This is a genomic window from Pseudomonas frederiksbergensis, from assembly GCF_003732665.1.
GTDB lineage: Bacteria > Pseudomonadota > Gammaproteobacteria > Pseudomonadales > Pseudomonadaceae > Aquipseudomonas > Aquipseudomonas frederiksbergensis_G.
Map to the genome: position 1 here is coordinate 227331 of NZ_MOBP01000009.1, position 57397 is coordinate 284727.

The window sequence follows — 57397 nt, forward strand, 5'->3', positions numbered from 1 at the left end:
CGACGACCTGTTCCTCGACAACGAACCGCTGCCCCAGGTACTGACGGCCACGCGGCTGAAGCAGTCGCCGGCCGCCGTGCCGGGGAGCATGACGGTGATCGACAGCGAATTGATCAACGCCAGCGGCGCCCGGGACATCAGCGAATTGCTGCGTTTGGTGCCAGGGATGATGGTCGGCAACATCAACGGTAATCAGGCGGCGGTGAACTACCACGGCACCAACGCCAGCGAAGCGCGACGCATGCAGGTGTTGATCGATGGCCGTTCGGTGTACCGCGCCGGCCTGGCCACGGTGGACTGGAGCGATATTCCGGTCGCGATGGAAGACATCGAACGCATCGAAGTCTTTCGCGGGCCGAACACCGTCAGTTATGGCGCCAACGCGCTGATGGCGGTGGTCAACATCATCACCCGCAACCCGGCGGACAGTCACGGCACACGCCTGAAAGTCACCCGGGGCCAGCGCGGCATCAATGATTTCTACGCCAGCCAGGGCACCGGTTGGGACGGCGGCGATTTGCGCCTGTCGCTCTCCGGCCAGCAAGACGACGGCTTCGACTCGGACCGCAGCGGCGCCGATTACCGTGACAGTCGACGCCTGGACCGCTTCAACCTCGCGGTCAGCCAGACCCTCAACGAAAGCCAAAGCATCGATTGGCAACTGAATGCCAAGGACGGCAGCAATCAGCGGCCCTACACCTATCGCCCGGTCTTCTCGGGGATTACCGCCGCCGGGAACAATTCCGACGTAATCGCCAAGGATTACGCCGGTTCCCTGCGCTGGAACCTGGACATCAACCCTGATCACAGCCTTTATATCCAGGGCTCGGCGCAGCACTGGGATCGCCAGCAGACCTGGCGCGCCTGTGACGCCGAAGTGTCGTTCAGCCCGCAACTGACCGACCTGTGGCAACTCAACCCGAATTACGCCGAACGCCTGGCGCGCAATATGGAGCGCTACACCGGGCCCGGCGCACCGGCAGGTACGGCGGCGGAACAGGCCCTGGGCAATCAAGTGCTGGAGCAGTGGAAAAACGGCGCTAAACAAACCCTCTGCGGGGATATCGACCAAAGTGCCCGGGAATCGCGCTACGACCTAGAACTGCAGGACACCCTGAGCCTGTCCGATAGTCTGCGACTGGTCAGCGGCATGAACTATCGTTACGACCGGGCAGACTCCGAGACCTACTTCAATGGCACGCTCGACGACACCACCTGGCGCACGTTCGGCCAACTCGAGTGGCGCGCCAGCGAACACTGGTTGCTTCAGGGCGGCGCCATGTTCGAAGACACGCAACTGACCGGCAGTTCGTTGACCCCACGGGTAGCGGTCAACTACCTGATCAACCCGCGCCACGGCCTGCGTGCGGTGTATTCCGAAGCCATTCGCTCGCCGGACATGTTCGAAAACAACGTGAACTGGAGCTACCAGGTCACCAATCTGCGGCCCAGCGCCTATGGCCAGACCAGCGCCCGCTACTTTGTGAAGACCCGCGGCCCCGGCGACCTCGACAAGGAGCGCATGCGTTCCCGGGAACTGGGCTACAACGGCTTCTTCGCCGAGCTCGGGCTGGCGGTCGATGTGAAGCTGTTCTACGACGAAATCACCGGGATGATCAGCGAGCCGTTGCGCAACAACCAATACATCGCCAGCAACGCCAACAACTCCCGCTTCAGCGGGACCGAAACCCAGCTCGACTGGCACGTCAGCAGTAAAGATCGCCTGCGCCTGACCTATGCCTACGTCGATGCCAAGGCCAGCAACCCGCTGGACCAACAGCAGACCGCGCGCAACAGCGGTTCCGCCGGTTGGTTGCGCAACTGGGGCCAGGGCTGGAACAGCGCGCTCTTCTACTATGGTGACGACGCCCTCAATGGCTACCGTTTCGAACGGATCGACACGCGCATCGCCAAACGCATCGGCCTGGGCAAGGCCAACCTGGAACTGGCCGGCGTGCTGCAACAACGCCTGGACAATCAGCCCACCACCTTCGTCGATAACAATTACGACGAACGCCGAGTGCTCTATTTCAGCGCGGAGCTGGCGTTCTAGATGCAACCTCAGTCACGGAAGACGCCAACCCTTGGCCGCCTGCTGGCCGGGTTGTGCCTGGTGCTCGGCGCCCTGCTGTGCAGCCTGCCGGCCCGTGCCATGGACATTCTGCTGACCGGCGCCGAAGACAGCCCCGGCGTGCAATCTTTCACCCAGGCCCTGAGCGAGTTGCGCCCCACCGACAGCGTGCGTTTCCAGCCGTTGGCGAGCCTGCCGGCGCCGGGCAAGTTGCCCAGTGGCACACGTCTGATCCTGCTCGACCTGCCTAGCCTCGACTGGCGCCTGCAAGACAGCCAGGGCCCGGCGACACTGGTGCTGCGCATCAGTCGCCTGCAAGCTCAGCAACGCTTGAGCAATGTGCAACCCACCCACCTGAGCCTGTTGTGGAGCGATCCGCCCCTGGAGCGGCAATTGCACCTGACCCGCTTGATCCTGCCCCAAGTGCGCAGGGTCGGCGTGCTCTATGACCGGCACAGCGAATTCCTCTTGAAAGAACTGCGCCTGGCCGCCCTGCCCCTGGGCCTGGAGATCGTCACCGAGCGCTGGGACAACACCAACGACAGTCGCCCGTTGCAGGCGCTCTTGAAAAACAGCGACGTGCTGCTGGGCCTCGACGATCCCGACCTGTACAACCCCAAGACCGCGAAAAACCTGCTGCTCAGCAGCTATGCCCGGCAAATGGCGCTGATCGGCCCCAACGCCGGTTTCGTCAGGGCCGGCAGCCTGGCCAGCACCTACAGCGACCAGAGCGACTGGCTGGCGATTCTCGACGACCTGCTCGACCGCCCGCCCGCCACTTGGCCGCGTACGCTCTACCCCAAGCACTTCAAGGTCTTAAGCAATCCACAAGTGGCTCGTTCATTAGGTATTGAACAGATGAATGAAGCATCTGTCGCAACACAGTTGGCCGAAGGAGAAAGCCGCCCATGACCTTCCGACGCCGTTGGGACATCAACACTCGCACCCAGATCATCAGCCTTGGCCCCGCCCTGTTGCTGACGTTGCTGCTGATCAGCTTCTTCACCTTCGTGCGGATCCAGGACCTGCGCCAGGAACTCAACCACACCGGTCAACTGATCGCCAACCAACTGGCGCCGGCCACCGAATACGGGGTGATTTCCGGCAACAACGACGTGCTGGAAAGTCTGCTCAAGGCCACGCTCGCCACGCCTAATGTGCGTTTCCTCGAAGTGCAGGACAGCGCCAACCGGATTCTGGTGTACGTCGAACAACCGTCGGAATCCCACAACCGCTCGCAGCAGGTCGAAGTGTTCCAGGCACCGGTGCGGCTGCAACGGATCGCGCTGAACAATGACTTCTTCCAGAACACCAAGACCTCGGTCAGTGCGCCGAGCGAGGATTACCTGGGGCGGGTGGTCGTCGGCCTGTCCAACGACGCTTTCAGCCAGCGCCAACAAGAGATTCTGTTCAAGGCCGGGATCCTCGCGTTGTTTGCCTTGCTGTTCACCTTCCTGCTGGCCCGGCGCCTGGCGGGCAGCCTGTCGCAACCGATCCGCGACATCGGCAACGCGGTCAAGGCGATCCAGAAAGGCGATTACACCACGCCGCTGCCGATCGTCGATGACACCGAACTCGGAGCCCTGTCGCAGCACATCAACAACCTCGCCGAGGGCCTGGAACAGGCCAGCCGCGAACAACAGCAAGCGATGTCGCAGTTGATCCAGACCCGGGAAGAAGCGGAAAAAGCCAACAACGCCAAATCCGACTTCCTGGCGATGATGAGCCATGAACTGCGCACACCGATGAACGGCGTGCTGGGCATGCTGCAATTGCTCGAAACCACCGACATGACCGAGGAGCAGGTCGAATACGCGGCGCTGGCTTCGGAGTCCACCGAGCATTTGCTCAAGGTGATCAACGACATCCTCGACTTCTCGCGCATCGAGCGTTCGGAACTGGAGCTGGAGCACATTCCGTTCAACCTAGCGGACCTGATCAGTAGCTGCGCCCAGTCCTTCCAGCACAGCGCGGTGCAGCGCAAGCTCGATCTGGAATTGCTGATCCCCGATGACTTGCGCGCCTTGCAGGTCCAGGGCGATCCGACGCGGATCCGGCAAATTCTGGTCAACCTGATCGGCAACGCCCTGAAATTCACCGAACAGGGCCGCGTGACCATCGAGCCACAGTGGCAATCCCTGGATCACGAACTGCTGTGGTTTACCTGCACCGTGCGCGACAGCGGCATCGGAATTTCACCCGAAAGCCTGGAATTGATGTTCAACGCGTTCCAGCAGGCCGACAGTTCCATTTCAAGACGTTACGGCGGCACCGGGCTCGGCTTGCCGATTGCCCGCACCCTGGCCGAACGCATGGGCGGTACGTTGCGGGCCCAGAGCGAGGAAGGTCGCGGCTCGGTGTTCACCCTGGAAATTCCCCTGGCCCTTTATAAGCAGGCGTTACCGGAACTGGCGCCGCCACGGGTGCCGACGGGCAATGGCCACGGCGAAGGACGCAATGTGCTGTTGGTGGAAGACAATCCAGTCAACCAGACCGTTATCGAGGCGATGTTGCGCAGCCTGGGCTTTACTGTGAGCGTCGCCAGCGATGGCGCGCAGGCAGTGCGCAGTGCCGAGAGCCTGATTTTCGAGGCGATCCTGATGGACTGCCGGTTGCCGGTCATCGACGGCTATGAAGCCACCCGCCAGATTCGCCAATTGCCCGGTTGCGGGGACTTGCCGATCATCGCCCTGACGGCCAATGCCTTGCAGGGTGATCGCGAAGCGTGCCTGTCGGCGGGCATGAACGATTACCTGGCCAAGCCCTTCAAACGCACTGATCTGCAGCAAATTCTGCAGCGATGGGTGCAGTAGTGCTGTCCTTTCGGCTATCTGCGACTGGCGTGAAAGGCGAAAGTGCGGCAGTCTTAGGCACCCGAACAGGCCCGAAAAGGGGCTTGAATAATAATTTCAGTGCACAAGTGTACATTCATGTCCTTGGTGCTGTGACTTTCACCACAACGCAATAGTCTATGAGTAGGCTGTCGACTCGAGGCATGAACGCTTCGATCGGCCGGGAAGATTTGCCCCACCCTGCCGCACGGGACTATTGAGGAGCTCGCATGACCAAACAAAACGCCTTTACTCGGGAAGACCTGCTGCGCTGCAGTCGCGGTGAGCTGTTCGGCCCAGGTAACGCGCAACTGCCCGCCCCGAACATGCTGATGGTGGATCGCATCACCCATATCAGCGAAGAGGGTGGCAAGTACGGCAAAGGTGAATTGGTCGCCGAGCTGGATATCACTCCGGACCTGTGGTTCTTCGCCTGTCACTTCGAAGGTGATCCGGTGATGCCGGGCTGCCTGGGCCTCGACGCCATGTGGCAACTGGTCGGCTTCTTCCTCGGCTGGCAGGGTCTGCCGGGCCGCGGTCGCGCACTGGGTTCGGGTGAAGTGAAGTTCTTTGGTCAGGTCCTGCCGACCGCCAAGAAAGTTACGTATAACATTCAGATCAAGCGCGTCCTCAAAGGCAAGCTGAACCTCGCTATCGCCGATGGTTCGGTCAGTGTCGACGGCCGCGAAATCTACACCGCCGAAGGCCTTCGGGTCGGCGTGTTCACCTCCACTGAAAACTTCTAAGGGTTATCCGCATGCGCCGCGTCGTTATCACTGGTCTGGGCATCGTTTCGTGCCTGGGCAATGACAAAGAGACCGTCTCCGCTAACCTGCGTGCAAGCCGCCCTGGCATCCGGTTCAACCCGGAATATGCTGAAATGGGTCTGCGTAGCCAGGTTTCCGGCTCCATTGACCTTCCCCTCGAAGAGCTGATCGATCGCAAGATCTATCGCTTCGTCGGCCACGCGGCGGCTTACGCCTACCTGGCCATGAAAGACGCCATCACTGACTCCGGTCTGACCGATGAGCAAGTCTCCAACCCGCGTACCGGCCTGATCGCCGGTTCCGGTGGCGCCTCCACGCTGAACCAGATGGAAGCGCTGGACATCCTGCGCGAGAAAGGCGTGAAGCGCGTCGGCCCATACCGCGTAACGCGGACCATGAGCAGCACCGTTTCCGCTTGTCTGGCCACGCCGTTCAAGATCAAGGGCCTGAACTACTCCATCGCGTCTGCCTGCGCTACCAGTGCTCACTGCATCGGTACGGCTATGGAACAGATCCAGATGGGCAAGCAGGACATCGTGTTCGCCGGCGGCGGTGAAGAAGAACATTGGAGCCAGTCGTTCCTGTTCGACGCCATGGGCGCACTGTCCAGCCAGTACAACGAAACCCCGGAAAAGGCTTCCCGTGCCTACGACGCCAAGCGTGACGGTTTCGTCATCGCCGGCGGTGGCGGCATGGTCGTGGTCGAGGAGCTGGAACACGCTCTGGCCCGTGGCGCGAAGATCTACGCGGAAATCGTTGGCTACGGCGCGACGTCCGACGGCTACGACATGGTCGCGCCAAGCGGCGAAGGCGCCATCCGCTGCATGCAGATGGCCATGTCCACCGTCGACACCCCGATCGACTACCTGAACACCCACGGCACCTCGACTCCGGTCGGCGACGTCGCGGAAATGAAAGGTGTGCGTGAAGTGTTCGGCGCCAACGCTCCGGCCATCAGCTCCACCAAGAGCCTGTCGGGTCACTCCCTGGGCGCCGCCGGCGTTCACGAAGCGATCTACTGCATGCTGATGATGGAAGGCAACTTCATGGCGGGTTCCGCCAACATCGACGAACTGGACCCGGAAGTGGCTGACATGCCGATCCTGACCAAGACGCGCGAAGACGCCACCATCAACACCGTGATGAGCAACAGCTTCGGCTTCGGTGGCACCAACGCCACGCTGGTGCTCAAGCGCTGGGCTGGCAAGTAACACCCCGCCCCGTTCGCTGCACACAAAAACGCCCCGACTGGTTCGGGGCTTTTTTTTTGCGCCTGGGAAAAGTACCAGCAACTGCACAATACCTGTGGGAGCGGGCTTGCTCGCGAAGGCGCAGTGTCAGTCACATCATTGCTATCTGAGGCACCGCTTTCGCGAGCAAGCCCGCTCCCACAAGGGGGATTGGAGTCAGTCTAGAGCAGCGGTTTTGTTCAAGGCGAACATGAAACTTTTGTCATTTAACTCAGCCACCTGCGACCGAATGTCGCGTGTTTAGCGGGCTGCAGGACTTTTGCAGTTTTCGCAATTATTCGTTGCCGAACGAAAGCGTTTACTTAGGAAGCTAACAAAACATATAACAGAGGCCTGCACACGCCTTGGTGCAGGTAACTGAGATTGGGAGCTAGCAGATGACTGTAAAAGTAACTGAACGCGACGATTCACATAAATCCCATGAAGGCATCGCCGCCGGTATCCGTATCTGGGATGTACATCAACAAGACATGCTGGTCGGCATGTTCCATTCCGAGACCGATGCGCATAACTACAAGTCTGAACTGGAAACACTGGAGCAACAGCGCGAACTGCGTTCCGCCCAGGTGTGAAGCAACTACAGCATTGAAAACGACAAACCCCGCCATGAGCGGGGTTTGTCGTTGTAGCGGGCCCTAAAGGCTTACCACATCAGGTCATCAGGAATCTGATAGGCCGCGTACGGATCGTCCTCGGCAGCGACTTCTTCCTTCTTGACGTTCAGCTGCACGATTCGCTGTGGATCGCGCTCCTGGATCTTCAGGGCCGCCTCACGGGGGATCACTTCGTAACCGCCGCCGTGGTGCACGATCGCCAGGAAGCCATTGCTGAGCTGGTTGCGCATCAGCGGGTTGACCGAGATGCGCTTGACCTTCTTGTCGTCCACGAAGTTGTAGTAGTCCTCGGTGGTCAACTTGGGCAGGCGCGAGACTTCGATCAATTGCTTGACCTGCGCGGCACGAGCCTTGGCCTCGACCTTTTCCTGCTGCTGGCGATTCAGCTCCTGGTCACGCTTGACCTTCTCGGCCAGCGCTTCCTTGGCCAGGCGCTGCTGGGTGTCGTCCTGTTCGATCTGGCCCTTATGGACCAGGCGTTGCTGCTTCTGCTTCTCTTTGCCGACCTGTTTGGCCTGCTTTTGGTTGACCAGCCCTGCTTTGAGCAACTGGTCGCGAAGGGAAATGCTCATGGTGCTTATTTCTCACTTAGGCAACTGCTCAACCGCAGCTGGGCAAATTCTTTTCCTGACGTTTGGCTTCACCCCATAGGGCGTCCAACTCTTCGAGGGTGCAATCTTCTATGGGACGGTGGGTGTCGCGCAATGCCTGTTCGATAAAACGGAAGCGTCTTTCGAATTTGCTGTTGGCGCCACGCAGGGCCGTTTCCGGATCGACCTTCAGATGACGCGCCAGATTGACCACGGAAAACAGCAGATCACCGACCTCGTCGGCAATCGCTGCCGAGTCGTTGTCGGCCATGGCTTCGAGCACTTCATCGAGTTCTTCGCGAACCTTGTCCAGCACCGGCAGCGCATCCGGCCAGTCGAAACCGACCTGCCCGGCGCGCTTTTGCAACTTGGCCGAGCGCGACAGTGCCGGTAGCGCTGCGGGCACGTCATCGAGCAAGGACAACTGTTCCGGCGCCGTGGACTTCTCAGCGCGCTCCTCTGCCTTGATCTCTTCCCAGCGCTGTTTGACCTGTTCTTCGTTCAGACGCGGAACGTCCAGCGGCGCGTAGAGATCACCGGTGGGGAACACGTGGGGATGACGACGGATCAGTTTGCGGGTGATGCTGTCGACCACCCCGGCGAATTCGAAGCGCCCTTCTTCCCGGGCCAGTTGGCTGTAATAAACCACCTGAAACAGCAAGTCGCCCAACTCACCCTGCAAGTGATCGAAGTCACCGCGCTCGATGGCGTCGGCCACTTCGTAGGCTTCTTCCAGGGTGTGCGGGACGATGGTGGCGTAGGTTTGCTTGATGTCCCACGGGCAGCCGAACTGCGGGTCGCGCAGGCGGTTCATCAGGTGCAGCAAGTCTTCGAGTGAATACATCAATCAATCTCTACATCTGCAACGCGGTGTGTCGGGTAACCGTAAACCTGTAGGAGCGAGGCTTGCCCGCGAAGGCGTCGTGTCAGTCGACATCTTTGTTGGCTGATACGACGCCTTCGCGGGCAAGCCTCGCTCCTACAGGGGACCGCTTCACGGGGTGCGGTTACGCCGGGTTTCGATGATGTTCGGCAATTGGGAAATCCTTCCCAGCAACCGACCCAACGCATCCAGCCCCGGAATCTCGATGGTCAGGGACATCAGCGCAGTGTTGTCCTCCTTGTTCGAGCGGGTGTTGACCGCCAGCACGTTGATCCGCTCGTTGAGCAGCACCTGCGACACGTCACGCAGCAGACCGGAACGGTCGTAGGCACGGATGATGATGTCCACCGGGTAGGTGAGCACCGGCACCGGGCCCCAGCTGACCTGGATGATCCGCTCTGGCTCGCGCCCGCCCAGTTGCAGCACCGAGGCGCAGTCCTGACGGTGAATGCTCACACCGCGGCCCTGGGTGATGTAACCGACGATCGCATCCCCCGGCAGCGGCTGGCAGCAACCGGCCATCTGGGTCATCAGGTTGCCGACACCCTGGATCTGGATATCGCCGCGTTTGCCCGGTTTGTAGCCGGTGGCTTTGCGCGGAATCAGTTCCAGTTGTTCGTTGCCGCGTTCCGGCTCGACCAGTTGCTGGGCCAGGTTGACCAGTTGCGCCAAACGCAAATCGCCGGCGCCGAGGGCGGCGAACATGTCCTCGGCGGTTTTCATGTTGGCTTTTTCGGCCAACTTGTCGAAATCCACCGCAGGCAGGCCGAGGCGCGTCAGTTCGCGCTCGATCAAGGTTTTACCGGCCGCGACGTTCTGATCACGGGCCTGCAATTTGAACCAGTGAACGATCTTCGCCCGCGCCCGGGAAGTGGTGACGTAACCCAGGTTCGAGTTCAGCCAGTCACGGCTCGGCGTGCCGTGCTTGCTGGTGATGATCTCGACCTGTTCACCGGTTTGCAGGCTGTAGTTGAGCGGCACGATGCGCCCGTTGATCTTGGCGCCACGGCAGTTGTGACCGATTTCAGTGTGTACGCGGTAGGCGAAGTCCAGCGGTGTCGAGCCTTTCGGCAAGTCGATGGCGTGACCGTCCGGGGTGAAGATGTAGACCCGGTCCGGCTCGATATCGACCCGCAACTGATCCGCCAGGCCGCCGATGTCACCGAGTTCTTCGTGCCACTCGAGGACCTGCCGCAGCCAGGAGATTTTCTCTTCGTACTGGTTGGAGCCAGCCTTGACGTCGGTGCCCTTGTAGCGCCAGTGCGCGCAAACGCCCAACTCGGCTTCTTCGTGCATGGCATGGGTGCGGATCTGCACTTCCAGCACTTTACCTTCGGGGCCGATCACGGCGGTGTGCAACGAGCGGTAGCCGTTCTCTTTCGGGTTGGCGATGTAGTCGTCGAATTCTTTCGGGATGTGTCGCCACAAGGTGTGGACGATGCCGAGCGCGGTGTAGCAGTCGCGCATTTCCGGCACCAGCACGCGAACGGCGCGCACGTCATAGATCTGGCTGAACTCCAGGCCCTTGCGCTGCATTTTGCGCCAGATCGAATAGATGTGTTTGGCCCGGCCACTGATGTCGGCATCGACGCCGGTGGCGGTCAATTCATTCTTGAGTTGGCTCATCACGTCGGCGATGAAGCGCTCGCGGTCCAGTCGCCGCTCGTGCAGCAACTTGGCAATCTGCTTGTACTGGTCGGGCTCCAGGTAACGGAAGGACAAGTCCTCCAGCTCCCACTTGATATGACCGATACCCAGGCGATGGGCGAGCGGCGCGTAGATGTCGAAGACTTCACGGGCCACGCGGTTGCGTTTTTCGTCGTCGGCGGTTTTGACCGCACGGATCGCGCAAGTGCGTTCGGCGAGTTTGATCAGCGCGACGCGCACGTCGTCGACCATCGCCACCAACATTTTGCGCAGGTTTTCCACCTGGCCCTGAGTGCCCAGCACCAGGGATTGACGGGGGCTCAGGCTGGCGCTGATCGCCGCCATGCGCAACACGCCGTCGATAAGTTTGGCGACCACCGGACCGAAGCGCTGGCTGATCGCCGGCAGTTCAATCTGGCCTTCGCGCACGCCGCGATACAGGATCGCCGCTACCAACGAATCCTGATCGAGTTTGAGGTCGGCGAGAATCTCGGCGATCTCAAGGCCCGTGCGGAAACTCGAGGTCCCTTCGGACCAGAGGTTTTTCGCCGCATTGGCTTGCTGTTCGGCCTGTCGAGCGAACTCGCAGGCTTCCTTCAAGGCTTCGCGATCCAGTGCCTGATCGACAGTGACCGCGTGATCGAGCCAAGCCTCGAGATTGATACTGCCGTCGGTGTTGATCGGCTGGTGTGCTCTCACCTGTACCATCTTGCTTTACCTTCCCTACGACGCAGATTCAATGCGTCAAATCGCTGACCTTCATTGCCCGTGAGCCCGCGCCGGGCTGGTGCGCGGCGGCTGCACGGGCGGCCAGTCGGACCAGACGAGCCGTCCTAGCTCGCTTCAAATAACGCCATGGCCTCGACATGTGCCGTCTGAGGAAACATATCGAGAATCCCGGCACGTTTTAACCGGTAGCCCTGCTTGATCAATTCAACCGTGTCCCGCGCCAGCGTTGCCGGATTGCACGACACGTATACCAACCGTTTGGCGCCCAGGGATGCCAGCTTGCGCACCACCTCGAAAGCACCGTCCCGTGGTGGGTCCAAGAGTACCGCACAAAAGCCTTCGCGCGCCCATTCGGCATCGGTCAAAGGCTGGGATAAATCGGCCTGAAAAAACCGGGTGTTATGCAAATTGTTGCTGGCGGCATTCGCAGCGGCGCGCTCGACCATCGCCTGCACACCTTCCACCGCCACTACTTCGCGCACGGCTTTGGCCAGCGGCAGGGCAAAGTTGCCCAGGCCGCAGAACAGATCCAGAACGCGCTCATCGGCCTGTGGCTTGAGCCAGTCCAGCGCCTGCGCGACCATCGCTTCATTAACCCCGGCGTTGACCTGGATGAAATCCCCCGGCCGATACGCCAGATTCAAGTCCCACTGCTCCAGGCGATAACCCAGCGTCTGGCCGGCTTCAACCGGTTGCGGCTCGCCGTCGCCATGCAGCCACAACTGGGCTTCATGGAACGCGCAGAAATCCTTGAGGATCGTCAGGTCGGCCTCGGACAACGGCGCCATGTGCCGCAGCAACACCGCCAGCGATGAACCGCTGAACAATTCCACATGCCCAAGTGCCTGGGGTTTGCTCAAACGACGGAGCATCTCCGGCAAGCGGCTCATGATCGGTTGCAAGGGCTGTACCAGCACCGGGCACTCGTTGATTGCAACGATGTCCTGACTGCCAGCCGCACGGAAACCCACTTCGAGTTTTTTCGCTTTCATGTCCCAGCGCACCGCCACCCGGGCGCGACGGCGGTAACCGAATTCCGGTCCGCTCAACGGCGCAGCCCACTCTTGAGGTTCGACACCGGCGACCTTGGATAATTGCTCGGCCAGCATGCGCTGTTTCAGGGCAAGTTGTTCGCTGTGGGGCAGGTGTTGCACGCTGCAACCGCCGCAGCGACCGGCATGGGGGCACGGTGCCGGGCGACGCAATTCGCTGGCCTGGAACACCCGCTCGGTGCGGGCCTCGACCACTTTGCCGTGGGCATTGAGCACCCGCGCCTCGACATCTTCACCGGCCAATGCGCCGATGACGAACCAGGTGCGACCTTCAAAAAACGCGATACCACGACCGTCATTGGCCAGGCGCTCGATGCTCAAGCGCTGCTTTTTGCCGGTCGGAACTTGCGGGGCCTTGCTGCCGCCCGTGGGTTGGAAGCGCAGGCCTCTCTCTTGCTTGGCCATCAGTTGGGCGCGTCGAAAATGCCGGTCGACAAGTAACGGTCGCCACGGTCGCAGATGATCGCAACGATCACCGCGTTTTCAACTTCATGGGACAGGCGCAGCATCGCTGCCACCGCACCGCCGGAGGACACACCACAGAAAATGCCTTCCTCACGGGCCAGGCGGCGGGTCACGTCCTCGGCTTCGCTTTGGGCCATGTCGACGATGCGGTCGACACGATCGGCCTGGTAGATCTTCGGCAGGTATTCTTGCGGCCAGCGACGGATGCCCGGAATCGCCGAGCCTTCCATCGGTTGCAGGCCGATGATCTGCACGCTGTCGCTCTGCTCTTTCAAGTAGCGCGACACGCCCATGATGGTGCCGGTGGTGCCCATCGAACTGACGAAATGCGTGATGGTGCCCTCGGTCTGGCGCCAGATTTCCGGGCCGGTGGTGGTGTAGTGCGCCTCAGGGTTATCCCCGTTGGCGAACTGGTCCAGCACCTTGCCACGGCCTTCGGCTTCCATGCGCTGGGCGAGGTCGCGAGCGCCTTCCATGCCTTCTTCCTGGGTGACCAGAATCAGCTCGGCGCCATAGGCCGTCATCGCGGCTTTGCGTTCAGCGCTGGAATTGTCCGGCATGATCAGGATCATCTTGTAACCCTTGATTGCGGCGGCCATGGCCAGCGCAATCCCGGTGTTACCCGACGTCGCTTCGATCAGCGTATCGCCGGCGTGAATCTGCCCACGCAACTCGGCGCGGGTGATCATCGACAGCGCCGGCCGATCCTTGACCGAACCCGCCGGGTTATTCCCTTCGAGCTTGAGCAAAAGGGTGTTGCTGGTGGCGCCAGGCAGGCGCTGCAAACGGACCAGCGGAGTGTTGCCGACGCAATCGGCGATGGTTGGGTACTGCAAGGTCATGGCGTATTCGCAATCCAGACTGCGGGGGCGCCTATCATACCGGCAAACGTTCACAGGCCATATCACGCAAAGTGTGGTGCTTATGGCTTATGGGAATAAGGGACTGGATCGCGACTCATCTTCTTTACCCCATGGCGCTTGGGCAATGAGCGCCCCAGGATGATTGTGTCAGCACTGCTGACACATTTTCCGGTTTAGAGACATCGCACTCCAACAGTGCAGTTTTCAGCATCCGTTACAGTCAGGACAAATGTCGCACCAGTGGAGCGACTTTCTCTTTAGCTTGGGAGATTGTGGTGGCTGGCAGGGCCTCTTCGCGAGCAAGCCCGCTCCCACAGGGGATCCGTGGTGATCACGCTATTTGTGGACGACAGAGGTCCACTGTGGGAGCGGGCTTGCTCGCGAAGGCGTCGTCACTGACGCCACAAACATCCGCCAATAACCGCATATTCAACCGCAACCCCACCCCAGTGTTCTGCGCCCAAAGCGTCCCCCCCTGACGCTGCACCGCGTTCCTGGCAATGCTCAACCCCAGCCCAAACCCGCCATCCCCCGGTCGCGAACCATCGAGGCGAATAAAGGGCGAGAAGATCCGCTCCAGATCACTTTCAGCCACCCCGCCGCCCTGATCCTCCAGCCACAGATGCCAGAAGTCGCCGTCACGCTGCCCGCCAAGGCTGACCAAGCCACCGTTGGGGGAATGTCGGATCGCGTTGCGCACGATGTTTTCCAATGCCTGGGCCAAGGTATTCAGATGCCCACGGACCCAGCAGGATGAATCCACCTCGCAGCGCAATTGACTCGCCGGCCAGCCGCTTTCGTAGCAGGCGTTTTCCGTGAGCATGTCCCACAGCGCCTGAATCTGGATCGATTCATCGGGCAACCGGGTGCGTTCGGTGTCGAGCCAGGCCAGTTGCAGGGTGTCTTCCACCAGGCGCTGCATGCCATCGACTTCGCGGCCGATGCGCTCGCGCAATTGCACCAGCCCCTGCTCGCTTTCGCTGGCCACCCGCAGGCGACTCAGGGGTGTGCGCAGTTCGTGGGACAGGTCGCGCAGCAGTTGTTGTTGCAGGGCGACGGTGCTTTGCAAGCGTTCGGACATGTGGTCGAAGGCCCGGCCCAGCTCGCCTAGTTCATCGGAGCGATTGGTGGTGTGGCTCGACAGGCGCACGTTCAATTGGTCGGCACGCCAGGCGTTGGCCTGTTCGCGCAGGCTGTTCAACGGCACGACCAGCAATCGATACAAGCCAACGCACAGCAGCAAGGTGAACAGCCCGGGAATCACCCCGTTGGTGATTACACGCCAGAACACCCGGTACTGCCCAGGCATGAAACGTTGCGGTAATTCGATCACCAGGTTGCCGGCGTACGGGTCGCCGGGAAACGGCACACGCAACCACGGCAGGTTTTTCTTGTGGATGGGCCAGTCCAGGCCGCGCAGGAAGGTCAGGTGTTCGATTTCCTTGTCCGTCAGCGACGCGCTGCCCAAGGACTGCAAATCCCCGCCAATCACGCCAACCCAGCCTGTTTCACGCTGTTTCATGCCTTGCAGCCAGGCATCGACGCCCGCCCGTTGGCGCTGCTGCCACGCCTGTTCGGCTTCGGCGGCGTAGCGGGTCAAGGTGCCGCGGGCGTCATCGGACAGGAACTGGTTGCGCTGCTCCATATAGCGGCCCCAGGACCAGCTCAACCAGATCATCAACAGACAAAACGCCACCAGCAAACACGCCAGCTTCCAGAACAGCGAGTGCCGGCCCGGCAGGTCAGACCATTTCATCGACGGCGCTCATCACGTAACCCTTGCCCCATACCGTGCGCACTTCCCGCTCCGCGTAGCCGACAGCCTTGAGCTTGCGACGGATCTGGCTGATATGCATGTCCAGGCTACGGTCATGGGCCGCGTAGCCCCGTTGCAGCACTTGCTGATAAAGGAAGGCCTTGCTCAGTACTTCGTCGTGGTTGCGATTGAGGATTTCCAGCAGTCGGTACTCGCTGCGGGTCAGGCCGGCAGCCTGTTCGCGGTAGAAAACCTCACACTGGTCCTCGTCGAACAGCAAGCTGTGAACGGGGCTGATCACCGCGAAAGGTTCTGGCCGACGGTCGAGGGCCACCCGGCGCAGGATGGCTTCGATGCGCACCCGCAGCTCGGCCATGCTGAACGGCTTGGGCAGGTAATCGTCGGCACCCAGGCGAAAACCGCTGATGCGATCAGCCTCGGCGCCCAGTGCCGACATCAGCACCACCGGCGTGGCATGACTCTGGCGCAATTGGGTCAACACGTTCAAGCCGTCGAGTCCCGGCAGCAGGATATCCATCAGCACCACATCAAACGGCTGGCCGCGGGCGATGGCCAGGCCTTCCTGGCCGTTCTGGCACCAGGTCACCTGAAAACCGCAGCGCCCCAGGTGCTCGTGGACATAAGCACCGAGCACGAGGTCGTCTTCTATAGACAGGATACGAGGATGGCCAGCAGTGATGGGATTCATGACTATCTGCAAATAATTCTCAGTTGGCGATTATTCAAGATTGCCTCGCCATGGGCAACCCAAGGTTTGCCCGGCAGGCGAAAGCGTCGATCCAACCGACGAATGACGACATCAATTTTACGAAGATTGCCCGCAAGCAAATCGCTACACTGCGCAAGTGGTGCGTGCCGGATGCACGCGCGGGTCCAATAAATAGCGGGATGCAGGAGAAATGCGTGCTTAAGAAACTGGGAATCAAAGGCCGCGTGCTGTTGCTGACCTTGCTGCCCACCAGCCTGATGGCCTTGGTGCTGGGCGGCTATTTCACCTGGATGCAGCAATCGGACCTGCAAGCCCAACTCATGCAGCGCGGCGAGATGATCGCCGAGCAACTGGCGCCGCTGGTGGCCCCGGCCATGGGCCACAAGGACACCGACCTGCTGGAACGCATCGCCACCCAGTCCCTGGAACAGACCGACGTGCGCGCCGTGACCTTCCTCGCTCCCGACCGCACGCCCCTGGCCCACGCCGGCCCGACCATGCTCAACGCAGCGCCGATCGGCAACGGCTCGCAGATGCTGCGCCGTAGCGGCAATGACGCCACCCGCTATCTGCTGCCGGTGTTCGGCAAGCATCGCAACCTGGCCGGCGACGTGATTCCCGATGAAGCCGACCGACTGCTGGGCTGGGTCGAACTGGAACTGTCCCACAACGGCATGTTGCTGCGCGGTTACCGCAGCCTGTTCGCCAGTCTGCTGCTGATTGGCGCCGGGCTGGCTGGGGCGGCGCTGCTGGCGTTGCGCATGGGCCGCACGATCAACCGGCCGATCAGCCAGATCAAACTGGCGGTGGCGCAGCTCAAGGACGGTCATCTGGAAACCCGCCTGCCGCCCCTCGGCAGCCAGGAACTGGATGAGCTGGCGTCCGGCATCAACCGCATGGCCGGCACCCTGCAAAACGCCCAGGAAGAATTGCAACACAGCGTCGATCAGGCCACCGAAGACGTGCGCCAGAACCTGGAAACCATCGAAATCCAGAACATCGAACTGGACCTGGCGCGCAAGGAAGCCCTGGAAGCGAGCCGGATCAAATCCGAGTTCCTGGCCAACATGAGCCATGAAATCCGCACGCCGCTCAACGGCATTCTCGGCTTCACCCATTTGCTGCAAAAAAGCGAGTTGACCCCGCGCCAGCTCGATTACCTGGGCACCATCGAAAAGTCCGCCGACAGCCTGCTGGGGATCATCAATGAGATCCTCGACTTCTCGAAAATCGAGGCCGGCAAACTGGTACTCGACAACATTCCGTTCAACCTGCGCGACCTGCTGCAGGACACCCTGACCATCCTCGCCCCCGCAGCTCATGCCAAACAACTGGAGCTGGTGAGCCTGGTCTATCGCGACACGCCGCTGTCGCTGGTGGGTGATCCGCTGCGCCTGAAACAGATCCTCACCAATCTGGTCAGCAACGCGATCAAGTTCACCCGCGAAGGCACCATCGTCGCCCGGGCAATGCTCGAAGAAGAACACGAAGACAGCGTGCAACTGCGCATCAGCATTCAGGACACCGGCATCGGCCTGTCGAACCAGGACGTGCGTGCCCTGTTCCAGGCCTTCAGCCAGGCGGATAACTCGCTGTCGCGCCAACCTGGCGGCACCGGGCTGGGGCTGGTGATTTCCAAGCGTTTGATCGAGCAGATGGGCGGCGAGATTGGCGTCGACAGCACGCCGGGGGAAGGCTCGGAATTCTGGATCAGCCTGAGCCTGCCGAAAACCCGCGACGACGCCGAAGACCTGCCCGGGCCGCCGTTGCTCGGGCGTCGGGTCGCCGTGCTGGAAAACCACGAACTGGCCCGTCAGGCGTTGCAGCATCAACTGGAAGATTGCGGCCTGGAAGTCACGCCGTTCAACACGCTGGAAAGCCTGACCAATGGCGTCACCGGCGCCCATCAGACCGAGCAGGCCATCGACTTGGCGGTACTCGGCATCACCAGCAACGACATGCCGCCGGAACGCCTCAACCAACACATCTGGGACCTTGAGCACTTGGGCTGCAAAGTCCTGGTGCTGTGCCCGACCACCGAGCAGACGCTGTTCCACCTCTCGGTGCCCAACCCCCACAGCCAGCTCCAGGCCAAACCGGCGTGCACGCGCAAATTGCGCCGGGCCTTGTCCGATCTGGTCAACCCGCGCCAGCAGCGCAGTGAACCCGGCGAACCGGTATCGAGCCGGGCGCCGAAGGTCCTTTGCGTCGACGACAACCCGGCCAATCTGCTGCTGGTGCAAACCCTGCTCGAAGACATGGGCGCCAAAGTCCTCGCCGTGGAAAGCGGTTACGCCGCCGTCAAAGCGGTGCAGAACGAAACCTTCGACCTGGTGCTGATGGACGTACAAATGCCGGGCATGGATGGACGCCAAAGCACCGAGGAGATTCGTCAGTGGGAAAGCGAGCGGCATTGCACGCCACTGCCAATCGTAGCCCTCACCGCCCACGCCATGGCCAACGAAAAACGCGCCCTGCTGCAAAGCGGCATGGACGATTACCTGACCAAACCCATCAGCGAACGGCAACTGGCCCAAGTGGTGCTGAAGTGGACCGGCCTGGCCCTGCGCAATCAGGTGCCGGAGCGCTCCAGCGACAACCCTGTTGGCATTGACTTGCTGGTGCTTGATCACGACGAAGGTTTGCGTTTGGCCGCCGGCAAGGCCGATCTGGCAGCGGACATGCTGGCGATGCTATTGGCCTCCCTGGAAGCCGATCGCGAGGCGATTCGCGTCGCCCGCGAAGCCAATGACCAGAATGCCTTGATCGAACGGGTCCATCGCCTGCACGGCGCCACCCGTTACTGCGGCGTCCCGCAATTGCGCGCCGCCTGCCAGCGCAGCGAAACCCTGCTCAAGCAACAAGACCCGAAAGCGGCGGCAGCCCTCGAAGAACTGGAGCGCTCGATCAATCGCCTGGCGGCGCAAGCGCGCATCGGCGCCTGATCCAACCCAGCGCGGTACGACTGTGGGAGCGAGCCCGCTCGCGAAGAGGGCCTACCATTCAACATAGATGTTGTCTGGCACACCGATTTCGCGAGCAGGCTCGCTCCCACAGGGGCTGCGCCAGCGGCTACACAAAATCTCCAGGAGGAAAAATGCGCACGATTCTTTTCAGCAGCCAGACCTACGACCGCGACAGTTTTCTTGCGGCGCACTTGCCCGCCGGCATCGAGTTGCAGTTCCAGTCGGCGCGCCTGAGCCTCGACACCGTGGCGCTGGCCGAGCAGCACGAAGTGGTCTGCGCCTTTATCAACGACGACCTCAGCGCCCCGGTGCTCGAACGCCTGGCCGCCGGCGGAACGCGCCTGATCGCCTTGCGCTCGGCCGGTTACAACCATGTTGATCTGCCGACGGCGAAACGCCTGGGGCTGGCCATCGTGCGCGTGCCGGCCTACTCGCCCCACGCCATCGCCGAGCACGCGGTGGCGTTGATCCTGGCGCTCAACCGGCACCTGCACCGCGCCTACAACCGTACCCGCGAAGGCGACTTCAGCCTCCACGGCCTGACCGGTTTCGACCTGGTGGGCAAGACCGTCGGCGTGGTCGGCACCGGGCAGATCGGTGCGACTTTCGCGAAAATCATGCACGGTTTCGGCTGCCAGTTGCTGGCCTGCGACCCTTACCCCAATCCTCAGGTCGAAGCCCTCGGCGCGCGCTATCTGGAGTTGCCGCAACTGCTGGCCGAGTCGCAGATCATCAGCCTGCACTGCCCGCTCAACCAGCAGAGCAAACACCTGATCAACAGTGAATCACTGGCGCACATGCAACCGGGGGCGATGCTGATCAACACCGGGCGCGGTGGCCTGGTGGACACCCCGGCGCTGATCGACGCGTTGAAGGACGGGCAATTGGGTTATCTGGGGCTGGATGTCTATGAAGAAGAGGCGCAGCTATTTTTCGAGGACCGTTCCGACTTGCCGCTGCAAGACGATGTGCTGGCGCGGCTGCTGACCTTTCCCAACGTCATCATCACCGCGCACCAGGCCTTCCTGACCCGCGAAGCCCTGGGCGCGATTGCCGCGACGACCTTGCAGAACATCGCGGCCTGGGCGGCCGGAGCGCCGCAGAATCGGGTCGAAGGTTAGATCTTCGCGATCAGGATCATCAAGCCCAGCCAGCAGAAACCGATCAGGCGCTGTTGCAAAGAGTGCCCGCGACGCAGCAGTAACCAGACAAACGCCATGGGCAGCAAAAACACCATGGCCTTCAGCCAACCCTCCACCGGGCGGACCGTGTCTGCCCAGGCGTCGGCCGCCGCCGCGCTCACTGGCGCGCCCCGGCGTCGGTGTCGAGAAATAGGTGCGGCTGGCATCTCGGGCGCGGGCTCGACTTTGCGCGGCGGCTCGGGCTCGGGCTCAGGCTCGACAGAAGAGACCTCGGCTACCTGCTCATCCTGCGGCAATTTGCCAAAAGAAAGAGGGGAAGCCCTGAATGTGGTCGCCCGCACCGCCATGACTGGCGCGCCGCAGTGAATGCACGAAGGTGTTTCAGAGCTGATGCTCCTTTTGCATTCAAAACATTCGATCAAGGCCATTTCCATTCCTTATGGGTGCAAAAGCGGCAGTGTGCCATGAGTGGGCAGTTGATTTGAACCTGATCGAAGGTCACATGCCCGCGCCATGCTGCGTTGATGCCCGTGCTAGCATACCGCGCATATTTGGAGGACCCATGGTCGAACACGATTTCCGCTACAGCCTGATGAACCCGCAGCACACCCTGACTGAATGCCGCGCCCTGGTGCCGGGGCGTTATCAAGTCACCGGCAACGGCGGCTCGATTCGCAATAATGACGTGCTGCTGGTCACCCTCAAAGGTGCCAAGGACTTGTCCATGCGCCTGACCGTCGAAACCGTCCGCCACCTGATCAACCCGCCCGGCCAATGGGTCGCGGTGGCCAGTGGTCCGGTGTTCGGCGAACTGGCGATCCATACCTGGAAGGTCAACTGTGACAGCTGCGCCAAAGAACTGAGCTTCGAGTTCGCGGTCGACGCCAAGCTGGGCAACAAGGCCGAAAAGCCTGCCGCCACTGCGCGAATTGCCGAGCTGGGCTGGACCACCGCTGGCGAGAAACACCTGTGCCCGACATGTCAGGAGCCTGCGTGATGAAACACCTTGCCCTGGCGGCCATGATCGGCGCCAGTCTGATGGGCTGCGCCGCCGACCCCGTCCAACTGCAACAGAACCGCAGCTACATTCTTGAGTGGATCGGCGAGCGTCCGCTGATGGACTACAGCCACCTGACCATCACCCTCGGTGACGACGGCCGGGCCTACGGCAACGGCGGCTGCAACCACTGGTTCGCGCCGTACACCCTGGACGGCGACAAGCTGACCTTCGGCAAAGTCGGCAGCACCCGCAAACTCTGTGCACCGGCGTTGATGGAGCAGGAAAAACGTTTCCTGCAAGCGCTGGAAAATGTGCAGCGCTGGGACATCTCGCCGATCGACCAGATGCGCTTCTGGCCGGCCGAAGGCAAACCGCTGCGTTGGTGGCTTGAAGAGGGTTGATTGGCTGTTCGAATGTGTTCGGTCAGCCAGATCCACCCCTCACCCTAACCCTCTCCCCAGAGGGTAGAGGGGACTGACCGAGTTGTTCTTGGAGCTACATCGACCTGAAAAATCGAGTCGATCTCAAGATTTGAAAAGCATGCGGTCTGCTCCCTTTCCCCCTCTCCCCTTTGGGGAGAGGGCTGGGGTGAGGGGTTGGATCTAAGGACCAACACCCATTTCAGTCCTACTCAATTCGTCGCCTTCAACTCCTCAAGCTTCGCCATCACCCCCGCCGCCGTCTGCTCGCCCATCAACTGTTCCCGCACCTTGCCCTTGTTATCGATGATGTACGTCACCGGCAACGCTTCACTGCGCGGCAAATCAAACAGCTCAGCTGGGTCCTGCGCCAGCACGGTGAACTTGATCCCCAGTTTTTCACTGGCGCCCTTCAGCTCTTCACCCTGCACATTGTCGAAGTTGACCCCGAACACGCCGATCTTCTTGCCCTTGAGCTCTTCGGCCAAGGCATTCAACTGTGGAATCTCGGTCCGGCACGGGCCACACCATTCGGCCCAGTAATTAAGCACGAACCACTGTTTATCGAGACGCCCGGCCGCGACTTTGTGACCGTCCTGGTCAATGCCGTAGTCGTTGCCGCAGCCCCCCAGCATCAGCGCCCCGATGATCGCCAATGCCGCTGCCAATCGCCTTGTCATGTCGTGATCCTTGTTCAAAATTGAATGCGCCTGCGACCCATCGCCTCCCGAGGTTCTGGATTGCGCGCTGCACAGTTAGAATAGCCGCCACCTTACGCAAGATGCGACCCGCACATGACCGATCTGACGCTTTATCACAACCCGCGCTGCTCGAAATCCCGCGGTGCGCTCGAACTCCTTGAAGCCCGAGGCCTGGCCCCGACGGTGGTGCGCTACCTCGAAACCCCGCTGGACGCCGCGCAACTCCAGGGCCTGCTGAAAAAACTCGGCATCACCGCCCGACAATTGCTGCGCACCGGCGAGGACGAGTACAAGACCCTCAACCTGGCCGACGCCAGCCTGAGCGAGGCGCAATTGATCGCGGCCATCGCAGCGCACCCGAAACTCATGGAGCGACCGATTCTGGAAGTCGGCGACAAAGCGGTCATTGGCCGTCCGCCGGAAAATGTGCTGGAGCTGTTGCCGTGAGCGCGCCGTACATTCTGGTTCTGTATTACAGCCGCAGCGGCTCGACCAATGAAATGGCGCGGCAGATTGCCCGCGGTGTCGAGCAGTCGGGCATGGAAGCGCGCCTGCGCACCGTGCCGGCGATTTCCACCGAGTGTGAAGCGGTATCGCCAGACATCCCGGATGAAGGCGCGCTGTACGCCAGCCTCGATGACCTGAAGAACTGCGCGGGCCTGGCCCTCGGCAGCCCGACTCGCTTCGGCAACATGGCGGCGCCGCTCAAGTACTTCCTCGACGGCACCAGCAACCTGTGGCTGACCGGCGCCCTCGTCGGCAAACCGGCGGGCGTGTTCACTTCCACCGCGAGTCTGCATGGCGGCCAGGAAACCACCCTGCTGTCGATGATGTTGCCGTTGCTGCACCACGGCATGCTGATCACCGGCCTGCCCTACAGCGAATCGGCCCTGCTGGAAACCCGTGGTGGCGGCACGCCCTACGGCGCCAGCCATCACGCCGGGGCGGATGGCAAACAGGGGTTGAATGAGCACGAAGTCGCGCTGTGCCGCGCCCTGGGTCTGCGCCTGGGCAAAACGGCCCAGAAGCTGGAGAGCTGACATGGCGAAGAAGCCGAAGATACTGCCCTCCATCGAATGGCTCGAACCGCGAGTCCGGGCGATGCGTGTGGTCAGCCTGCTGTGCTTTTTCAGTCTGGTGGGGTTGCTCTGCGCTTACTACCTGCTGGTTGCAGACCTGCATGGCGCACGGCCCTGGGTGATTTTGCTGATCGAGCTGGTGCCGCTGCTGTTGCTGGCGCCGGGGATGATTGTCGGCAGCGCCCGTGGGCATTCGTGGATGTGCTTTGTGGTGAATTTGTATTTCATCAAGGGCGCATTGGCCGCGTATGACCCGAACCGGCAGTGGTTCGGGTTGCTGGAGATGGGCGCGAGCCTGGCGGTGTTTTGCTCGGCGTTGCTGTATGTGCGGTGGCGGTTTCAGTTAAATCGCAAGCTTGCTGGCGAGGGCGAGATCTCCGTCGCTTGATCGGACGCCTTCGCGAGCAAGCCCGCTCCCACATTGGATCTGTGTCGTTCACACATCCCCTGTGGGAGCGGGCTTGCTCGCGAAGGGATCGACGCGGTCTCAATGATTCACTGTGTAAGCCAACATCATCGATATCTGGCTCATCGCCCGCCCGCCACTCTGTTCATGCCACTGGTTGAACACATCCTGCACCAACGCCAGATCCCGCTGGCTGGTCGGCACCTTGTCGACGATCTTCTGCGCGTTCAACCCGGCCACCACGTCATAGCTCGGCACGAACGTATCCTTGCCGACCATGCGCAAGAAACGCGGCGCCGACAACCCGCCCAGTTGATGACCGCGCTTTTTCAGGAAGGTCCACAAGCCAACGATATCGGTCACCGGCCACTCGGCGATCAATTCGCCAAAACTGCCCTTCTCATGGGCCACGTCGAGGATGAACTGCGCATTGCGCGGCACGCTCTTGAGCTTGCCCAGATGGCGGATGATCCGCGCATCCTGCATCAGGCGCTCCAGGTGTTCGGCGCTCATCAGCACGACTTTTTCCGGGTCGAACTTAAAGAACACTTCCTCGAAGGCCGGCCACTTGGCGTCCACCAGGCTGTGCTTGAGCCCGGCGCGGAATACGCGCAAGGCCATGGTCGAGAGGTAACGGTCGTCGCTGATCTTGCGCAACTGCGCCGGTGTCTTGGGAACCGGCAGATGGGCTTCCAGTTCAGCCGCCGAACCGAAGCGGTTCAGACAGTACTCGTGTAGCCACTTGTAATCGCGCATGCCCTCTCCTGAGGATTGAAATACATAACCTGTGGGAGCGGGCTTGCTCGCGAAGGCGGTGGGTCAGTCGAAACACTATTGCCTGACACACCGCTTTCGCGAGCAAGCCCGCTCCCACATGGGTTTGTTCAGAGGTTAACCACGTTCACGAACCGCGAAGCGGCGGTTTCATCGATGCGCAGGTTGGTGAAGTCAAACAGGTTGCGGTCCGCCAGTTGCGACGGCTGCACATTCTGCAGACTGCGGAAAATACTTTCCGTGCGGCCCGGGGTCTTGCGCTCCCAGTCTTGCAGCATGTCCTTGACCACCTGGCGTTGCAGGTTTTCCTGGGAGCCGCAGAGGTTGCACGGGATGATCGGGAATTGCTTGAAATCCGAATAGGCCTGGATGTCTTTTTCGTTGCAGTAGGCCAGCGGGCGGATCACCACGTTGCGCCCGTCGTCGGAGCGCAGTTTCGGCGGCATGGCTTTGAGCGAACCGTTGAAGAACATGTTGAGGAAGAACGTCTCGACGATGTCGTCACGGTGGTGACCGAGGGCCATTTTGGTGGCGCCGATTTCATCGGCGAAGGTGTACAGCGTGCCGCGACGCAGGCGAGAGCACAGCGAGCACGTGGTCTTGCCTTCCGGAATCAGTTCCTTGACCACCGAATAGGTGTCTTTCTCGACGATGTGGTATTCGACGCCCAATGCCTTGAGATAGGCCGGCAGTACGTGCTCGGGGAAACCCGGCTGCTTCTGGTCCATGTTCACGGCCACGATGTCGAACTTGATCGGGGCGACCTTCTGAAAGTGCATCAGCACATCGAGCAGGGTGTAACTGTCCTTGCCACCGGACAGGCAGACCATGACCTTGTCGCCGTCTTCAATCATGTTGAAATCGGCAACAGCCTCACCGGCCTGGCGGCGAAGGCGCTTTTGCAGTTTGTTCTGGTTGACCGTGAGAGTGCCCATGACGCGAATCCGTGAGGTGTGACGAAAGGCCGGCATTTTACGCAAAAACTGCCCGTCGGCGAAGAGCCCACTATCCCCCTGTGGGAGCGGGCTTGCTCGCGAAGGCGGAGTGTCAGTTGACACAGTTTTGCCTGATACACCGCTTTCGCGAGCAAGCCCGCTCCCACAAGGGATTGGGGTGACAGACCCGCTCGCGATTAACAGAGGTGTTTACAGCGCGATTTGCTCTAACGCCCTGCAACCTGCGCCGGTAACTCCTTTCTATACTGCGACATAAGGTCGCACACATATCCAGACCTTTACTTACATGGCCCCTTTGGCCCGTAGGCGCTCCGCTGGGGGGCGATGGTAAAAACAAGAGGAGTGACTGGCATGATCCATCACGTAGTGGGGCTCTTCACCCACCCCGACCAGGAATGGAAAGAAATCCGTGGCGACCAGGAGGAAAGCATCAGCCACATGTACCTCACCCACACCCTGATTCTGGCGGCGATTCCCGCCGTGTCGGCGTTTATTGGCACCACGCAAGTCGGCTGGGTCATTGGCAGTCGGGCACCGGTGATGCTCACCACAGAAAGCGCGCTATGGATGACGATCATGTCGTACGTGGCGATGCTCGGCGGCGTGGCGGTCATGGGCGCGTTCATCCACTGGATGGCCCGCACCTATGATGCCAACCCGAGCCTGGCCCGTTGTGTCGCCTTTGCCACCTACACCGCGACACCGTTGTTCGTCGGCGGGTTGGCGGCGCTGTATCCACACATGTGGCTGGGGATGATCGTCGGCACGGCGGCCATCTGCTACACGGTGTACCTGCTGTACGTGGGGTTGCCGACCTTCATGAACATTCCATCGGACGAGGGGTTCCTGTTTTCAAGCTCCGTGCTCGCCGTAGGCCTGGTGGTGCTGGTGGCCATCATGGCGTTTACCGTTATTGTCTGGGGACTCGGCGTGGGGCCGGTCTATACGAACTAGCGTTGCCCTAAAACAAGATCTGCCAATACAGGCCGCCGCAAGGCGGCCTTCTAATGAGTGAGGAATGACCATTCGGCGCCTCACTGATTCGCAAGTCCCGGGGGTTGCGGCATACTCGACGTCTCTGGAGATCCATCAAGCATGCCCGAGCAACTCAATACCCGCGTCGAAGACTGTTTCCAACAAGCCGAATCCTTTTTCAAACGACCTTTCAAACGCCCCGTGGTGAGCCTCAAGCTGCGCGGGCAAAAAGCCGGGGTCGCGCATCTGCACGAGAACCTGCTGCGCTTCAATCCGCAGCTGTACCGGGAAAACACCGAAGACTTCCTCAAGCAAACCGTGGCCCACGAAGTCGCGCACCTGATCGCCCATCAACTGTTCGGCGACCGCATCCAGCCCCACGGCGAGGAGTGGCAACTGATCATGCGCGGCGTTTACGAACTGCCGCCCAACCGTTGCCACACCTACGATGTCAAACGCCGCAGCGTGACCCGCTACATCTACAAATGCCCGTGCGCCGACAGCGATTTCCCGTTTTCGGCGCAGCGGCACAGTTTGGTACGTCAGGGGCGGCGGTATTTGTGCCGACGCTGCCGCAGTACGTTGGTGTTCAGTGGGGAGATGCGGGTCGAGTAGCCGAGCGATCGTTCCCACGCTCCTGCGTGGGAATGCCGCCATGGACGCTCCGCGTCCTCTGTGACGCGGAGCGTCACGGGATGCATTCCCACGCGGAGCGTGGGAACGATCAACTTACGACTTTCGCCGCACGCAATTCCTTGATCCGCTGCGCACTAAACCCCAACTCCCCCAACACCTGATCCGTATGCGCCCCCACCGCCGCACCGATATGCCGTGGTTCAGGCAATCCCTCGGAAAACTTCAACGGGCACGCCATCTGCTTCTGGCTCGATCCATCCCCCCGAGGCACTTCAGTCACCAATCCCCGCGCCTGTAGCTGCGGATGGCGCACCGCCTCAGCCACGCTCAACACCGGCTCGACACACGCGTCGACGTCGGCAAACAACGCACACAATTGAGCGAAGTCGTGTTTCTCGAATTCAACCTTCAACTCATTCTTCAGCGCCTGTTGCTGCTCGGGTTTGGGCGACAGCCCTTGAGCCGCCAGTTCCGGTCGCCCCAGCGCCGTACACAGTTGCTGCATAAACGCCGGTTCCAGGCTGCCCACCGACAGCCAGCGGCCATCCCGGGAGCGGTAGTAGTCATAGAAGCTGCCGCCATTGAGCATCTGGTCCTCGTAGCCCGGCTCCACGCCGCAAGCGAGGTAACCGGCACCGGCCATGGCGTTCAGGCTGAAGGCGCAGTCGGTCATGCTCACGTCCAGATGCTGGCCCTGCCCCGTCTGCTGCCGGGCGATCACCGCCGCCAGCAGGCCGATCACCCCGTGCAGCGAACCACCGGCGATATCCGCCACTTGCATGCCCAGCGGCAACGGACCGCTGTCGGCGCGACCGGTGTAGCTCGCCAGCCCGGCCAGCGCCAGGTAGTTGATGTCGTGGCCAGCGCGGTCCTTGTAGGGGCCGGTCTGCCCATAACCGGTGATCGACACGTAGATCAGCTTCGGATTGATCGCCTTCAATGCGTCATAACCCAGGCCCAGGCGCTCCATCACACCGGGACGGAACTGCTCCAGCACGATGTCGTAATCCGCCAGCAACTGCTTGATCACTTCCAGTGCTTCGGGCTGCTTGAGGTCCAACGCGAGGCTGCGCTTGTTGCGGTTCAAATAAGCGTGGCTGGCGGAGACGCCCTGATCGTGGGGCGGCAGCACTCGCAGCAGGTCCAGGCGCGTCGGCGATTCGATGCGCAGCACCTCGGCGCCCATGTCCGCCAGCAACAACGAGGCGAACGGCCCCGGCAGCAGTGTGGAGAAATCCAGAACCTTGAGTGATGCCAGTGGACCGAGCATGGGTGTTCTCCTTGAGCGATGCCTCCAGACTAGGCAACCGAAGGCATTGCAGCAATCACCTGATGGGTCAGCAGAAGTGGCCGTTTCGCTCAAACCCCAGGCATGAAAAAACCCGCCGAAGCGGGTTTTTCATTGCAGCGTGTCTTATTTGACGTTGCTTGGGGTTGGGCCTTCGGCCACACCCAGGTCGTCTTCTACGCGCTCGTCGGAGATACCGCGACCGCCAGAAGCCAGCTCGGCCTGCATCACGTCGGTGTCCAGCTCCTTGACCCACTTGGCCACCACCAGGGTGGCAACAGCGTTACCCACCAGGTTGGTCAGGGCGCGGGCTTCGGACATGAAGCGGTCGATGCCGAGGATCAGCGCCAGACCGGCAACCGGCAAGTGGCCTACAGCCGACAAGGTTGCAGCCAGTACGATGAAGCCCGAACCGGTCACGCCAGCCGCGCCTTTGGAGGACAGCAGCAACACCACCAGCAGGGTGATCTGGTGGGTGATGTCCATGTGGGTGTCGGTCGCCTGAGCGATGAACACGGCCGCCATGGTCAGGTAGATCGCCGTACCGTCGAGGTTGAACGAGTAACCGGTCGGAATCACCAGGCCCACGACAGATTTCTTCGCGCCCAGACGCTCCATTTTGATCAGCATGCGTGGCAGTACCGATTCCGAAGAAGAAGTACCCAGCACGATCAACAGTTCTTCACGGATGTAGCGAATCACTTTCAGCACGCTGAAGCCGTGAGCGCGAGCGATACCGCCCAGCACCACCAGCACGAACAGCAGGCAAGTGATGTAGAAGCACGCCATCAACTGGCCCAATTGCACCAGCGAACCCACACCGTAGGCACCGATGGTGAACGCCATGGCGCCCAGGGCACCCAGTGGCGCGAGCTTCATGATCATGTTGATGATGTTGAACATCACGTGGGCGAAGCGATCGATGAAGTCCAGGATCGGCTTGCCGTAGGCACCCAGGCGATGCAGGGCGAAACCGAAGATCACCGAGAACATCAGCACTTGCAGAATGTCGCCGGTGGCGAACGCGCCGAAGATGGTGTTCGGGATTACGTTGAGCAGGAAGCCGATAACGCTTTGATCAGCACCGGCAGCGACGTATTGCGCGACTTTGGAGGCATCCAGAGTGGTCACGTCGATGTGCATGCCGGCACCCGGCTGGACGATGTTGACCACCACCAGGCCGACCAGCAACGCGATGGTCGAAACGATTTCGAAGTAGAGCAGCGCGTAACCGCCGGTCTTGCCCACGGATTTCATGCTCTGCATGCCAGCGATACCGCTGACGACGGTGCAGAAGATGATTGGGGCGATGATCATTTTGATCAGTTTGATGAACCCGTCACCCAGTGGCTTGAGGGCCACACCGGTCTGCGGGTAGAAGTGACCGACCAGGATGCCGATGGCGATGGCAACGATCACCTGAAAATACAGGGATTTGTACAGTGGCTGACGAGTCGTCATTGCAAAGTTCCTCAAGAGTGCCCCATCACAACATCCATCTGTTGCCCGTGACACTTCATTTGCGAACCCTCCTGCACTGGAGGGATTTGTTTTGTCGAGCTGCGCAACGGCAAGCATCTGCCAGTTGTATCGCAAAGCCCGTGCCACCTTCGCCGAAATCCCTGCAAGCCTTTTGACATCAAGGGCTGCGGGGTTTTCTTTGTCACCGGTCGGTTACAGCAATGTGGCGGATTTCCGCCGTTCCTACAAACCTCGTCCTACAATTTGGCGGATATCCGCCTTGTTCCTCGCCAAGTCCTGCCGCTACCATCGGCCGCTTAATGGACGGACCTGCCCTTTTATGCGCGAACGCACCATCGCCAGTCATTTCGCCCGTGCCGCCCTCGGTGGTGCGCGTCGGCGTGGCTATGATTATTGCGGCCTGTTGTTACAACTGGGAATCAGCCCCGAGTTGCTCGACGAGCCCCGGGCACGCATCGCGCCGGAGCAGTTCACCCGGCTGATCCAGAGCCTGTGGCTGGCCCTGGACGACGAATACCTGGGATTCGGGCAGGCCCCGAGCAAACCGGGCAGTTTCGCCATGATGTGCCATGCCATCATCCACTGCCGCAACCTGGATAAAGCACTGCATCGCGGCTTATTGTTTTATAGCCTATTCCCCGAGGCTCCGCGCCTGACCCTGAGCCGGGAAGGCGAAATGATCCGCCTGAGCCTCGACGATTCGCAGCTTTGGGACCCGGACCACTTCCTCACGGAAAGTTTGCTGGTCATCTGGCATCGCCTCGGCAGTTGGCTGATCGGCCAGCGCATTCGCCTGGAGCAAGCGACGTTCAGTTATGCGAAACCCGAGCACGGGGCCGAATACGATCTGCTGTTTCCCTGCCATTTGGCGTTCTCGACGCAGCAAAGCAGCCTGGTGTTTCACAGCCGCTACCTGAACATGCCGCTGTTGCAGGACGAACGCACCCTCAAGCATTTCCTCGAACGCTCCCCCGCCGACCTGTTGTCACGCCCGGACGACGGCGACAGTTTGAGCAGCCAGTTGCGCCGCCTGCTCAGCCGCGACAGTGCGCGTTGGCCCGACCTGGAAGCCGTGGCCACGCATTTGCACATCAGCCCACAAACCCTGCGCCGGCATTTGCGTGAAGAAGGCAGTAGTTTTCAGGAATTGAAGGACCAGTTGCGTCGGGACATTGCGATTTATCACCTGGGGCGGGCGGATCTGTCGTTGCAACAGATTGCCGAGCAACTGGGGTTTTCCGAGCCGTCGGCGTTTCATCGGGCGTTCAAGAAATGGACTGGATTGACGCCGGGGGCTTATCGGGCGCAGGAGAATTGAAGGCATCTTCGGGCTTTGTGGTGGATGTGCCGGCCCCTCCGCGAGCAAGCCCGCTCCCACAGGAATCCCGGGTGTCCACAAATAATGCGTTCACCTCAGATCCCCTGTGGGAGCGGGCTTGCTCGCGAAGAGGCCCAAAAGACCGCCATCAAACTACCGATCAAACCACCGGAAAATGAATCCGGAACGCCGCCCCGCCCAACGCCGAATCCCCCAGGGTCAATTTGGCGCTGTAGCTCTCGATGATGTCCTTGACCACCGCCAACCCGATCCCCTGCCCCGGATGCTGGCGATCTAGCCGTTCGCCCCTTTGCAGAATCCGCGCGCGCTGGTCCGGCGGCACGCCCGGCCCGTCATCTTCCACGCATAACTCAATCCCGCTCAGGGTTTCGCGCACGCTGATGCGCACTTCGCTCAGGCACAGGCGATAGGCGTTTTCCAGCAGGTTGCCCATCATTTCCAGCAAGGCGCCCTGCTCGATCGGCACATAACAATGCTCGGGCAAATCGAAGGCTACCCGCACGCGTTTGTCACGGTAGACCTTGTCCAGCGTATCGCACAGGCTCTGCAGCACCGGGCGCAGGCGCACCTGATGGCGCACCAGGCCACTTTTGCGCAGGCTGGCGCGCTGCAATTGGTAGCTGATCTGCTGGCTCATGCGTTCGATCTGCGATTGCAGGACCCAGGCCTGGTCGCGATCCGCCGGGCGCTGGGCCATGTCTTCGCTGACGCCTTGCAACACGGTCAACGGGGTTTTCAGGCTGTGGGCCAAATCGTCAAGGGAATCGCGATAGCGGCTGCGCTGTTCGCGCTCGCTGTGCAGCAAGCGGTTGAGGGAGCCGGTCAGGCGCAGCAGTTCCCGGGGGTGTTCTTCGCTGAGGCTTTGGCGGGTGCCGCTTTCGATTTCGTCCAGTTCCTGGCTCAAGCGGCGCAAGGCCTGCAAGCCCCAGGTCAGGCCGATCCAGAGCAACGCCAAGAGCACGAGTAACGCCGCGCCGAAGCCCAGATAGAGGTTTTCCCGCAGGCCTTCGACGGTGACTTCGTACTCGCGCACCGGTTGCAGGGCGACGATGCTGAACGCCGCGCTTTTGCCGCCGAGCAACTTGACCTCGACGTCATAGACGAAGAATTCCTGGCCATTGGCTTCGCGAATCCGCGCAAATTCATTGCCGCGCCCGTCATAGCGCGGCTTGTAGTTGATGTTCTCTTCCTGGGTGGCTTTCGAGCGCCAGACCAGATGCCCTTCGCGATCGTAGATGTAGCCGAGCAAGCGGCTGTCGGTGAGATTGAAACGCTCATCGGGCAACTGCAACGGCATCTGCAAGCGGTTGTTTTCCACCCGTGCGGCGGAGATCAACGTAGTGACGTCCGAGGCCAGGCGTTGCTCGATGGAATCCTGCAACGCCAGGCTGAACGCACCCTGCATCGCCGGCAGCAACGCCAGCATGAACAACACCGCCAACAGCGTGGCGGCGAGCATCAGGCGAACGCGAAGGGAACGAATCAAGTGCAGCGCTCATTAAACAGGTAGCCGAGGCCGCGCACGGTGTCGATCGGCTTGAACCCCGCCGGGCCTTCGAGTTTGCGGCGCAAGCGGCCGACCAGCACTTCGATCACGTTCGGATCGCGCTCGTCGTCGTCCGGATAGAGCTGTTCCATCAAGCGGTCCTTGGCCACCACTTGCTGGTGATGGCGCATCAGGTACTCGAGGATCCGGTATTCGTAGGCAGTCAGCGCCAGCGGCTGTTCGTCGAGGGACGCCTGCTTGCGATTGAGGTCGAGCAACAAGGGACCTGCGACGATGGTCGACTGGGTGAAACCGCTGGAACGGCGCAACAAGGCATTGAGCCGGGCGTCCAGCTCTTCGAACTGGAACGGCTTGACCACGTAATCGTCAGCCCCGGCGGCCAGGCCTTCGACCTTGTCCTGCCAGTTGCCGCGAGCCGTGAGGATCAGGATCGGAAAGGTCTTGCCCCGGGAGCGCAGTTGACGAATCAGGTCGAGGCCGCCCATGCCCGGCAGGCCGAGGTCGATCACCGCCAGGTCATGGTTGAACTGCTCGGTCTGGTACAGCGCCTCTTCGGCGTTGGCCACGGATTCGACCACGTGGCCACTATCCGTCAGGCGGGTTTGCAAGTGATGGCGCAACAGCGCTTCATCTTCGACGACCAGCAGTTTCATAACGCTCTCCCGGGCAAAACAACATCTCCAGAGGTACGTGCGCGTACCTCGATGGCTAACATGGCGACGCCGGATCACCCGTTTTGGGTGACCCGGCGCAGGTCAGGCACCAACCGCTTATTAGAAAGCGTAGTTGGCCGACAGGTACGTCTGGGCGCTGCTGTTCAAGGCCAGCGACCCTTGTTTGCTGCCACCGCGCTCGCTCATTTCGGTGCTGGCATTGCTGCGCAGGTAACGGTAACCCAGCTCGACCGAGGTGTTCTGGGAAACTTGCTGCAACACACCGACCTGGCCGCCGAGGGCGTAACCGATGTCGCTGTCGCGGCTGAAGCCTGGGGACTCTTGCGTCATTTTGGTGATCCCCGCCGTGGCACCGCCGAACAACTTGGTGCTGCCGCCTACCGGGTAGAACAGATCGTAGCTGCCCAGCAGGTTTTCCTGGCGCAGTTTAATGCCATTGTGCGAGCCCGACACGTTGTCGTAAGTGGCGTAGTAACGGCCCTGGCTGTTTTGCTGGCCCAGACGCACACCCCAGGTGGTGTCCTTGCCGATCACGCCGTCGGCGTTCGGGCTGTTGAGGTTGTCGTTCAAGGCGTGGGATTTTTTAACCTTGTCGCTGGTTTGGCCGAGCGTCAGGCCGGCGAAGGTTTCGTCGGTGGCGTGGGCCGCGGCGCTGGCGCTCAAAACGGTGAAAGCCAGCAGCAGTTTTTTCAATCCAGTCATAGGAAGTTTCCTTATGCGCTATCGCTTTTTGGGTACGGGGCAAGGTTACTGACCCGGCCCTGAACTCCCCCTGAACGCACTCTGAACCTGAGCTGAATCAAATCGACTAGGCTCAATTGACGACTTTCTTTGCAGGAGAACCAACCATGCGCATGTTCCTCGCACTCGTCTTGCTGGCCTTGAGCGGGCTGACCCAGGCCGCGATCAAGACCCAGGAAATCCCGTACCAGAGCACGGATGGCACGAAAATGATCGGCTATTACGCCTATGACGACGCGATCAAAGGCCCGCGTCCGGGCGTGGTGGTGGTGCATGAGTTCTGGGGGCTGAACGATTACGCCAAGCGCCGGGCACGGGATTTGGCCGGGTTGGGTTACAGCGCATTGGCCATCGACATGTATGGCGGCGGCAAAAACACCGAACATCCGAAGGACGCCATGGCCTTCATGCAAGAAGCGTTGAAGGACAGCGCGGTGGCCAGTGCGCGCTTCCAGGCCGGGCTCGACCTGTTGAAACAACAGCCGCAGACCAATCCGGACAAACTCGCGGCCATCGGTTATTGCTTCGGCGGTGGCGTGGTGCTGAATGCGGCGCGCCAAGGGTTGCCGTTGAAAGGTGTGGTGAGTTTCCACGGCGCGCTGGCGACCAATACCCCGGCGACACCGGGCAGCGTGAAGGGCAAAATCCTGGTCGAGCATGGTGCCAAGGACAGCATGATCACGGCGGACAATGTGGCGGCGTTCAAGGCTGAGATGGACAAGGCTGGGGCTGACTACAAATTCGTCAGTCTGGCGGATGCCAAGCATGGGTTCACCAATCCGGATGCGGATCGGTTGGGTCATGGCGATCATGGCGGGCCGGATATTGGCTACAACAAGGCGGCGGATGAAAGTTCGTGGGCGGATATGAAGGCGTTCTTCAAGAAAATCTTTGGCTAACGCAGATAGACCGCGGTGCGGCCTTCGCGAGCAAGCCCGCTCCCACAAGTGATCTCCTGTGCGGCCTAGATCCTGTGTGGGAGCGGGCTTGCTCGCGAATGGCCGCGCCGCCGATCCGAACCTTTGCACTACCCAGCCCCCGGACAACCCGGCAAAATGCCCGCCATGACCTCGACCCCCGCCCTACCCGCCTGCTGCACCCCACTCGAAGCCCATTGGCCGTTGCCCTTTGTGCTGCCCGATACCGTGCTGCTGAGCACGCACTTCGATACCTCAAAACTGGCCATCGATGACTTCCAGCGCAGCGCCATCGCGCCGCCGGCGAGCATTCAGCGTTCGGTGGCCAAGCGTCAGGCAGAATTCCTGGCCGGGCGGATCTGTGCCCGGGCCGCATTGCAGCAGTTGGAAGGGCTGAGTTTTGTCCCGGAGATTGGCGAAGACCGCGCACCGGTGTGGCCAGCGCACATCACCGGCTCGATCACCCACAGCACCGGCCGGGCTGCCGCGATTGTCGCGAACAAGGCGCACTGGCGCGGCTTGGGCATGGACCTGGAAAACCTGCTCGACCACGAACGGGCCGAACGCCTGGCCGGGGAAATCCTCACACCGCCAGAATTGCAGCGCATGGCCGCAGGTGCGAAAGATCAACTGGCGCTGCTGGTGACCCTCACGTTTTCGTTGAAGGAAAGTTTGTTCAAGGCGCTGTACCCGATCGTCCAGCAGCGCTTTTATTTCGAACATGCCGAAGTGCTGGAATGGACCGTGGACGGCCAGGTGCGGCTGCGGTTGCTGATGGATTTGTCCAGTGAATGGCGTAACGGCACGGAGCTGGAGGCGCAGTTTGGGGTGCAGGATGGGCAGTTGTTGAGTCTGGTCAGCATCAAGGCCTGAGATTTTCTGTGCCTGGGAGGGCCTCTTCGCGGGCAAGCCTCGCTCCTACAGGGGATCGTTGGTGTGGCGCAGATCCAGTGTGGGAGCGGGCTTGCTCGCGAAGACGGCCGATCAATCAGCGCACCTCTCAACGCTTCTCCTGATTGCGCGGCCAACTCAAACTGAAACACGCCCCACCCAGGCTTTTGCTCTTGCTGATCAGCGCCCGCCCGTCATGCCAATGCACAATGCGCCGCACAATCGACAACCCCAAACCATGCCCGCCCGACGCCCGGGTCCGGCTGTCATCCAGGCGCAAGAACGGGGTGAAGATTTTCTCCCAGGCCACTTCCGGCACACCCGGCCCGTCATCTTCGACGTCCACCCGGCAGCGCAACTGCCCCACCTGATAACTGACGGTCACCCGCGACTGCGCATGGCGCATGGCGTTGCTCACCAGGTTCTGCAAGGCGCGGTGCAGGTAGCGCGGCTCGGCTTCGACCCAGGCATCGTCGCAATCGGCGGCGGACAGGCACAACCCGCGCTGCACTGTGACTTCGGCGCGCAGCGGCGCCAGTTCCTCGATCACCTGATTGACCAGCGCGTCCAGATCGACCCGCTGGAAATTCAGCGCCGGCGAGCCCTGCTCCAACCGCGCATACGTGAGCATCTCGTCCACCAGTTTGTCGAGGTCCTCGATGTCGTGGTCCATGCCTTCGCGGTATTTTTCCAGGGCCTGGGGTGTGGTGGCCGAGCCGATCATCTCCAGGCCAAACCGCAGGCGCGCCACCGGGGTGCGCAGTTCGTGGGACACGGCGCGTACCAGTTCGCGCTGAATCGCCAACAACTGTTGCAAGTGCTCGGCCATGCCGTTGAACGCCGCCGCCAGCCGTCCGACCGAGTCCGCGCCCCGCGCCGGCACTCGGGTTTCCAGGCTGCCCTTGGCGATGCGCGTGGCGGCGGCTTCGAGGCCACGCAAGCGACGCTCCAGTTGCCGCACCAGCAGGTAGACGATCAACCCGATCAGGGTCAGCCCCAGCGCGGCGATCAGCACCAGCCACTCTGGCGGATACGGGTTCATCTGGAACAACGGGCCGATTTCCAGGACCCACGGCGTGCCGACCATCCCGGCAAAGACCCGGATCGAATCGCCGCCCTTGCCCAGGGCCATCACCGTGTCGCCTTCGGACACCCGGCGACTCTGATCCTCGTCCATGTCCGCCTGCTCGACCTTGACCAATCGCAGATCGAAGCCAAAACCTTTGTCTTCCTTCAATTGCGCCAGACGCGCAGGTTGCTCGGCGACTGGATAACGCACCAGTTCGTCGGCCAACAGGTAAATGGTGGCCCGGGCCAGTTGCTCGCTGATTTGCTGCACTTCGCCGGTGAGCACCAGTTGTTCCTTGTCGCTGACCAACCGATAGACCTTCGCCGCGTGAGGCCCGGTCTGCTCCACCAGCGCCTGGCCGCGCAGCACGCGGGTGCGCTGGGTCAGGTCGAGGTCGGTCTGGGAGAAGGTTTGCAACGCCAGCGGGATGCCCAACAGGCGTTCCCACACCAGTAACGCGCGGTGACGTTCGGTCTCGTTCATCGGCTGCAGGTTGTCGGCCATCAGCGAGAAGGTGCCGTGGGCCAGGCGCTCGCGGTATTGCTCGCTGCGCACCTGGTTGAGCAGGTGCAGCGCCAGCACGCCGAGCACCGCCACGAGGATCAGCGCCGCACACATGCCGCCGTAGATGCGCAGGAAGATCGAGTTCACAGCGTGCAGGCTTCCGGTACGAACAGATAACCCTTGCTGCGCACGGTCTTGATCAGGCGTGGATGCTCCGGGTCGTCGCCGATTTTCGGGCGGATGCGCGAGATGCGCACGTCGATGGAGCGGTCCTGGCCGTCGTAGCCGATACCGCGCAGGGCGGTGAAGATTTCTTCCCGGGACAGGATGCGCCCGGCGTTGGCCACCAGCAGCCACAGCAGGTCGAACTCGGCGCTGGTCAGTTCGATGCCGTTGTCGTTGAGCCAGGCTTCGCGCAGCGCGTTGTCCACCACCAACGGGCCGAATTGCAAACGGCGGAGTTTTTCCGGGGCCACTTCCGGTGCTTCGCTACGGCGCAACAACGCCTGGATGCGCGCCAGCAACAAGCGTGGGCGCACCGGTTTGCACACGTAGTCGTCGGCGCCCAGGTCCAGGCCAAGGATCTGATCGGTGTCATCGGTGCGGGCGGTGAGCATCAGGATCGGGCCGTCGTACTTGTCGCGCACCTTGCGGCAGATGCTCAGGCCATCCTCGCCGGGGAGCATCAGGTCGAGAATCACCAGGTCCGGTTGTTCCTTGATGATCCGCGCGGCGGCCAGGGCACCGTTGCCTTCGATCGATACGCGCAGGCCATTGGCTTCGAGGTAATCGCGGGTCAGTTCGGCCAGACGCTGGTCGTCTTCGACAATCAATACCTGCCAGGCTTCTTGCTGCTCCACGGTGACCTCTGCTTGCCAACAACACTAATAAGGAAGGATCCACCCGTCTTTTTGTAATGATTGGGGAGGATAAGAATGCGTGTATACCGGCCGATTGTATAAACGCCGCTCAACGAGAAAACAAGTCGGCAAATGCGTTCGGACAACCGGGGATTTTGTGATAGGGTTCGCGCCCTTAAAAAACCGCCCGGACTGTTTTCGGTTGTGAAAATACCGTGACAAACGGTCTACTCCAGTAGGGTCGCGGCCTACACGCTCTTTCTACGTTTCACACACAATTTACGCACAGGTTTATCCACAGGTAGTACGTTGCAATCACCCCCCAAAACGCATTATCTTGTACCTCGTCGCTGAAAAAACCCTACATGTAGGGTTTTTGCCAAAAAACCAAACACAAACCAGACACCGATTTCAAGCGCTTTTATTGCCTTTGTCTGGTTGAACCAAACGTATTTCAAGAAGCCCAAACCGCACGAGCGGATGGCTACTGTTTTTGAGCCCAAAAAGGCAAAAACGGTACGGGTGTTGCAGTCCCCAACTGTCGCCCCACAGGAATTCGGTTTTCAGCCCACGGCTTGAAACCAAAGACTTCGGCAAGGAAGCGGCGCTCAAAAGGCCCTTCCTGAACTGTCCCGAAGTTGTATGCCCGGCGCTCGCCGGTTGTAGTGCTTCAGGACGGAACGGTGGGCACCGTGATGGTGCCCAAACAAACATAGAGAACGTGGAGACACCCATGCAAACCGACACAACTCGCGAGAACCCGCAGGGCACCTTGCCGCAGGCCGCTGATTCGACTTCGGATCTGTCCGCCACCGCGCCTGGCCAACTGCGCGTGATCAAGCGTAACGGCACTGTCGTTCCTTACACCGATGACAAGATCACCGTCGCCATCACCAAAGCGTTTCTCGCAGTTGAGGGCGGCACCGCTGCCGCCTCGTCGCGAATCCACGACACCGTTGCCCGCCTGACCGAACAAGTCACCGCGACCTTCAAGCGTCGCATGCCTTCGGGCGGCACCATCCACATCGAAGAAATCCAGGACCAGGTCGAACTGGCCCTGATGCGTGCCGGCGAGCAGAAAGTGGCCCGCGACTACGTGATCTACCGTGACGGTCGTTCGAAAGAACGCGCTGCCCACGCGCCGACCGAAGAAGCCGTCAACGCTCACCCGTCGATCCGTATCACCCGCGCCGATGGCACCTTTGCTCCCCTGGACATGGGCCGCCTGAACACCATCGTCACCGAAGCGTGCGAAGGCCTGGAAGAGGTCGACGGCGACCTGATCCAGCGCGAAACCCTGAAGAACCTGTACGACGGCGTGGCCCTGACCGACGTCAACACCGCTCTGGTGATGACCGCCCGTACCCTGGTTGAGCGTGAGCCGAACTACTCGTTCGTTACCGCCCGCCTGCTGATGGACACCCTGCGTGCCGAAGGCCTGAGCTTCCTGGAAGTCGCTGAAAGCGCGACTCACCACGAAATGGTCGACCTGTATGCCAAGGCCCTGCCGGCCTACATCGCCAAGGGTATCGAATTCGAATTGCTGAACCCGATCCTGGCCACTTTCGACCTGGAAAAACTCGGCAAGGCGATCAACCACGAGCGCGATCAGCAGTTCACTTACCTGGGCCTGCAAACCCTGTACGACCGTTACTTCATCCACAAGGATGGTATCCGCTTCGAACTGCCGCAGATCTTCTTCATGCGCGTGGCCATGGGCCTGGCAATCGAAGAGAAGAACAAGGAAGACCGTGCGATCGAGTTCTACAACCTGTTGTCGTCCTTCGACTACATGTCCTCGACCCCGACCCTGTTCAACGCCGGCACCCTGCGTCCACAGCTGTCCAGCTGCTACCTGACCACCGTGCCGGATGACCTGTCGGGCATCTATCACGCGATCCACGACAACGCCATGTTGTCCAAATTCGCGGGCGGCCTGGGCAACGACTGGACGCCGGTTCGTGCCTTGGGTTCGTACATCAAGGGCACCAACGGCAAGTCCCAGGGCGTGGTTCCGTTCCTGAAAGTGGTGAACGACACCGCCGTCGCCGTTAACCAGGGTGGCAAGCGCAAAGGCGCTGTGTGTGCCTACCTGGAAACCTGGCACATGGACATCGAGGAGTTCATCGAACTCCGCAAGAACACCGGTGATGATCGTCGCCGTACCCACGACATGAACACCGCCAACTGGATCCCTGACCTGTTCATGAAGCGCGTCTTCGATGACGGCCCGTGGACCCTGTTCTCGCCATCCGAAGTACCGGATCTGCACGACCTGACCGGCAAGGCCTTTGAAGAGCGTTACGAGTACTACGAAGCCCTGTCCCAGTACCCAGGCAAGATCAAGCTGTTCAAGACCATCCAGGCCAAAGACCTGTGGCGCAAAATGCTGTCCATGCTGTTTGAAACCGGCCACCCTTGGCTGACCTTCAAAGACCCGTGCAACCTGCGCAGCCCGCAGCAGCACGTGGGCGTGGTCCACAGCTCGAACCTGTGCACCGAGATCACCTTGAACACCAACAAGGACGAGATCGCTGTTTGCAACCTGGGCTCGATCAACCTGCCGAACCACATCACCAACGGCAAGCTGGACACCGCCAAGCTGGAACGCACCGTGAACACCGCCGTTCGCATGCTCGATAACGTGATCGACATCAACTACTACTCGGTGCCACAAGCGAAGAACTCCAACTTCAAGCACCGTCCGGTCGGCCTGGGCATCATGGGCTTCCAGGATGCGCTGTACCTGCAGCACATTCCTTACGGTTCCGATGCTGCCGTCGAGTTCGCCGACAAGTCCATGGAAGCGGTCAGCTACTACGCGATCCAGGCTTCCTGCGACCTGGCCGACGAGCGCGGCGCCTACGAGACGTTCCAGGGTTCGCTGTGGTCCAAAGGCATCCTGCCGCTGGACTCGCAACAGATCCTGATCGAACAACGTGGCCAGAAGTACATCGACGTTGACCTGAACGAATCCCTGGACTGGGCACCGGTTCGCGCCCGTGTGCAGAAAGGCATTCGTAACTCCAACATCATGGCCATCGCACCGACCGCCACCATCGCCAACATCACTGGCGTGTCGCAGTCGATCGAACCGACCTACCAGAACCTCTACGTGAAATCGAACCTGTCGGGCGAATTCACCGTGATCAACCCGTACCTGGTTCGCGACCTCAAGGCTCGCGGTCTGTGGGACTCGGTCATGATCAACGACCTGAAGTACTACGACGGTTCGGTACAGCAAATCGAGCGCATCCCGCAAGAACTCAAAGAGCTCTACGCGACTGCTTTCGAAGTGGACACCAAGTGGATCGTTGACGCGGCCAGCCGTCGTCAGAAGTGGATCGACCAGGCGCAGTCCCTGAACCTGTACATCGCCGGCGCTTCGGGCAAGAAGCTGGACGTGACCTACCGCATGGCTTGGTATCGTGGCCTGAAAACCACTTACTACCTCCGTGCCCTGGCCGCGACCAGCACCGAGAAGTCGACCATCAACACCGGCAAGCTGAACGCTGTTTCCAGCGGCGGCAACCACGGTGAAGATTCGGTCCTGGCCGCCCCGGCCGGTCCGGCGCCAGTGCCTAAGGCCTGCGCGATTGACGAGCCGGATTGCGAAGCTTGCCAATAAGCTGAGCCGGTAGGCGCTGAAAGGCGCTTATCTGAAACCCCCGATGAGCCTCTGGCTGGTCGGGGGTTTTCTTTTGTCTGGGGGAAAGGGTTGTCTGGTCTGACGCCTTCGCGGGCAAGCCTCGCTCCTACAGGTTTTGTGTCGATCACAAACCTGTAGGAGCGAGGCTTGCTCGCGAAGAGGCCATCACTGCCAACACAAATCGCAGCCCGGCAACAAACCCCGGACATAAAAAAACCCCTCTTGCGAGGGGCTCTTTATGCCGCGCGCTCCAACATCAGGTCATCTGAATGATGGTCTGCATGATGGTGCTCTGGGTGGAGATGGTCTTGGCGTTCGCCTGGTAGTTGCTCTGCGCCTTGATCAGGTTGACCAGTTCGTTGGTCAGGTTGACGTTGGACTCTTCCAGGGAGTTGGACTGGATGGAACCCAGAGTGCCGGTTTCCGGCGCGTCGTAGCCCGGGATACCCGAAGCGAACGTCTCTTTCCAGCTGGTGCCGCCAATCGCTTGCAGGCCTTGTTCGTTAGTGAAGCTGGCCAGCGCAACCTGGCCGATGGCCTTGCTCTGGTTGTTGCTGAAGTTGGCGAACAGGGTGCCGGTGCCGTCGATGGTCAGGTTGGTGATCTGGCCGGTGGCGTAGCCATCCTGGGTCGGGATCGAACGCGCGGTGTCGGCGTTGTACTGGGTGGTATTGGCCATGGAGATGGTCACGCCTGCCGGGTTGGCGGCCGCGCCGTTGGCTTTCCAGACACCATTGGTGACGGTGCCTGGTATCCATTTTTTCATCGTCAGATCGCTGCTGATGATTGGAGTAGCACCGCCCGCCGGATCAGGCGTGCTGACCTGAGTCAACTTACCGTTGGTATCGAACGACAGGGTCGAAGCTACCGGGGCAGTGACTTTCGGGTCGCTGCCGGTAGCATCCGGGTTGCGGCCGTCGACCAGGGTGTAGACCTTCCAGGTATTGGAACCGGTTTTCACCATGTATTGATCCATGGTGTGCTGGTTGCCCTGGCTGTCATAGATCGGGGTGCTGAACGACTTGGTGTAGGTCGCCGTCAGCGTCGGGTCGAACTTGCCGGCCGGGACGGTATCGTCGATGACCGCAGCCGTCGAGTTCAGGTTGATTGTCGACGTCACGGTCGAAGTGGTCTTCGGCGCCAGGTTCGAGGTGTCGAGTTTCAGGTCGGTCAACACGCCGTTGATGATCTTGCCGTTGGCATCCACGCCGTAGCCTTGCAGGCGGGACGTGTAATCGGTGTTGGTGATGAAACCGTCCTTGTCGACCTTGAACGTACCGTTACGGGTGTAGGACGTGGAACCGTTGTTGTTCAGGGTGAAGAAACCAGAACCGTTGATGCCCATGTCCAGCACGTTACCGGTGTTGTTGATGTCACCTTGGGTGAACTGCTGGGACACGTTGGCCAGGCGCACGCCGCTGCCGACGACCTGGCTGCCGCTGCCGAGTTTGGTCGCCGAGTAGACGTCTTCAAATTCGGTACGGGAGGATTTGAAACCGGTGGTCGCGACGTTGGCGATGTTGTTGCCGGTCACGTCCAGTTGTTTGTTGGCTGCATAGAGACCGCTAAGGCCGATATTGAAAGACATATTCCACTCCTTTGTGCCGGATTAGTCGGCTCTATATACCAATGGTTTGAACTTTGGACAGGGCAACCGGGCCCAGGCCGGCGAGGTTGAGCATCAGCTCGCCGCCAGTCTGGCTGAGGGTCACGCTGTTGACGGTGGCCGGCAGGTAAACCGCCAGGTCCGTCGCCGTGCCGTTGACCGGTGCACTGGCCTTGATGGTGTAAGCGCCGACCGGAACGGGGTTGCCGCTCGAATCCTTGCCATCCCATGTAAAGCTGGAACTGCCGACCGCGCGGGTGCCGAGGTCGATGGTACGAACCGTCTTGCCGTCTTTGTCGGCAATGGTCACGGTGCCGCTGGCAATCGACGACGTCAGGTTCACCGAGCCGTTGACAGGCTTGGTCGGATCGTCGACCTGGATATTGTTGGTCTGCACGATCACGGAACGGCCGACCAGGGACGAAGCCTGCAATGCCTGGGAAGAGCTGTAGTTGCCGGCGATCGAGCTGACCGTGCTGTTGAGCGTGGTGATCCCTTCCAGGCTACTGAACTGGGCCAACTGGGCGACGAACGCACTGTTGTCCTGCGGGTCCAGCGGGTTCTGGTTTTTGAGCTGAGTAACCAGCAATTGCAGGAACGCATCCTTGCCCAACGTCTGGCCACCGGTCGCGGCGCCGGCCACGGAGCCAAGGCCATCGTTGGTGGTATTGGTTTTGACCGAAGAGTTGGCCAGGATGTCGTTAATGCTGAGGCCGCTGGTGGAATCGGTAACACTCATCTGAGTCGCCCCTTATCACTGACCGAGGGTCAGGACCTTCTGCATCATGGTTTTGGCGGTGTTCATCATTTCGGCGTTGGTCTGGAACGAACGGCTCGCGGAAATCATGTCGGCCATTTCTTCGACGACGTTGACGTTCGGGTAGTAGACGTAGCCCTTGGCGTCAGCCGCCGGATGATTCGGCTCGTAGCGCGCTTCAAGGTTGCTCTGGTCTTCGACCACACCCAGCACTTGCACGCCTTGGCCGGCGGCGTCCTGATTCTGGAACAGCGAATCACTGCCGCCGCTCTGGCCGCCCTGGAACATGGTGGCGAACACCGGGTGACGGGCGCGATAGGTCTGGTCGATGCTCGACGAAACGGTTTCGGCGTTGGCGATGTTCGAGGCGACGGTGTTCAGGCGAGTGGTCTGGGCACTCATGCCGCTACCGGCAATGTTGAAAACGCTGGCAAGTGACATGACTTACTCTCCACGCAGGGCTGAAACCAGCCCTTTGAATTTGCTGTTGAGCAGGGTGAAGCTGGCCTGGAAGCCGACCGCGTTTTCCGCGTAATTCGACTGCTCAAGCTGGGCGTCCACGGTGTTCTGGTCGATCGACGGTTGCATCGGCGTGCGATACAGCAGCGACTCGTCGCCATTGCCCAGTCCTTCAGCTTCGATATGACGGCTGTTGGTCATGTTCAAGGCGAAAGTACCGCCCTTGGTCTTCTCGTTCTGTGCGGCAAGCACTTTGGAGAAATCCAGATCCCGAGCCTTGTAGTTCGGGGTGTCGGCGTTGGCGATGTTGTTGGCCAGGACTTCGGCACGCTGGGCGCGGAAGCCCAGGGCTTGTTCGTGGATACCGAGCGCTTTATCGAAGCTGATGCTCATGTCGGGAAACCTTCGGGTGACCTGATTTTTCGTAACATGAACATAGCAAGCGGCGTGCCAATTCAAAAAAGCCCGTAAACCGGGGCTTTGCGGGCATCGGCAAAGCGGCAATGCCAGAAAAGCGGCAACGGGTTTCCGCTGGCTGCCGCTTTTCTGCCGCTTTCCCACGGGCAACACTTCCCCCCTGTGGGAGCGGGCTTGCTCGCGAAAGCGGTGGGTCAGTCGCTCGATTCATTGCCTGACCCACCGCTTTCGCGAGCAAGCCCGCTCCCACATTAAGGTCAGTGGTGTTTGCGGAAAATCATCACGCATAAAAAAGGGAGCCCCTGAGGACTCCCGTTTTTTATGGCTGCCGCTTTCGCATCACTTCGCCTGATAGATGATCCCCGGGCTGCACTGGACCATCTGGTAATGATCCGGCAAACCGTTCAGCGCTTCGGAAGCACCAAGGAACAAATAACCGCCCGGCTTCAACGTGCTGTGGATGCGCAACAGGATGTCTTTCTTCACCTCGGCGGAGAAGTAGATCAGCACGTTGCGGCAGAACACGATGTCGAACTTGCCCAGGGCCGCGTAGCTGTCCAGCAAGTTGAACGAGCGAAATTCCACGCGGCTCTTGATCGGCGCCTTGATGGCCCAGCGTCCCGGCCCTTTCGGGTCGAAGTAACGCTGCAGGCGCTCGGGCGACAGACCGCGGCCGATCGCCAGGCTGTCGTACTCGCCGGTCTTGCAGTTGGTCAGCATGGTGCCGGACAGGTCGGTGGCAATAATCTGCGCACCCATCTTCAACTGGCCCATGTTGGTCCGTTCGAACTCGTCGATCGACATGGACAACGAATACGGTTCCTGGCCCGACGAACAAGCCGCCGACCAGATGCGCAGGCGTTGACCGGGAGCTGCCTTGATCGCTTCGGGCAGCACCTTGTTCTTCAAGACTTCAAACGGATAGGTGTCACGAAACCACAGGGTTTCGTTGGTCGTCATGGCATCGACCACCATCTCGCGCAAACCGCTGCGCGGCTGGGTCTGGATGCGCTGGACCAGCTCACCCAAGGACTTGATGCCCTGCTGTTCCATCAGTTTATTGAGACGGCTCGAGACCAGGTACTGCTTGTTTTCACCGAGCAAAATGCCACAGGCTTTCTCCAGGAAGACCCGGAACTGTTCGAAATCCAAATTACCTGTAGACAAAGATACCGCCTCTTAAATCGTGTTGACCGCCAGGGGCAAAAGGCCCCTAGCTGATATCTGCTGCTTTGATCCGGTCGACTACCCGGGATGCCAGGTCATCAGGCCGGAATTTGGCCAGGAAGTCATCGGCACCGACTTTCTTGACCATCGCCTGATTGAACACACCCGACAACGAAGTATGCAGGATGATATGAAGCTTTTGCATGCGCGGGTCGCTGCGGATCTCCGCCGTCAGGGTGTACCCGTCCATCTCCGGCATCTCGATGTCGGAAATCATCATCAGGAACTCTTCTTCGGGCTTCTTGCCCTCATCAACCAGCTTGCGCAGGTAATCCAGCGCTTGCCGACCGTCGTTCAACGCCACCACTTCGACGCCGACCGTTTGCAGGCAACGCGAGACCTGCTTGCGCGCCACCGACGAGTCATCAACCGTCAACACCCGCAAGGACAACGCCTTGTGCTGGGTCTCGACATCGACCACACCGACCGAAATCGCTTCCGGTGTCGGCGCGACTTCCGCCAGGATCTTCTCCACGTCGATGATTTCGACTAACTGATTGTCGACCCGAGTCACAGCCGTGAGGTAATGATCGCGTCCCGTGCCCTTGGGCGGCGGATGGATCTCCTCCCAGTTCATGTTGACGATGCGCTCTACCGACCGGACCAGAAAGCCCTGGGTCTTGGTGTTGTACTCCGTGATGATCACGAAGGGACTGCTTTGGTCGAGCAGCCGACCGGAACCGGTGGCCATCGCCAGGTCCAGGATCGGGATGGTCGCCCCGCGAATATTTGCCACACCGCACACGACGGGACTGGACTTGGGCATCAAGGTCAGTTTGGGGCATTGCAGCACCTCACGAACCTTGAATACGTTGATCCCATAAAGCTGTTGGCCGTCGAGACGGAACAACAACAGCTCCAGGCGATTCTGCCCTACCAGTTGCGTGCGCTGGTTTACCGAATCCATTACACCAGCCATGCCCAGACTCCTACACCAACAACGCTAAGTTGTGTTGCGACGCACATTCATCACTAAACGGCACGGCGCTTGCTTTTTAACCCGTATGAACGAACAAACGACATTTTTCCGACGCCTGACATCAAACTACCGCAAATTGCTGTGCGTGGTGTCGGCTGTTTGCCTGTTAGCCCCTGGCAGCCCTGCCGTTGCTGATTCGGTTACCTTGCCTGATATGCTTATCGGCGTGACTCAGGGCTTTCTTGAATTCACCGTAGAAGACTATCTGGCCACCAGTCAAACGGAAGGCCGCTATGAAATCGAGGTCAAGCAGCTCGATCCGCGTCTGCGCATGCCCATGTGCGACAAGGAATTGACAGCCAGCCTGGAGAGCCCGGCCACCCCGATTGGCCGGGTCACGGTCAAGGTCCGCTGTGAGGGCAGCTCACCTTGGACGGTGTTCGTACCCGCTCAAGTGCGCCTGTTTCGCGACGTTGTGATCACCACTCGCCCGCTCAAGCGCGCCGGGATTATCGAACCCGGCGATGTGGCTTTGCGTGAGCGCGACATCAGCCTGATCAACCAGGGCTATTTCACCTCGGTTGACCAGGCCATCGGGCAGAAACTTACCCGACCAACGGTCGGCGACCAGGTCATTACCCTGGTTCATCTGGAACAGGCGGAAGTGGTGCGCAAAGGCGATCAGGTGGTGATCACCGCCCGCAGTGGTACGCTCAGTGTGCGGATGCCGGGCGAAGCCCTCTCCAATGGCGGCCTGGCCGAGCAAATACGGGTCAAAAACCTCAATTCCATGCGGGTCATCAAGGCGCAAGTCACCGCGCCGGGCCAAGTGGAAGTGTCCATGTAGAGGTGAAGCTATGGCGCTCTGGCAGGCTGTTACCTAAACTGTGCCCATGCAGCGCTGGCGCATGCAGCTCATTGCACAAATGAGCCTAAAGTTTTCGCAGGTAGTGCCGAAAACATGGCAAGCGTCCAAATACCCAGAGGTTTTTTTATCATGGTCATCGATTTCAGCCGTTTAAACAGCTCCTCGTCACTTACAGGCAGTACACGTACCAGCGTTGCCAAGGAAACCGCCGACGCCGGCAAATCCGCGCCGCTGAATACCCCGGCCGAACAGGCCAGTACCGTCAAAAGCGGGGAATCGGTACATCTCAGCAATGAGGCTCAACAGTTGCAGAAGGTCACTGACAAGCTGCGCGATCAGCCTGCCGTCGACAACGCCCGTGTGGCCGAGTTGAAAGCAGCGATTGCCGATGGCAGCTATAAAGTCGACAGCAGCCGTGTAGCCAGCAAACTGCTCAACTTCGAAGCCCAGCGCTAGGCCCACCGCCTGCGCCAGGCTTTTGGACGCTTAAAACCCAAGGCCAGCCATGCACGACACTAATCTACTGCAACTGATCACCGACGATTTTGCTCCAGCGCAACGCTTGCTGGAGTTACTGCAAACCGAGTCCCTCGCCTTGCACGGTCGTGACATGCCACTGCTCGAAGAGATTCTGGCGCAGAAACAGGCATTGATCATTTTGCTCGAACAGCATGGCCGCAAGCGCAGCGAAATCCTCGCCAGCCTCAACCTGCCCATCACTCGCAGCGGCCTTGAACAGCTCGCCAGCCATTCAAGCATTGGCGACCAGTTGCTGGAACAGAGCGATGTGCTGACCGATCTTCTGGCCCAGTGCCAGGCGGCCAACGTCAAGAATGGCCAGTCGATCCTGATGCAGCAGGCCGCCACGGCCAATCAGCTGAAAATCCTCACCGGTGGCGAACCTCCAGCGCTTTATGATGCTCGCGGATCAACCGCCAAGATGGCAAAGCCACGTCCGCTCAGTCAGGCTTGACCCCCCGCCCATGAGCACGCCCTATCAAGACGCGAAACATGCTGGCAGAATGCCGGCCAGTAGTCTTATTTTGTCTGGAGATTGATGAACCGTGTTCAATGCCTCAAGCGCGGAAGACGCTCCGCAACCACCCAAGGTGCTTACCACACCTCTGGAAATCTCCGGCAACCTTCGGCAGCTGCAAGACAGCCATGACCCGCTGATCATCACGTTCCATGAGCGCAGCCAGCGCTTCCAGAGCTATCTGGTGGACCTTGATCGTGACAGCAACATGATTGCCCTGGACGAGATGATCCCCCGCGACGGAGAACGCTTCCTGCTGGCCGGCGAACCCTTCAAGGTCGAAGGCTTTCATGACGGTGTGCGCATTGCCTGGGAAAGCAACGGCCCGCTGACTATCGACGAGTCCGGCGGTGGTCGTTGCTATCGTGGCGCGCTGCCTTCCGAAGTGGTTTACCACCAGCGCCGCAATGCCTTTCGCGCTGCGTTGAAGTTGGCGCAACTGGTCAATGTCGAGTTGGGCGGTGAAAAGCTCAAGGCGCCGATCAGTGGCAAGTTGCTGGACATCTCTGCCACCGGCTGCAAGCTGCGCTTCGAGGGCGACATCACCTCCAGCCTGCAACTGGGTCAGGTCTACGACCGCTTCATGGCCGCCCTGCCCTTTGGCAGCATGACCGCCCCGGTTGAACTGCGTTACCTGCACTTCGAAGAAAGAATCTCCACCACCTTCGCCGGCGTGCGCTTTCACAACATGAGCGGCCTGGTGCAACGGCAGGTCGAGCGCTTCGTCTATCAGCTGCAACGCGAAGCTCGACGCTTCGACAAAGACGACATGTAATACGGCGCTTCAATAAAAAACGGGCAGTCCCTTGCGGTGACTGCCCGTTTTTTTATGCCTCGATTTAAGGCCTGGCCTCGGTGAAACTTTGTTCGCGACCCGCGTCCGGGTCTTCCGGATCGTCTGGAGTTGGCTCGGGATCAGGTGTCGGCTCGGGTTCGGGTTCAGGCTCAACCGGATTATGCATCTGGTCTTGTACCACCTGCTCATCGACCCGCGGGTCAAGCGCTGCCACCAGGGGTGAACTCGACATGCTGTCCGGCATGGCCACGTGATGCAGCGGCGCATCGTCGACCACGTGCAGGTTGGTCACTGCTTTCGGGCGAATCCGCCACACCAGCACCAGCGCGAAGAAACTGAAGAAGGCATACAGCATGTGGCTGCCGAACAGCTTCATCAACACCCCGGCCACCAACGGCCCGATACTCGCGCCAACACCGTAGGTCACCAGCAGCATCGCCGTCAGGGACACCCGGCGATCCCCCTCGACGTGGTCGTTGGAGAACGCCACGGCCAACGGATACAAACAAAATTGCACCAGCGAACAGAGGAACCCGGCGATGAACAACACCTCCAGCGGCACCTCAGTCATGATCGCCAGCGGCAACGCGGCCAACGCCAGACAAAAGGCAAAACAGCGGATCAGCAGCGCCCGATCATACCGATCGGACAACCAGCCCAGCGGCCACTGCACCACCAGCCCGGCAAAAATGCAGCTACCCATGAACAGACCGACCTGCTCCGTGGACAACCCCTGCTGCGAGGCATACAGCGGCGCCAGACCGTAGAATGAACCGACGATCAACCCCGCGCCCAACACCGTGCTCAATGACTGCGGCACGCGCTTGATAAAGAACCGTGGCTCCATCGGCGCCGGATGCAGAGCCGCCGGGTGAATGCGTCGGGTCAGGGCCACCGGCACCAGGCACAAGGCGAAGCACAGTGCGACCAGCATCAGCAGTTCCAGGCCAAGGGCCGGGTGCAGGACCAGGATCAATTGGCCCAACACCAGCCCCAGGTACGAGGCAATCATGTAGCCGCTGAACACCAGGCCGCGCTGCTTGGCCTCTGCCTGCTCATTGAGCCAACTTTCGATGACCATGTATTGGCACATCATGCCCAGGCCGACGATGACCCGCAGGAACAGCCACGCGGGCAGCCAGTCAATCAAGCCGTGGCCCAACACCGCCGCACCGACAATCCCGGCGCACGCTGCATAGGCGCGGATATGCCCGACCCGGGCAATCAATCGGTGACCGATCTTGCCGCCCAGCACCAGGCCAAAATAGTTGGCCGCCATCAGCGCACCGACCCACAGGCTGTCGACATGGTCGGCCGCCAGGCGCAGGCCCAGATACGTACTTAACAAGCCAGAGCCGATCAACATCATCAGCGAGGCGAAATAAAGCGCTCGAAAGGATTTCCAGATTTGGCGCATCGGCGTTCCGAGCGGCTCCTTGCAGTGGGATCGGGCTAGCGCAAAACGATAGCCCGAGGACGACGGATCGTCAGGCCTGGGCTGCTAAAACACGCCGTTCCCAGGGAGTAATTTCATCAAAGAAGCTGGTCAATTCCATGGTCTTCGAAGCGATGTAGCCTTCGATGAACTCCTTGCCGAACAGTTCCATCGCCAATTGGCTACGTTTCAGACGTTCGAGAGCAGCGTGCAAGGTACATGGCAACGAAAGATTATCCGGCACCACGAATTCGCCCTGGATCGGCGCGCTCGGTTCCAGTTCGTTTTCGATACCGTAGAGCCCGGCCGCCAGGCTCGCGGCAATCGCCAGGTACGGATTGGCATCGGCGCCGGGCAAGCGATTCTCCACCCGGCGGGCCACCGGCGAGCTGGCCGGAATGCGCAAACCCGCCGCCCGGTTGTCGTGGGACCAGCAGGCATTATTCGGTGAGGCAAACGGGTGGCACAAGCGCTGGTATGAATTCACGTTCGGCGCAAACAACGCGGTGAAGTCTGCCATGCCGGCCTGCTGACCGCCGATGAAATGACGGAAGGTCGCCGTCGGCTCGCCAGCCTTGTCGCTGAACACATTACGGCCGCTGCCGATCTCGACGACGCTCTGGTGAATGTGCATCGAACTGCCCGGTGTGTGGGCCAACGGCTTGGCCATGCACACCACCGTCAAGCCGTGCTTGAGCGCGACTTCCTTGAGCAGGTGCTTGAACAGGAAGGTCTGGTCGGCCAGCAACAGCGGATCGCCATGCAGCAAGTTGATCTCGAACTGGCTGACGCCCATCTCGTGCATGAACGTGTCGCGGGGCAAGCCCAGGGCCGCCATGCATTCATAGACTTCGCTGAAGAATGGACGCAAGCCGTTGTTGGAACTGACACTGAACGCCGAATGACCATCCTCGCGACGACCGTCCAGACCCAGCGGCGGCTGGAAGGGCTGCGTCGGGTCCGTGTTGGGTGCGAAGACGAAGAATTCCAGTTCGGTCGCCACCACCGGCGCCAAGCCCCGCGCGGCATAACGGGCGATGACGGACTTGAGTTGGCCGCGAGTCGACAGCGAAGAGCTCTCCCCGGTCAGTTCATCCGCATCACAAATGGCGAAGGCCCGAGGATGTTTGCTCCAGGGCAGGCGATGAATCTGCGCAGGGTCGGCAATCAGCGCCAGGTCACCATCATCGCTGCCGTAGAAACGCGCTGGCGGATACCCGCCCATGATGCATTGCAGCAGCACACCCCGCGCCATCTGCAACCGTCGCCCTTCGAGGAAACCCTCGGCGGTCATTACTTTGCCCCGTGGTACGCCGTTCAAATCCGGCGTGACACATTCAATCTCATCAATGCCCGTCAATCGCTGAGCGAGTGAACGCTGGCCATCGGTTGTCATGACGCAATCCTTGTTGTTGTGCGAGCCGCGAACGGCGACCCGTACAAAATAGGCTCCGGCCGTTCGGAATATCAAGCACCGCCGAACAAAAAACCAACCGCAGAGGGGATCGTGTCAGGGCAAGTAAAGACTGAAAACGCCACCACCGAGCGGGCCGCCATTACTGATGCGGGTATAGCCTCCCACGCCGTTGCGCTGATGCAACGCCGCAATTCGCCCGGCGAAGTACAGACCGAGGCCGGTGCTGCCCGAGCTTTGATTGATACCCTGCACGTAATCGGCCTGGCGCTCGATCATCTCGGGCGGGTAACCCTCGCCGTCGTCATTGATGGTGATCACCAGTTGACCGGCGTCATCGCTGACCGTAATCAACAGCGCGTCCCTGGCATAGCGAATCGCGTTGTTGATGCTGTTGGCCAGCACCGAAGCGATCAGCTCGCGATCAAAGAAACCCAATGGGCTCAGTGGGTCCACTTCATAGGTGGCCATGATGCCGCGACTGGCGAACACCTCCTGATGTGCGGCCAATTGCGCCTCAATAAAATCATCCAGCTCATGATAGGCCGGCTGCAATGGCATCTGATTGACGCCGAGCTTATACAGCCCGAGCAACTGCACCAGCATGCCGTTGAGGTGGGCGAATTCAAAGTCGATGACGCCCTGCTCTCTGGAGTGCTGCTGATCGGGCAAGCGTGCCAGCCATTGGCTGTGGGCCTGCATCAGCATTGCCAGGGAGTTCTTCATGTCGTGCACGGTCGAGGCAATCACCGTGGAGAAATCGAGTGCCTGTTCGCTGTCGTTCATTCGCCAAACGCCTTGCTTCGCAGCTTCTGATAACGGGAAAAACGCGCATCGGTATCGGGCATCATGCCGACCGTTTTCAGGCAAGCACGACACTCCTCGAGTTCCGCCGACGGGACACTGGTGTCGGTGCCGTGCAGCAGCGATTGCGCCATGTTCAGCGCGATACTGATGTTCTTCGGTTGCAACGCCAGGGCTTTGCGGAACACATCCCGCGCTTCCACCAGGTTGCCGGTCTTGTACACGCGCACGCCTTGACGGTTGAGGTCGGCGGCGGCGTTACCGGCGTTGAGAATAGTCGGGTCGTCGGTCAATTTGGCGATGCCCTGCATGACGGTCGGGTCGTCACCGTAGATTTCCGCGCAATTTTTCAGCATCGACGCACCGGCCGTGGCCTGCCCGAGCATTTGCAGTTGCTTGGCCACCAGCAGCGCCGCTTCGGCACTCATGAATTGCTCCATGCCATCGAGGCGCATCATTGCTTGCTCGGTGAGCTTCTCGGCGGTCTCGGCGTCGTTGAGCAGCAGGCTGGTGGCTTTCATCAACCGCGCACGGATCTGCAGACCCGGGTCGGAAGGGTTCTCCTTGGCCACCGCGCTGAGGGTCGTGTTGATTTCCAGTCGGGTCCGGGTGTCGAGGCCCTTTTCGCTGCCCTTGCTGATCAAAGCGTGGGCCAGGCCCAGGTTGCTTTCCGCATCCTTGAAGCGGGACTGAGCACCTTGAGCCACCGCTTGGCGATAGGCTTTGGAGGCGGTCTCGAAATCTTCGTTGGTCATCGCCAGCTTACCCAGCAACGCTTGCCGACGAACCGCCAGTGGCGACAGGCGAATAGCCTCCTCCAACACGCGCTGGGCGCCTTTGGTATCGCCTTCTGCCACCAGCACATCGGCCATGCCGTCATAGAGCGCTGGCATCATCGGAAACACCTTCAGCGCTTTTTCGTAGACACCTTTGGCCTGGCTGACCTGACCACGCTTGAACAGCAACTTGCCCAGCCCGGCAAACGCCCAAGGCAGCGGCCGATCAGCAATGATGCCGTCGTAGAGACGCTCCAACGCTTCGTTCTGGTTCAGGTCACGCAGGGCATCGGCGCGATAACGCAGGCACAGCGGCGAGTAGCGGATGTCCTGCTTGCACAGGGCAATACAAGCGTTGAGCACCTCGACCGGTTTGCCGCGATCGAGCGCCTGCAAAATCGGTTTGAGCAAAGTCTTGCGCTGGACCAGTCGCTCCAGCCGCTGGGCCAGGCCCGAGCGATTGAACGGCTTGGTCAGGTAAGCGTCGGGCTCGTGCTCCAAAGCGCTGAGCACCATTGCCTGACTGGTCTCGGCGGTGACCATGACAAACACACTTTCATGGCTGATCAGCTTCTCGATCATCAGGTCTTCGAGCACCTGCTGACCGTTCTTCTTGCCATCGCCCAGGTGAAAATCCTGCAGGATAAAATCGTAGGACTTCTGCGCACACATACGCAGCGCCTGCTCACCGGTATCAGCGGTGTCGACATCCTTGATGCCCAGTTCCCGCAGCATGGACCTGACGGAGCTGCGGAAATCCGAGAAATCATCGACGATCAGAAAACTCTTTTGGTGATACGACAGCATCGAAGATTTCCAGGCAATTTAAGAAGAACAACCCAAAGGCGAACATACGGCTCTGCGGCGCTTTCGGCGCTTTCGGCGCTTTCGGCGCGCAGATGATAGCTGGCGGCAAAAGGCTATCAAGCGATTTCTCATCAACCCGCAGGATATCTGTGAGTCGCCGCAAACAAAGAGAACATCGACCGTTCGGGTTATCGGCCAGCAGTGGCGTTCCCTTGAAGCGTTGGGCATATAAACATGCATTTGGGTGCGTGGATGCTGGCCTTAAGGCACACTCGGCCAGCGCAAAACCACGACAAACTGACTTTATAAACTCAAGGCCTTATTACTGTGCACTTAAAAGGACGTTGGATTTTGTCCGCTTGCGCCTTGCTGTCTTCACAGCAAGCACTGGCGACTGGAATGGACTGCGCAAAAGCGGCTAGCACCGTTGAAAAAACTATCTGTGCCAATAAAGCGCTGTATGAACTGGATACTCTAATGGGAGGCGCTTACCGGCGCCTGGTCAAGTCCAGCCTCCAAGAACAATCCGAGTTGAAAACGGCCCAACGCGCCTGGCTTAAAACCCGTGATCAATGCGCTGAAAACGTGGAGTGCCTCGATAAAACCTATCGCGAACGCTTGCAAGGATTGCAAAGGCAATGGAGCAAGGCAGTCGCCTATATACCTGATGACGTTGACAGACAGGTATCAGAGGACTTGCGACTGGGGATACAAGCAGCGAGCGCTACCGATGCAGAATTTCCGTTAGAGCGAATGCTTGACTCACTGACGATCAAAACAGGCACCACGCAATTTTCAGATGTGAAAGACAACGATAGCGATCGCGACGAAACTCAATTCCCAACGACAACTCCCCAAGGCGTTACCCGGGATGAATGGAAAGCGCTTACTGCGTCTAAAATTGAGGGCGCTGGCGAGTACGGTAATAGCTCTTACACCTTGATGGATATGGACGGTGATGGGCGGCGGGATCTTGTTGTCGATACTTATGCAGGTGGCACTGGCTTATTTTCGTACATAGAAACGTTTCATCGCTCGGCAGATAGGTTTGTCAGAAGGACAGATGTTCAGGGCGCTGAATCGGGCAGTTCGCTTCTATCCCTTAATGATCGTGGGGCGAATCAATCCGTCGACTGGATAAATGTGCGTGGGCGTATTTATGCGGCCTACCGAGTCAGCTATTACGGTGTTGATAAGCTCTATCTTCTTAACCCGCTCAAGGTAACGGGTACAGTTCCCATTGTGACTGTTAACTACCGTTACGAACTGTCGGTGCCCAAGGTCCAAAAAGATGAAGCCGACGGTTCCAGTGCCACTCTGGACGATGCGCTACATGAAGCGCTTACCCAGGCGTTGAGCAAAGTAAGCAAAACCGAAGCGAAAGATATCGGCGATCAGAGCAGTCCCCTTTGCCCTATTCCTCCAACCGGGGTAGGCGACGGCGCCTACTACAGTTATGGCCCAGGGCATTACACCTTCGAGATAGTGGGTGATATGCCGGTCATGGTCGCTGGGCAATGCTATATCGGAAGATTGATGGACTGGTTTGGGGGGTACAGCCTCAAGGATGGTTTGTATGCGCAATTGGTGATGCGTAAGCCTGATCTAGAGGAATCCGAGCGCAGCTATCAGGTTATTGGAAAACGTCGCATGATCGAGGTGACTACTTCAAACGGCGCAGTAGAGGGAGACAATGGCGGCTAGTCTGGCCGCCTAAAGCCACCAGGTACGAAAAAGCCCCACCAGGGATTCCTGTGTGGGGCTTTTTATCGAAGCGCACTTTACTTGCGGGCAAAACAAAACCCCTACCTGCATACGCAGATAGGGGTTTCGGAATTTAATCTTGACGATGA

The 57397-nt window shown here is 60.2% G+C and carries 52 protein-coding genes (1 of these 52 running past the window's edge); 24 read left to right on the forward strand and 28 right to left on the reverse strand.

The features are described 5' to 3' along the window. From BK665_RS15940 to BK665_RS15965, 6 genes are all read left to right on the forward strand, one after another. Positions 1-2053, forward strand: partial view of a TonB-dependent receptor plug domain-containing protein gene (locus BK665_RS15940; protein WP_123407058.1) — the 3' portion only. 71 nt of this gene lie to the left of the window's left edge; 2053 of the gene's 2124 nt are visible here — the last part of the coding sequence; its start codon lies off the left edge, out of view; its stop codon occupies positions 2051-2053. Continuing rightward, entirely contained in the window at positions 2054-2983 is a 930-nt protein-coding gene (locus tag BK665_RS15945) for an ABC transporter substrate-binding protein (RefSeq protein ID WP_123407060.1), read from the forward strand. Further along, a complete protein-coding gene (locus BK665_RS15950; RefSeq protein ID WP_123407062.1) occupies positions 2980-4884 on the forward strand; it encodes an ATP-binding protein in 1905 nt (634 codons plus the stop codon). Before BK665_RS15945 ends, BK665_RS15950 begins: the two co-directional genes overlap by 4 nt. A gap of 248 nt (positions 4885-5132) precedes the next feature. Next, on the forward strand, positions 5133-5648 hold the full coding sequence (gene fabA, locus BK665_RS15955; protein ID WP_042560484.1) for a 3-hydroxyacyl-[acyl-carrier-protein] dehydratase FabA: 516 nt from the start codon (positions 5133-5135) through the stop codon (positions 5646-5648). 11 nt (positions 5649-5659) lie between these two features. Further along, positions 5660-6880, forward strand: coding sequence for a beta-ketoacyl-ACP synthase I (fabB, locus tag BK665_RS15960; RefSeq protein WP_054054895.1), 1221 nt, complete (start codon positions 5660-5662; stop codon positions 6878-6880). A 416-nt stretch (positions 6881-7296) separates the two neighbouring features. Then, the gene (locus BK665_RS15965) at positions 7297-7491 is read left to right on the forward strand and encodes a hypothetical protein (RefSeq protein ID WP_123407064.1); all 195 of its coding nucleotides are present in this window, start codon (positions 7297-7299) and stop codon (positions 7489-7491) included. Positions 7492-7562: 71 nt separating this feature from the next. Here BK665_RS15965 and BK665_RS15970 read toward each other — a convergent pair whose 3' ends face one another. From BK665_RS15970 to BK665_RS16000, 7 genes are all read right to left on the reverse strand, one after another. Then, entirely contained in the window at positions 7563-8105 is a 543-nt protein-coding gene (locus BK665_RS15970; RefSeq protein ID WP_123407066.1) for a DUF2058 domain-containing protein, read from the reverse strand. Positions 8106-8133: 28 nt separating this feature from the next. Beyond that, positions 8134-8967, reverse strand: a complete 834-nt coding sequence (gene mazG / locus BK665_RS15975; protein WP_123407068.1) for a nucleoside triphosphate pyrophosphohydrolase — start codon at positions 8965-8967, stop codon at positions 8134-8136. 150 nt (positions 8968-9117) lie between these two features. Beyond that, positions 9118-11361, reverse strand: coding sequence for a GTP diphosphokinase (relA, locus tag BK665_RS15980; RefSeq protein WP_123407070.1), 2244 nt, complete (start codon positions 11359-11361; stop codon positions 9118-9120). A gap of 125 nt (positions 11362-11486) precedes the next feature. Continuing rightward, positions 11487-12839 carry a 23S rRNA (uracil(1939)-C(5))-methyltransferase RlmD gene (gene rlmD, locus BK665_RS15985; protein WP_123407072.1) on the reverse strand — a complete coding sequence of 451 codons (1353 nt, stop codon included), beginning with the start codon at positions 12837-12839 and terminating at the stop codon, positions 11487-11489. Then, positions 12839-13741 (reverse strand): cysteine synthase CysM, encoded by a 903-nt coding sequence (cysM, locus tag BK665_RS15990; protein WP_123407074.1) that lies wholly within the window; start codon positions 13739-13741, stop codon positions 12839-12841. The genes rlmD and cysM overlap by 1 nt, the downstream gene beginning before the upstream one ends. A 352-nt stretch (positions 13742-14093) precedes the next feature. After that, complete coding sequence (locus BK665_RS15995; RefSeq protein WP_123407076.1) at positions 14094-15518, reverse strand: sensor histidine kinase; 1425 nt, start codon at positions 15516-15518, stop codon at positions 14094-14096. After that, entirely contained in the window at positions 15505-16227 is a 723-nt protein-coding gene (locus BK665_RS16000) for a response regulator transcription factor (RefSeq protein WP_123407078.1), read from the reverse strand. Before BK665_RS16000 ends, BK665_RS15995 begins: the two co-directional genes overlap by 14 nt. Before the next feature lie 215 nt (positions 16228-16442). Between BK665_RS16000 and BK665_RS16005 the strand changes: the two genes are divergently transcribed. Both BK665_RS16005 and BK665_RS16010 read left to right on the forward strand, forming a co-directional pair. Next, positions 16443-19193, forward strand: coding sequence for a response regulator (locus tag BK665_RS16005; RefSeq protein WP_123407080.1), 2751 nt, complete (start codon positions 16443-16445; stop codon positions 19191-19193). A gap of 152 nt (positions 19194-19345) precedes the next feature. Further along, positions 19346-20335 (forward strand): 2-hydroxyacid dehydrogenase, encoded by a 990-nt coding sequence (locus tag BK665_RS16010; RefSeq protein WP_123407082.1) that lies wholly within the window; start codon positions 19346-19348, stop codon positions 20333-20335. Here the strand turns inward: BK665_RS16010 and BK665_RS16015 are convergent. Beyond that, a complete protein-coding gene (locus BK665_RS16015; protein WP_123407084.1) occupies positions 20332-20784 on the reverse strand; it encodes a hypothetical protein in 453 nt (150 codons plus the stop codon). The two genes, BK665_RS16010 and BK665_RS16015, sit on opposite strands and share 4 nt — an antisense overlap. A gap of 134 nt (positions 20785-20918) precedes the next feature. Between BK665_RS16015 and BK665_RS16020 the strand changes: the two genes are divergently transcribed. Both BK665_RS16020 and BK665_RS16025 read left to right on the forward strand, forming a co-directional pair. After that, complete coding sequence (locus BK665_RS16020) at positions 20919-21353, forward strand: hypothetical protein (RefSeq protein WP_123407086.1); 435 nt, start codon at positions 20919-20921, stop codon at positions 21351-21353. Further along, positions 21353-21757, forward strand: coding sequence for an META domain-containing protein (locus tag BK665_RS16025; RefSeq protein WP_123407088.1), 405 nt, complete (start codon positions 21353-21355; stop codon positions 21755-21757). The genes BK665_RS16020 and BK665_RS16025 overlap by 1 nt, the downstream gene beginning before the upstream one ends. Positions 21758-21987: 230 nt before the next feature. Here BK665_RS16025 and BK665_RS16030 read toward each other — a convergent pair whose 3' ends face one another. Continuing rightward, positions 21988-22455, reverse strand: coding sequence for a TlpA disulfide reductase family protein (locus BK665_RS16030; RefSeq protein ID WP_123407090.1), 468 nt, complete (start codon positions 22453-22455; stop codon positions 21988-21990). A gap of 114 nt (positions 22456-22569) precedes the next feature. Here BK665_RS16030 and arsC point away from each other — a divergent pair, with 114 nt between their 5' ends. From arsC to BK665_RS16045, 3 genes are read left to right on the forward strand one after another with little or no spacing between them, the layout of a single operon-like run. Next, positions 22570-22923 carry an arsenate reductase (glutaredoxin) gene (arsC, locus tag BK665_RS16035; RefSeq protein WP_123407092.1) on the forward strand — a complete coding sequence of 118 codons (354 nt, stop codon included), beginning with the start codon at positions 22570-22572 and terminating at the stop codon, positions 22921-22923. After that, positions 22920-23516 carry an NAD(P)H:quinone oxidoreductase gene (wrbA, locus tag BK665_RS16040; protein WP_123407094.1) on the forward strand — a complete coding sequence of 199 codons (597 nt, stop codon included), beginning with the start codon at positions 22920-22922 and terminating at the stop codon, positions 23514-23516. Before arsC ends, wrbA begins: the two co-directional genes overlap by 4 nt. Before the next feature lies 1 nt (position 23517). Continuing rightward, the gene (locus BK665_RS16045) at positions 23518-23943 is read left to right on the forward strand and encodes a DUF2069 domain-containing protein (RefSeq protein ID WP_123407096.1); all 426 of its coding nucleotides are present in this window, start codon (positions 23518-23520) and stop codon (positions 23941-23943) included. 99 nt (positions 23944-24042) lie between these two features. On the opposite strand, the gene BK665_RS16050 is transcribed toward BK665_RS16045, so the two are convergent. Both BK665_RS16050 and ttcA read right to left on the reverse strand, forming a co-directional pair. Next, a complete protein-coding gene (locus BK665_RS16050) occupies positions 24043-24717 on the reverse strand; it encodes a DNA-3-methyladenine glycosylase I (RefSeq protein WP_123407098.1) in 675 nt (224 codons plus the stop codon). A gap of 128 nt (positions 24718-24845) precedes the next feature. Further along, positions 24846-25670 (reverse strand): tRNA 2-thiocytidine(32) synthetase TtcA, encoded by an 825-nt coding sequence (gene ttcA / locus BK665_RS16055; protein ID WP_123407100.1) that lies wholly within the window; start codon positions 25668-25670, stop codon positions 24846-24848. A gap of 372 nt (positions 25671-26042) precedes the next feature. On the opposite strand from ttcA, the gene BK665_RS16060 reads away from it, so the two are divergent. Further along, a complete protein-coding gene (locus tag BK665_RS16060) occupies positions 26043-26645 on the forward strand; it encodes a Yip1 family protein (protein WP_054613819.1) in 603 nt (200 codons plus the stop codon). 141 nt (positions 26646-26786) lie between these two features. Next, positions 26787-27281 (forward strand): SprT family zinc-dependent metalloprotease, encoded by a 495-nt coding sequence (locus tag BK665_RS16065; RefSeq protein WP_123407102.1) that lies wholly within the window; start codon positions 26787-26789, stop codon positions 27279-27281. A 109-nt stretch (positions 27282-27390) separates the two neighbouring features. On the opposite strand, the gene BK665_RS16070 is transcribed toward BK665_RS16065, so the two are convergent. After that, positions 27391-28572 (reverse strand): CaiB/BaiF CoA transferase family protein, encoded by a 1182-nt coding sequence (locus BK665_RS16070; RefSeq protein WP_123407104.1) that lies wholly within the window; start codon positions 28570-28572, stop codon positions 27391-27393. A 144-nt stretch (positions 28573-28716) separates the two neighbouring features. Next, positions 28717-30051 carry a dicarboxylate/amino acid:cation symporter gene (locus BK665_RS16075; protein ID WP_123407106.1) on the reverse strand — a complete coding sequence of 445 codons (1335 nt, stop codon included), beginning with the start codon at positions 30049-30051 and terminating at the stop codon, positions 28717-28719. Between the two features lie 340 nt (positions 30052-30391). Between BK665_RS16075 and BK665_RS16080 the strand changes: the two genes are divergently transcribed. Then, positions 30392-31390 carry an AraC family transcriptional regulator gene (locus BK665_RS16080; protein WP_123407108.1) on the forward strand — a complete coding sequence of 333 codons (999 nt, stop codon included), beginning with the start codon at positions 30392-30394 and terminating at the stop codon, positions 31388-31390. A gap of 160 nt (positions 31391-31550) precedes the next feature. On the opposite strand, the gene BK665_RS16085 is transcribed toward BK665_RS16080, so the two are convergent. The 3 genes from BK665_RS16085 to BK665_RS16095 all read right to left on the reverse strand — a co-directional run bounded on the left by BK665_RS16085 (position 31551) and on the right by BK665_RS16095 (position 34294). Next, positions 31551-32897, reverse strand: a complete 1347-nt coding sequence (locus BK665_RS16085; protein ID WP_123407110.1) for an ATP-binding protein — start codon at positions 32895-32897, stop codon at positions 31551-31553. Further along, complete coding sequence (locus BK665_RS16090; RefSeq protein WP_008029360.1) at positions 32894-33571, reverse strand: response regulator; 678 nt, start codon at positions 33569-33571, stop codon at positions 32894-32896. Before BK665_RS16090 ends, BK665_RS16085 begins: the two co-directional genes overlap by 4 nt. Before the next feature lie 120 nt (positions 33572-33691). Then, positions 33692-34294 (reverse strand): outer membrane beta-barrel protein, encoded by a 603-nt coding sequence (locus BK665_RS16095; RefSeq protein ID WP_054054834.1) that lies wholly within the window; start codon positions 34292-34294, stop codon positions 33692-33694. Between the two features lie 146 nt (positions 34295-34440). Between BK665_RS16095 and BK665_RS16100 the strand changes: the two genes are divergently transcribed. Then, entirely contained in the window at positions 34441-35232 is a 792-nt protein-coding gene (locus tag BK665_RS16100; protein ID WP_123407112.1) for a dienelactone hydrolase family protein, read from the forward strand. 165 nt (positions 35233-35397) lie between these two features. Then, positions 35398-36123, forward strand: coding sequence for a 4'-phosphopantetheinyl transferase family protein (locus BK665_RS16105; protein WP_221179253.1), 726 nt, complete (start codon positions 35398-35400; stop codon positions 36121-36123). A 127-nt stretch (positions 36124-36250) separates the two neighbouring features. On the opposite strand, the gene BK665_RS16110 is transcribed toward BK665_RS16105, so the two are convergent. Beyond that, positions 36251-37861, reverse strand: a complete 1611-nt coding sequence (locus BK665_RS16110) for an ATP-binding protein (RefSeq protein WP_123407116.1) — start codon at positions 37859-37861, stop codon at positions 36251-36253. Further along, a complete protein-coding gene (locus BK665_RS16115) occupies positions 37858-38574 on the reverse strand; it encodes a response regulator (protein WP_123407118.1) in 717 nt (238 codons plus the stop codon). Before BK665_RS16115 ends, BK665_RS16110 begins: the two co-directional genes overlap by 4 nt. Positions 38575-39307: 733 nt before the next feature. Here BK665_RS16115 and BK665_RS16120 point away from each other — a divergent pair. Continuing rightward, a complete protein-coding gene (locus tag BK665_RS16120; protein ID WP_123407120.1) occupies positions 39308-42202 on the forward strand; it encodes a ribonucleoside-diphosphate reductase subunit alpha in 2895 nt (964 codons plus the stop codon). A 277-nt stretch (positions 42203-42479) separates the two neighbouring features. Here the strand turns inward: BK665_RS16120 and flgE are convergent, their stop codons facing one another. The 6 genes from flgE to BK665_RS16150 all read right to left on the reverse strand — a co-directional run bounded on the left by flgE (position 42480) and on the right by BK665_RS16150 (position 47608). Next, positions 42480-43811: a flagellar hook protein FlgE gene (gene flgE, locus BK665_RS16125; protein ID WP_123407122.1), complete on the reverse strand. Its 1332-nt coding sequence runs from the start codon at positions 43809-43811 to the stop codon at positions 42480-42482. Positions 43812-43842: 31 nt separating this feature from the next. Continuing rightward, positions 43843-44568: a flagellar hook assembly protein FlgD gene (flgD, locus tag BK665_RS16130; RefSeq protein WP_123407124.1), complete on the reverse strand. Its 726-nt coding sequence runs from the start codon at positions 44566-44568 to the stop codon at positions 43843-43845. 15 nt (positions 44569-44583) lie between these two features. Beyond that, positions 44584-45027: a flagellar basal body rod protein FlgC gene (gene flgC, locus BK665_RS16135; RefSeq protein WP_046046514.1), complete on the reverse strand. Its 444-nt coding sequence runs from the start codon at positions 45025-45027 to the stop codon at positions 44584-44586. 3 nt (positions 45028-45030) lie between these two features. Beyond that, complete coding sequence (gene flgB, locus BK665_RS16140) at positions 45031-45438, reverse strand: flagellar basal body rod protein FlgB (RefSeq protein ID WP_027923954.1); 408 nt, start codon at positions 45436-45438, stop codon at positions 45031-45033. A 363-nt stretch (positions 45439-45801) separates the two neighbouring features. Further along, the gene (cheR, locus tag BK665_RS16145; protein WP_123407125.1) at positions 45802-46629 is read right to left on the reverse strand and encodes a protein-glutamate O-methyltransferase CheR; all 828 of its coding nucleotides are present in this window, start codon (positions 46627-46629) and stop codon (positions 45802-45804) included. Positions 46630-46675: 46 nt separating this feature from the next. Further along, the gene (locus BK665_RS16150) at positions 46676-47608 is read right to left on the reverse strand and encodes a chemotaxis protein CheV (protein WP_123407127.1); all 933 of its coding nucleotides are present in this window, start codon (positions 47606-47608) and stop codon (positions 46676-46678) included. A gap of 85 nt (positions 47609-47693) precedes the next feature. On the opposite strand from BK665_RS16150, the gene flgA reads away from it, so the two are divergent. From flgA to BK665_RS16170, 4 genes are all read left to right on the forward strand, one after another. Next, positions 47694-48455, forward strand: coding sequence for a flagellar basal body P-ring formation chaperone FlgA (gene flgA / locus BK665_RS16155; RefSeq protein WP_123407129.1), 762 nt, complete (start codon positions 47694-47696; stop codon positions 48453-48455). 150 nt (positions 48456-48605) lie between these two features. Further along, positions 48606-48932, forward strand: coding sequence for a flagellar biosynthesis anti-sigma factor FlgM (flgM, locus tag BK665_RS16160; RefSeq protein WP_123407131.1), 327 nt, complete (start codon positions 48606-48608; stop codon positions 48930-48932). Positions 48933-48981: 49 nt separating this feature from the next. Beyond that, positions 48982-49449 carry a flagellar protein FlgN gene (locus tag BK665_RS16165; RefSeq protein WP_123407133.1) on the forward strand — a complete coding sequence of 156 codons (468 nt, stop codon included), beginning with the start codon at positions 48982-48984 and terminating at the stop codon, positions 49447-49449. 91 nt (positions 49450-49540) lie between these two features. Then, positions 49541-50287, forward strand: a complete 747-nt coding sequence (locus BK665_RS16170) for a flagellar brake protein (RefSeq protein ID WP_123407135.1) — start codon at positions 49541-49543, stop codon at positions 50285-50287. Positions 50288-50351: 64 nt separating this feature from the next. Here the strand turns inward: BK665_RS16170 and BK665_RS16175 are convergent, their stop codons facing one another. The 4 genes from BK665_RS16175 to BK665_RS16190 form a co-directional block, all read right to left on the reverse strand. Then, positions 50352-51725 carry an MFS transporter gene (locus BK665_RS16175; RefSeq protein WP_123407137.1) on the reverse strand — a complete coding sequence of 458 codons (1374 nt, stop codon included), beginning with the start codon at positions 51723-51725 and terminating at the stop codon, positions 50352-50354. A 70-nt stretch (positions 51726-51795) separates the two neighbouring features. Then, entirely contained in the window at positions 51796-53037 is a 1242-nt protein-coding gene (locus tag BK665_RS16180) for a glutamine synthetase family protein (RefSeq protein WP_185076538.1), read from the reverse strand. Between the two features lie 216 nt (positions 53038-53253). Then, positions 53254-53943, reverse strand: a complete 690-nt coding sequence (locus BK665_RS16185) for a sensor histidine kinase (protein WP_123407141.1) — start codon at positions 53941-53943, stop codon at positions 53254-53256. Next, a complete protein-coding gene (locus tag BK665_RS16190; protein WP_123407143.1) occupies positions 53940-55544 on the reverse strand; it encodes a tetratricopeptide repeat-containing response regulator in 1605 nt (534 codons plus the stop codon). The genes BK665_RS16185 and BK665_RS16190 overlap by 4 nt, the downstream gene beginning before the upstream one ends. Before the next feature lie 399 nt (positions 55545-55943). On the opposite strand from BK665_RS16190, the gene BK665_RS16195 reads away from it, so the two are divergent. Then, a complete protein-coding gene (locus BK665_RS16195; RefSeq protein WP_259699609.1) occupies positions 55944-57248 on the forward strand; it encodes a lysozyme inhibitor LprI family protein in 1305 nt (434 codons plus the stop codon). The last annotated feature ends 149 nt before the right edge of the window (positions 57249-57397 follow it).

Bases quoted from the DNA above. Each gene is read 5' to 3' on its own strand.
- BK665_RS15945 (WP_123407060.1), top strand. From the start codon at position 2,054: ATGCAACCTCAGTCACGGAAGACGCCAACCCTTGGCCGCCTGCTGGCC.
- BK665_RS15950 (WP_123407062.1), top strand. From the start codon at position 2,980: ATGACCTTCCGACGCCGTTGGGACATCAACACTCGCACCCAGATCATC.
- fabA (WP_042560484.1), top strand. From the start codon at position 5,133: ATGACCAAACAAAACGCCTTTACTCGGGAAGACCTGCTGCGCTGCAGT.
- fabB (WP_054054895.1), top strand. From the start codon at position 5,660: ATGCGCCGCGTCGTTATCACTGGTCTGGGCATCGTTTCGTGCCTGGGC.
- BK665_RS15965 (WP_123407064.1), top strand. From the start codon at position 7,297: ATGACTGTAAAAGTAACTGAACGCGACGATTCACATAAATCCCATGAA.
- BK665_RS15970 (WP_123407066.1), bottom strand. From the start codon at position 8,105: ATGAGCATTTCCCTTCGCGACCAGTTGCTCAAAGCAGGGCTGGTCAAC.
- mazG (WP_123407068.1), bottom strand. From the start codon at position 8,967: ATGTATTCACTCGAAGACTTGCTGCACCTGATGAACCGCCTGCGCGAC.
- relA (WP_123407070.1), bottom strand. From the start codon at position 11,361: ATGGTACAGGTGAGAGCACACCAGCCGATCAACACCGACGGCAGTATC.
- rlmD (WP_123407072.1), bottom strand. From the start codon at position 12,839: ATGGCCAAGCAAGAGAGAGGCCTGCGCTTCCAACCCACGGGCGGCAGC.
- cysM (WP_123407074.1), bottom strand. From the start codon at position 13,741: ATGACCTTGCAGTACCCAACCATCGCCGATTGCGTCGGCAACACTCCG.
- BK665_RS15995 (WP_123407076.1), bottom strand. From the start codon at position 15,518: ATGAAATGGTCTGACCTGCCGGGCCGGCACTCGCTGTTCTGGAAGCTG.
- BK665_RS16000 (WP_123407078.1), bottom strand. From the start codon at position 16,227: ATGAATCCCATCACTGCTGGCCATCCTCGTATCCTGTCTATAGAAGAC.
- BK665_RS16010 (WP_123407082.1), top strand. From the start codon at position 19,346: ATGCGCACGATTCTTTTCAGCAGCCAGACCTACGACCGCGACAGTTTT.
- BK665_RS16015 (WP_123407084.1), bottom strand. From the start codon at position 20,784: ATGGCCTTGATCGAATGTTTTGAATGCAAAAGGAGCATCAGCTCTGAA.
- BK665_RS16020 (WP_123407086.1), top strand. From the start codon at position 20,919: ATGGTCGAACACGATTTCCGCTACAGCCTGATGAACCCGCAGCACACC.
- BK665_RS16025 (WP_123407088.1), top strand. From the start codon at position 21,353: ATGAAACACCTTGCCCTGGCGGCCATGATCGGCGCCAGTCTGATGGGC.
- BK665_RS16030 (WP_123407090.1), bottom strand. From the start codon at position 22,455: ATGACAAGGCGATTGGCAGCGGCATTGGCGATCATCGGGGCGCTGATG.
- arsC (WP_123407092.1), top strand. From the start codon at position 22,570: ATGACCGATCTGACGCTTTATCACAACCCGCGCTGCTCGAAATCCCGC.
- BK665_RS16045 (WP_123407096.1), top strand. From the start codon at position 23,518: ATGGCGAAGAAGCCGAAGATACTGCCCTCCATCGAATGGCTCGAACCG.
- BK665_RS16050 (WP_123407098.1), bottom strand. From the start codon at position 24,717: ATGCGCGATTACAAGTGGCTACACGAGTACTGTCTGAACCGCTTCGGT.
- ttcA (WP_123407100.1), bottom strand. From the start codon at position 25,670: ATGGGCACTCTCACGGTCAACCAGAACAAACTGCAAAAGCGCCTTCGC.
- BK665_RS16060 (WP_054613819.1), top strand. From the start codon at position 26,043: ATGATCCATCACGTAGTGGGGCTCTTCACCCACCCCGACCAGGAATGG.
- BK665_RS16065 (WP_123407102.1), top strand. From the start codon at position 26,787: ATGCCCGAGCAACTCAATACCCGCGTCGAAGACTGTTTCCAACAAGCC.
- BK665_RS16070 (WP_123407104.1), bottom strand. From the start codon at position 28,572: ATGCTCGGTCCACTGGCATCACTCAAGGTTCTGGATTTCTCCACACTG.
- BK665_RS16075 (WP_123407106.1), bottom strand. From the start codon at position 30,051: ATGACGACTCGTCAGCCACTGTACAAATCCCTGTATTTTCAGGTGATC.
- BK665_RS16080 (WP_123407108.1), top strand. From the start codon at position 30,392: ATGCGCGAACGCACCATCGCCAGTCATTTCGCCCGTGCCGCCCTCGGT.
- BK665_RS16090 (WP_008029360.1), bottom strand. From the start codon at position 33,571: ATGAAACTGCTGGTCGTCGAAGATGAAGCGCTGTTGCGCCATCACTTG.
- BK665_RS16095 (WP_054054834.1), bottom strand. From the start codon at position 34,294: ATGACTGGATTGAAAAAACTGCTGCTGGCTTTCACCGTTTTGAGCGCC.
- BK665_RS16100 (WP_123407112.1), top strand. From the start codon at position 34,441: ATGCGCATGTTCCTCGCACTCGTCTTGCTGGCCTTGAGCGGGCTGACC.
- BK665_RS16105 (WP_221179253.1), top strand. From the start codon at position 35,398: ATGACCTCGACCCCCGCCCTACCCGCCTGCTGCACCCCACTCGAAGCC.
- BK665_RS16120 (WP_123407120.1), top strand. From the start codon at position 39,308: ATGCAAACCGACACAACTCGCGAGAACCCGCAGGGCACCTTGCCGCAG.
- flgE (WP_123407122.1), bottom strand. From the start codon at position 43,811: ATGTCTTTCAATATCGGCCTTAGCGGTCTCTATGCAGCCAACAAACAA.
- flgD (WP_123407124.1), bottom strand. From the start codon at position 44,568: ATGAGTGTTACCGATTCCACCAGCGGCCTCAGCATTAACGACATCCTG.
- flgC (WP_046046514.1), bottom strand. From the start codon at position 45,027: ATGTCACTTGCCAGCGTTTTCAACATTGCCGGTAGCGGCATGAGTGCC.
- flgB (WP_027923954.1), bottom strand. From the start codon at position 45,438: ATGAGCATCAGCTTCGATAAAGCGCTCGGTATCCACGAACAAGCCCTG.
- BK665_RS16150 (WP_123407127.1), bottom strand. From the start codon at position 47,608: ATGGCTGGTGTAATGGATTCGGTAAACCAGCGCACGCAACTGGTAGGG.
- flgA (WP_123407129.1), top strand. From the start codon at position 47,694: ATGAACGAACAAACGACATTTTTCCGACGCCTGACATCAAACTACCGC.
- flgM (WP_123407131.1), top strand. From the start codon at position 48,606: ATGGTCATCGATTTCAGCCGTTTAAACAGCTCCTCGTCACTTACAGGC.
- BK665_RS16165 (WP_123407133.1), top strand. From the start codon at position 48,982: ATGCACGACACTAATCTACTGCAACTGATCACCGACGATTTTGCTCCA.
- BK665_RS16175 (WP_123407137.1), bottom strand. From the start codon at position 51,725: ATGCGCCAAATCTGGAAATCCTTTCGAGCGCTTTATTTCGCCTCGCTG.
- BK665_RS16180 (WP_185076538.1), bottom strand. From the start codon at position 53,037: ATGACCGCCGAGGGTTTCCTCGAAGGGCGACGGTTGCAGATGGCGCGG.
- BK665_RS16185 (WP_123407141.1), bottom strand. From the start codon at position 53,943: ATGAACGACAGCGAACAGGCACTCGATTTCTCCACGGTGATTGCCTCG.
- BK665_RS16190 (WP_123407143.1), bottom strand. From the start codon at position 55,544: ATGCTGTCGTATCACCAAAAGAGTTTTCTGATCGTCGATGATTTCTCG.
- BK665_RS16195 (WP_259699609.1), top strand. From the start codon at position 55,944: ATGGACTGCGCAAAAGCGGCTAGCACCGTTGAAAAAACTATCTGTGCC.